Origin of the sequence: Bacillus sp. DWP3-1 (assembly GCF_049896565.1) — a bacterium.
Classification (GTDB): Bacteria; Bacillota; Bacilli; order Bacillales; family Bacillaceae; genus Bacillus.
This window is the reverse complement of the sequence record NZ_JAFCUN010000003.1, coordinates 1-57,671: the sequence shown is the minus strand read 5'-3', so window position 1 is coordinate 57,671 and position 57,671 is coordinate 1. Positions and strand designations below refer to the sequence as shown.

57 protein-coding genes and 1 other annotated feature are annotated in these 57,671 nt (G+C 40.5%); of the genes, 9 read left to right on the top strand and 48 right to left on the bottom strand.

The window, feature by feature from the left end; translation table 11 throughout:
- Positions 1-116: 116 nt before the first annotated feature.
- The 3 genes from ACP7A0_RS07955 to ACP7A0_RS07945 are packed head-to-tail and all read left to right on the top strand — an operon-like array spanning position 117 to position 3,195.
- Positions 117-1,100, top strand: coding sequence for a YncE family protein (locus ACP7A0_RS07955; RefSeq protein ID WP_106039042.1), 984 nt, complete (start codon positions 117-119; stop codon positions 1,098-1,100).
- Entirely contained in the window at positions 1,097-1,783 is a 687-nt protein-coding gene (locus ACP7A0_RS07950) for a response regulator transcription factor (protein ID WP_106039041.1), read from the top strand. Before ACP7A0_RS07955 ends, ACP7A0_RS07950 begins: the two co-directional genes overlap by 4 nt.
- A complete protein-coding gene (locus tag ACP7A0_RS07945; protein WP_426004787.1) occupies positions 1,780-3,195 on the top strand; it encodes a HAMP domain-containing sensor histidine kinase in 1,416 nt (471 codons plus the stop codon). Before ACP7A0_RS07950 ends, ACP7A0_RS07945 begins: the two co-directional genes overlap by 4 nt.
- Before the next feature lie 209 nt (positions 3,196-3,404).
- Here the strand turns inward: ACP7A0_RS07945 and ACP7A0_RS07940 are convergent, their stop codons facing one another.
- Both ACP7A0_RS07940 and ACP7A0_RS07935 read right to left on the bottom strand, forming a co-directional pair.
- Complete coding sequence (locus ACP7A0_RS07940; protein WP_034660121.1) at positions 3,405-4,754, bottom strand: amino acid permease; 1,350 nt, start codon at positions 4,752-4,754, stop codon at positions 3,405-3,407.
- A gap of 75 nt (positions 4,755-4,829) precedes the next feature.
- Positions 4,830-5,054: a binding site (T-box leader), on the bottom strand.
- 90 nt (positions 5,055-5,144) lie between these two features.
- Positions 5,145-5,819, bottom strand: a complete 675-nt coding sequence (locus ACP7A0_RS07935) for an NAD(P)H-dependent oxidoreductase (protein WP_034660122.1) — start codon at positions 5,817-5,819, stop codon at positions 5,145-5,147.
- Positions 5,820-6,048: 229 nt separating this feature from the next.
- Here ACP7A0_RS07935 and ACP7A0_RS07930 point away from each other — a divergent pair, with 229 nt between their 5' ends.
- Positions 6,049-6,414 carry a winged helix-turn-helix transcriptional regulator gene (locus ACP7A0_RS07930; RefSeq protein ID WP_034660123.1) on the top strand — a complete coding sequence of 122 codons (366 nt, stop codon included), beginning with the start codon at positions 6,049-6,051 and terminating at the stop codon, positions 6,412-6,414.
- A gap of 10 nt (positions 6,415-6,424) precedes the next feature.
- On the opposite strand, the gene ACP7A0_RS07925 is transcribed toward ACP7A0_RS07930, so the two are convergent.
- The 3 genes from ACP7A0_RS07925 to ACP7A0_RS07915 form a co-directional block, all read right to left on the bottom strand.
- The gene (locus ACP7A0_RS07925; protein WP_340973887.1) at positions 6,425-7,612 is read right to left on the bottom strand and encodes a PDZ domain-containing protein; all 1,188 of its coding nucleotides are present in this window, start codon (positions 7,610-7,612) and stop codon (positions 6,425-6,427) included.
- A gap of 68 nt (positions 7,613-7,680) precedes the next feature.
- Positions 7,681-8,034, bottom strand: a complete 354-nt coding sequence (locus ACP7A0_RS07920; protein WP_007500014.1) for a swarming motility protein SwrAA — start codon at positions 8,032-8,034, stop codon at positions 7,681-7,683.
- A gap of 344 nt (positions 8,035-8,378) precedes the next feature.
- Positions 8,379-9,827: a S41 family peptidase gene (locus ACP7A0_RS07915; protein ID WP_106156652.1), complete on the bottom strand. Its 1,449-nt coding sequence runs from the start codon at positions 9,825-9,827 to the stop codon at positions 8,379-8,381.
- A gap of 153 nt (positions 9,828-9,980) precedes the next feature.
- Here ACP7A0_RS07915 and ACP7A0_RS07910 point away from each other — a divergent pair, with 153 nt between their 5' ends.
- On the top strand, positions 9,981-10,721 hold the full coding sequence (locus tag ACP7A0_RS07910) for a sulfite exporter TauE/SafE family protein (RefSeq protein WP_034660126.1): 741 nt from the start codon (positions 9,981-9,983) through the stop codon (positions 10,719-10,721).
- 50 nt (positions 10,722-10,771) lie between these two features.
- Here ACP7A0_RS07910 and ACP7A0_RS07905 read toward each other — a convergent pair whose 3' ends face one another.
- The 5 genes from ACP7A0_RS07905 to ACP7A0_RS07885 form a co-directional block, all read right to left on the bottom strand.
- On the bottom strand, positions 10,772-12,037 hold the full coding sequence (locus ACP7A0_RS07905) for a murein hydrolase activator EnvC family protein (protein WP_034660127.1): 1,266 nt from the start codon (positions 12,035-12,037) through the stop codon (positions 10,772-10,774).
- Positions 12,038-12,148: 111 nt separating this feature from the next.
- Positions 12,149-13,039: a permease-like cell division protein FtsX gene (gene ftsX / locus ACP7A0_RS07900; protein WP_034660128.1), complete on the bottom strand. Its 891-nt coding sequence runs from the start codon at positions 13,037-13,039 to the stop codon at positions 12,149-12,151.
- The gene (gene ftsE, locus ACP7A0_RS07895; protein WP_034660129.1) at positions 13,032-13,718 is read right to left on the bottom strand and encodes a cell division ATP-binding protein FtsE; all 687 of its coding nucleotides are present in this window, start codon (positions 13,716-13,718) and stop codon (positions 13,032-13,034) included. The genes ftsX and ftsE overlap by 8 nt, the downstream gene beginning before the upstream one ends.
- Positions 13,719-14,098: 380 nt before the next feature.
- Positions 14,099-14,428 carry a cytochrome c551 gene (gene cccB, locus ACP7A0_RS07890; RefSeq protein WP_060597381.1) on the bottom strand — a complete coding sequence of 110 codons (330 nt, stop codon included), beginning with the start codon at positions 14,426-14,428 and terminating at the stop codon, positions 14,099-14,101.
- 48 nt (positions 14,429-14,476) lie between these two features.
- Positions 14,477-15,325 (bottom strand): YitT family protein, encoded by an 849-nt coding sequence (locus ACP7A0_RS07885; RefSeq protein ID WP_003212797.1) that lies wholly within the window; start codon positions 15,323-15,325, stop codon positions 14,477-14,479.
- A 189-nt stretch (positions 15,326-15,514) separates the two neighbouring features.
- Between ACP7A0_RS07885 and ACP7A0_RS07880 the strand changes: the two genes are divergently transcribed.
- Positions 15,515-16,249, top strand: coding sequence for an alpha/beta family hydrolase (locus ACP7A0_RS07880; protein WP_066031686.1), 735 nt, complete (start codon positions 15,515-15,517; stop codon positions 16,247-16,249).
- 16 nt (positions 16,250-16,265) lie between these two features.
- Here ACP7A0_RS07880 and ACP7A0_RS07875 read toward each other — a convergent pair whose 3' ends face one another.
- From ACP7A0_RS07875 to ACP7A0_RS07760, 24 genes are all read right to left on the bottom strand, one after another.
- Positions 16,266-18,059, bottom strand: a complete 1,794-nt coding sequence (locus ACP7A0_RS07875; RefSeq protein ID WP_060597382.1) for a M3 family oligoendopeptidase — start codon at positions 18,057-18,059, stop codon at positions 16,266-16,268.
- Positions 18,060-18,183: 124 nt separating this feature from the next.
- Positions 18,184-19,285, bottom strand: a protein-coding gene (gene prfB / locus ACP7A0_RS07870; RefSeq protein ID WP_106030559.1) for a peptide chain release factor 2 whose coding sequence is annotated in 2 segments (ribosomal slippage) — positions 18,184-19,212 and positions 19,214-19,285 — 1,101 coding nt in all. Because the reading frame shifts where the segments join, the coding sequence is not laid out codon by codon here.
- 67 nt (positions 19,286-19,352) lie between these two features.
- Positions 19,353-21,878: a preprotein translocase subunit SecA gene (gene secA / locus ACP7A0_RS07865; protein WP_106030560.1), complete on the bottom strand. Its 2,526-nt coding sequence runs from the start codon at positions 21,876-21,878 to the stop codon at positions 19,353-19,355.
- Between the two features lie 186 nt (positions 21,879-22,064).
- Positions 22,065-22,628 (bottom strand): ribosome hibernation-promoting factor, HPF/YfiA family, encoded by a 564-nt coding sequence (gene hpf, locus ACP7A0_RS07860; protein WP_003213481.1) that lies wholly within the window; start codon positions 22,626-22,628, stop codon positions 22,065-22,067.
- 189 nt (positions 22,629-22,817) lie between these two features.
- Positions 22,818-24,503, bottom strand: coding sequence for a methyl-accepting chemotaxis protein (locus tag ACP7A0_RS07855; protein ID WP_106048176.1), 1,686 nt, complete (start codon positions 24,501-24,503; stop codon positions 22,818-22,820).
- A 32-nt stretch (positions 24,504-24,535) separates the two neighbouring features.
- Complete coding sequence (locus ACP7A0_RS07850; RefSeq protein WP_003213093.1) at positions 24,536-24,916, bottom strand: hypothetical protein; 381 nt, start codon at positions 24,914-24,916, stop codon at positions 24,536-24,538.
- Positions 24,917-24,929: 13 nt separating this feature from the next.
- The gene (fliT, locus tag ACP7A0_RS07845) at positions 24,930-25,271 is read right to left on the bottom strand and encodes a flagella biosynthesis regulatory protein FliT (protein WP_106043903.1); all 342 of its coding nucleotides are present in this window, start codon (positions 25,269-25,271) and stop codon (positions 24,930-24,932) included.
- Positions 25,268-25,672, bottom strand: a complete 405-nt coding sequence (gene fliS / locus ACP7A0_RS07840; RefSeq protein WP_106036481.1) for a flagellar export chaperone FliS — start codon at positions 25,670-25,672, stop codon at positions 25,268-25,270. The genes fliT and fliS overlap by 4 nt, the downstream gene beginning before the upstream one ends.
- A gap of 17 nt (positions 25,673-25,689) precedes the next feature.
- The gene (locus ACP7A0_RS07835; RefSeq protein ID WP_106030562.1) at positions 25,690-27,204 is read right to left on the bottom strand and encodes a flagellar hook-associated protein 2; all 1,515 of its coding nucleotides are present in this window, start codon (positions 27,202-27,204) and stop codon (positions 25,690-25,692) included.
- Positions 27,205-27,224: 20 nt separating this feature from the next.
- Entirely contained in the window at positions 27,225-27,566 is a 342-nt protein-coding gene (gene flaG / locus ACP7A0_RS07830) for a flagellar protein FlaG (RefSeq protein ID WP_060597391.1), read from the bottom strand.
- A gap of 161 nt (positions 27,567-27,727) precedes the next feature.
- Positions 27,728-27,952 carry a carbon storage regulator CsrA gene (gene csrA, locus ACP7A0_RS07825; protein WP_095285728.1) on the bottom strand — a complete coding sequence of 75 codons (225 nt, stop codon included), beginning with the start codon at positions 27,950-27,952 and terminating at the stop codon, positions 27,728-27,730.
- Positions 27,946-28,380, bottom strand: coding sequence for a flagellar assembly protein FliW (gene fliW, locus ACP7A0_RS07820; RefSeq protein ID WP_426004776.1), 435 nt, complete (start codon positions 28,378-28,380; stop codon positions 27,946-27,948). Before fliW ends, csrA begins: the two co-directional genes overlap by 7 nt.
- A gap of 28 nt (positions 28,381-28,408) precedes the next feature.
- Positions 28,409-28,987: a DUF6470 family protein gene (locus tag ACP7A0_RS07815; RefSeq protein WP_034660143.1), complete on the bottom strand. Its 579-nt coding sequence runs from the start codon at positions 28,985-28,987 to the stop codon at positions 28,409-28,411.
- A gap of 48 nt (positions 28,988-29,035) precedes the next feature.
- Positions 29,036-29,947 (bottom strand): flagellar hook-associated protein FlgL, encoded by a 912-nt coding sequence (flgL, locus tag ACP7A0_RS07810; protein ID WP_066031682.1) that lies wholly within the window; start codon positions 29,945-29,947, stop codon positions 29,036-29,038.
- Between the two features lie 9 nt (positions 29,948-29,956).
- Complete coding sequence (gene flgK, locus ACP7A0_RS07805) at positions 29,957-31,477, bottom strand: flagellar hook-associated protein FlgK (protein ID WP_060597394.1); 1,521 nt, start codon at positions 31,475-31,477, stop codon at positions 29,957-29,959.
- 15 nt (positions 31,478-31,492) lie between these two features.
- Positions 31,493-31,975: a flagellar protein FlgN gene (locus tag ACP7A0_RS07800; protein ID WP_034660146.1), complete on the bottom strand. Its 483-nt coding sequence runs from the start codon at positions 31,973-31,975 to the stop codon at positions 31,493-31,495.
- A gap of 18 nt (positions 31,976-31,993) precedes the next feature.
- The gene (gene flgM / locus ACP7A0_RS07795) at positions 31,994-32,257 is read right to left on the bottom strand and encodes a flagellar biosynthesis anti-sigma factor FlgM (RefSeq protein ID WP_003213252.1); all 264 of its coding nucleotides are present in this window, start codon (positions 32,255-32,257) and stop codon (positions 31,994-31,996) included.
- Between the two features lie 79 nt (positions 32,258-32,336).
- On the bottom strand, positions 32,337-32,756 hold the full coding sequence (locus ACP7A0_RS07790; protein WP_060597396.1) for a TIGR03826 family flagellar region protein: 420 nt from the start codon (positions 32,754-32,756) through the stop codon (positions 32,337-32,339).
- A 56-nt stretch (positions 32,757-32,812) separates the two neighbouring features.
- Positions 32,813-33,499 (bottom strand): ComF family protein, encoded by a 687-nt coding sequence (locus ACP7A0_RS07785; protein ID WP_426004772.1) that lies wholly within the window; start codon positions 33,497-33,499, stop codon positions 32,813-32,815.
- Positions 33,496-33,789, bottom strand: coding sequence for a late competence development ComFB family protein (locus ACP7A0_RS07780; RefSeq protein ID WP_060597398.1), 294 nt, complete (start codon positions 33,787-33,789; stop codon positions 33,496-33,498). Before ACP7A0_RS07780 ends, ACP7A0_RS07785 begins: the two co-directional genes overlap by 4 nt.
- 66 nt (positions 33,790-33,855) lie before the next feature.
- The gene (locus ACP7A0_RS07775; protein WP_426004770.1) at positions 33,856-35,235 is read right to left on the bottom strand and encodes a DEAD/DEAH box helicase; all 1,380 of its coding nucleotides are present in this window, start codon (positions 35,233-35,235) and stop codon (positions 33,856-33,858) included.
- Positions 35,236-35,355: 120 nt separating this feature from the next.
- Positions 35,356-36,198 carry a DegV family protein gene (locus ACP7A0_RS07770; protein ID WP_034660152.1) on the bottom strand — a complete coding sequence of 281 codons (843 nt, stop codon included), beginning with the start codon at positions 36,196-36,198 and terminating at the stop codon, positions 35,356-35,358.
- A gap of 217 nt (positions 36,199-36,415) precedes the next feature.
- Entirely contained in the window at positions 36,416-37,105 is a 690-nt protein-coding gene (gene degU, locus ACP7A0_RS07765; protein WP_008348273.1) for a two-component system response regulator DegU, read from the bottom strand.
- 64 nt (positions 37,106-37,169) lie between these two features.
- Positions 37,170-38,345, bottom strand: coding sequence for a sensor histidine kinase (locus tag ACP7A0_RS07760; RefSeq protein WP_003213166.1), 1,176 nt, complete (start codon positions 38,343-38,345; stop codon positions 37,170-37,172).
- 221 nt (positions 38,346-38,566) lie between these two features.
- Here ACP7A0_RS07760 and ACP7A0_RS07755 point away from each other — a divergent pair, with 221 nt between their 5' ends.
- On the top strand, positions 38,567-39,235 hold the full coding sequence (locus ACP7A0_RS07755; protein WP_012011434.1) for a YigZ family protein: 669 nt from the start codon (positions 38,567-38,569) through the stop codon (positions 39,233-39,235).
- Positions 39,220-40,311, top strand: a complete 1,092-nt coding sequence (locus ACP7A0_RS07750) for an LCP family protein (RefSeq protein WP_106048170.1) — start codon at positions 39,220-39,222, stop codon at positions 40,309-40,311. Before ACP7A0_RS07755 ends, ACP7A0_RS07750 begins: the two co-directional genes overlap by 16 nt.
- 36 nt (positions 40,312-40,347) lie before the next feature.
- On the opposite strand, the gene ACP7A0_RS07745 is transcribed toward ACP7A0_RS07750, so the two are convergent.
- From ACP7A0_RS07745 to ACP7A0_RS07680, 14 genes are all read right to left on the bottom strand, one after another.
- Positions 40,348-41,415, bottom strand: a complete 1,068-nt coding sequence (locus ACP7A0_RS07745; RefSeq protein WP_034660156.1) for a glycosyltransferase family 4 protein — start codon at positions 41,413-41,415, stop codon at positions 40,348-40,350.
- 134 nt (positions 41,416-41,549) lie between these two features.
- On the bottom strand, positions 41,550-42,746 hold the full coding sequence (gene tuaH, locus ACP7A0_RS07740) for a teichuronic acid biosynthesis protein TuaH (protein ID WP_223253287.1): 1,197 nt from the start codon (positions 42,744-42,746) through the stop codon (positions 41,550-41,552).
- 19 nt (positions 42,747-42,765) lie between these two features.
- Positions 42,766-43,521 carry a teichuronic acid biosynthesis protein TuaG gene (gene tuaG, locus ACP7A0_RS07735; protein ID WP_426004764.1) on the bottom strand — a complete coding sequence of 252 codons (756 nt, stop codon included), beginning with the start codon at positions 43,519-43,521 and terminating at the stop codon, positions 42,766-42,768.
- Positions 43,522-43,545: 24 nt separating this feature from the next.
- Complete coding sequence (gene tuaF / locus ACP7A0_RS07730; protein ID WP_060597405.1) at positions 43,546-44,223, bottom strand: teichuronic acid biosynthesis protein TuaF; 678 nt, start codon at positions 44,221-44,223, stop codon at positions 43,546-43,548.
- 58 nt (positions 44,224-44,281) lie between these two features.
- Positions 44,282-45,739: a teichuronic acid biosynthesis protein TuaE gene (tuaE, locus tag ACP7A0_RS07725; RefSeq protein ID WP_426004762.1), complete on the bottom strand. Its 1,458-nt coding sequence runs from the start codon at positions 45,737-45,739 to the stop codon at positions 44,282-44,284.
- 39 nt (positions 45,740-45,778) lie between these two features.
- On the bottom strand, positions 45,779-46,708 hold the full coding sequence (locus tag ACP7A0_RS07720; protein WP_060597406.1) for an NAD-dependent epimerase/dehydratase family protein: 930 nt from the start codon (positions 46,706-46,708) through the stop codon (positions 45,779-45,781).
- Between the two features lie 14 nt (positions 46,709-46,722).
- The gene (gene tuaD / locus ACP7A0_RS07715) at positions 46,723-48,060 is read right to left on the bottom strand and encodes a UDP-glucose 6-dehydrogenase TuaD (RefSeq protein WP_060597407.1); all 1,338 of its coding nucleotides are present in this window, start codon (positions 48,058-48,060) and stop codon (positions 46,723-46,725) included.
- Positions 48,061-48,139: 79 nt separating this feature from the next.
- On the bottom strand, positions 48,140-49,324 hold the full coding sequence (gene tuaC, locus ACP7A0_RS07710; RefSeq protein WP_034660165.1) for a teichuronic acid biosynthesis protein TuaC: 1,185 nt from the start codon (positions 49,322-49,324) through the stop codon (positions 48,140-48,142).
- Positions 49,321-50,772 (bottom strand): teichuronic acid biosynthesis protein TuaB, encoded by a 1,452-nt coding sequence (gene tuaB / locus ACP7A0_RS07705; protein ID WP_095285723.1) that lies wholly within the window; start codon positions 50,770-50,772, stop codon positions 49,321-49,323. The genes tuaC and tuaB overlap by 4 nt, the downstream gene beginning before the upstream one ends.
- Before the next feature lie 18 nt (positions 50,773-50,790).
- On the bottom strand, positions 50,791-51,450 hold the full coding sequence (locus tag ACP7A0_RS07700; protein ID WP_034281119.1) for a sugar transferase: 660 nt from the start codon (positions 51,448-51,450) through the stop codon (positions 50,791-50,793).
- Positions 51,451-51,648: 198 nt separating this feature from the next.
- Positions 51,649-52,221, bottom strand: coding sequence for a hypothetical protein (locus tag ACP7A0_RS07695; protein ID WP_426004758.1), 573 nt, complete (start codon positions 52,219-52,221; stop codon positions 51,649-51,651).
- 233 nt (positions 52,222-52,454) lie between these two features.
- A complete protein-coding gene (locus ACP7A0_RS07690) occupies positions 52,455-53,945 on the bottom strand; it encodes an N-acetylmuramoyl-L-alanine amidase (protein ID WP_106030731.1) in 1,491 nt (496 codons plus the stop codon).
- 23 nt (positions 53,946-53,968) lie between these two features.
- Positions 53,969-56,077 (bottom strand): SpoIID/LytB domain-containing protein, encoded by a 2,109-nt coding sequence (locus ACP7A0_RS07685; RefSeq protein ID WP_106030569.1) that lies wholly within the window; start codon positions 56,075-56,077, stop codon positions 53,969-53,971.
- 24 nt (positions 56,078-56,101) lie between these two features.
- Positions 56,102-56,425, bottom strand: coding sequence for a hypothetical protein (locus tag ACP7A0_RS07680; protein WP_024423640.1), 324 nt, complete (start codon positions 56,423-56,425; stop codon positions 56,102-56,104).
- Positions 56,426-56,607: 182 nt separating this feature from the next.
- Between ACP7A0_RS07680 and ACP7A0_RS07675 the strand changes: the two genes are divergently transcribed.
- Positions 56,608-57,528, top strand: a complete 921-nt coding sequence (locus tag ACP7A0_RS07675) for a LytR family transcriptional regulator (RefSeq protein WP_106039027.1) — start codon at positions 56,608-56,610, stop codon at positions 57,526-57,528.
- Positions 57,529-57,671 lie beyond the last annotated feature (143 nt).

Sequence of the window (57,671 nt, the reverse complement as noted above, 5' to 3'; positions counted from 1 at the left end):
CCCGTTCACCCACCTAAAAGCTGTTTTTCATCTCTTCCAGTACTGATAACTTCGATTTTTTTTCACAATTTTTGTGGTATGCTTTTTGAAAATATAGGACGCAAAGGAGCGGAAGAATGGAACGTGCAAAATATGTTTTGATCTGTTTATCAGCTCTAATATTATTCCTGTCAGGCTGTGGCAAAGACCAGCAATTTAATCCACCTGGCAGCTCTCAATCGATCGCGGTCATCTCTCAATTAAAAAAAGCTTCCTTTTCAATAGTTGATTTACAAAAGAATAAAATGATCTCTTCCGTTGATTTAAAACATCCGCTCACTGACCTTATCCAAATCAACAAAGACGTCATCATTGCAACAAGTAAAGAAGGAGAATCGCTTATCGAAATTAATTTAAAAAAAGGTACAGCAACAGATTATATGGATGTGAATAAAGGGCTGACTTCTCTTACATATGATGCAGCTTCTCACACCTTAATTGCAGCGGATACACAGAAAAATGTCATTTATTTTATTGATACGCAGCGTAAAAAAATAAAAGCAACTGTGAAGACCGGAAAGTTACCTTCTTCTATGACACTTTCTTCTTCAGGTACTTTATTTGTTTTAAATGCAGAAAGTCATACTGTCTCCGTCATAGATATTGAGAAGCAAAAACATATACGTACGTTCTCTGTACTTGAACGGCCTTCTGGTATTCATTTTGATGGAAAGTCCATTTGGGTCGGTGGACACGGTAAACAAGGTACCTTAAATAAAAGCATTTTTTCTTACGACCCAAAAACAGGTAAAAAGCAGCGAGAAATGAAACTAGGCGTTATGCCCGTTGCATTCTTTTCAGAGAAAAATTCTTCTACTTTATATGTACTTTGTCATGGAGATCATACGCTATACAAAGTAGATACAGAGACAAATAAGCAGCTTGCTTCTGTTGAAACTGGTCAAAACCCGAATTATATCACCGCTGATACCACATCAATATATGTGAGTAACTTAGATGACAATTCAGTATCAATTATTGATAAACATACATTCATGATGAAAAATCGACTGAATGTCCCATCAGGACCTTATGCTATCGTGTTGGAGGAAAAGAAATGAAAGAACAAATGAATATTTTAATCGTAGACGATGAGTTCGATATGCTTGAGTTAATCGGATCCTTTTTAAAGAGACAAGGCTTTCACATCATCACAGCTAATAATGGAATGGATGCCTTACGTCAGCTTGAAAAGGAACCCGTTGACCTTGTTGTACTGGATATCATGATGCCTGATATGGATGGATTTGAAGTCTGTCAGCGTATTCGGCAAACATCTCAAATCCCCATTTTATTCTTAACAGCTAGAAGTTATGAGGAGGATCGAATTAGAGGTCTAGAAATTGGTGCGGATGACTACATCATGAAGCCTTTCAGTCTACGTGAGCTTGCAGCAAGAATTGAAACAACCTTGAGACGAATTAGAGGTCTTTCGCTAAAGCGCAGCCGAATACAGATTGGTGACATGGAGATTGATCAGGATGGCAGACAAGTCTATATCCATCAGGAGCCCATTAATTTAACTAGAAGAGAATTCGATTTACTCATGTTTCTTTTACTCAATCAAGGCCAAGTGTTTTCACGAGAACAGCTATATCAAAAATTGTGGGAATCACATTCCACGAGCGGCTCTTTACGAACAGTCGATACACATATCAAAACGCTACGACTGAAATTAAAGGGAGCGGAACGGCATATTAAAACCGTTTGGGGTGTCGGCTATAAGTTTGAGGAGGAAGAATGAAGCCTTTATCGATTAAAAAGAAAGTGCTCTTCTTAATCCTTGTAGTGACCGGAATCGTTGCTGCCTCAGCTCTTGCCCTTACCTATTACTTATACCAGCACTTATATATTGATAAACAGATCGATTCCTTAAGTTTACAAGGTAAAAAGTTGGCACAAATCTATCATAAACACGGGAAAGATACGTATTTTACCGATAGAATAAAATGGGCAAACGACTCAAGTCAGGCGAACATTATTTTTACAGATGACCCAATGGAGCTTTCAAGTGGTCTTCCTTTTGATACGAACACAAATGATAATCTCATTACGTTCAAGGAACGCCAAAAGCTCCTTCAAGGGGAAACCGTCGTGCTGATTAGAGAACACTCACAGTTTCATCAAGATATTCTTGGCATCGCTATCCCTGTTTTCTCAAGCAAAGATGAGCTATCGGGGACAATTTTTCTATCCATGCCCTTATCGGATGTGTATGAACCCTTTGTCCAAATCAGATTGACACTTGGCATATCCATTTTATTGATCCTGCTCCTGATTTTCTTTATCGGATATAAAAGCTCCAATAAAGTCGTGCGGACAATTAATCAAATGAAAGAAATTGCTATGGAAATGGAATCTGGTGATTTTTCAAAACGTATGGCTGTGACCAAAAACGGAGATGAGTTAAACCAGCTGAGCCGCTCCTTTAACAAACTGTCTTCTACCCTTGAAAAAGTTGAGCAGCACCGCAGGGAATTTCTTGCGAATGTCTCTCACGAACTTCGGACTCCGCTAAGTTATATGAAAGGATATGCTGAAGGAATTGAAGAAGGGATCATTGATCAAAAAAAAGGAATGCACATCATCCAGGATGAGGCCGCACGTTTAAGCCGGCTTGTGCACGATCTTTTAGACCTTGCGCAGCTAGAAGGTGATTCTTATCCACTAACGATGGAGCCAATTGTCTTTGCACAGCTGATTCATGACGTTCTTGATCAAATGGCATTTATCGCTAATCAAAAAGGCATTTATCTGAAACGAACACTTGATGAGGATTGTATTGTGTATGGCGATAGCGATCGGCTGCAACAAGTGGTTCGTAATTTACTGGACAATGCCATTCATTACACTCCCTCTGGAAAATCGATCTCGATTGAATTACTAGTTCACCAGCATATGGCTGAATTGAGAGTGACAGATGAGGGCAACGGCATTCCAAAAGAAGACCTTCCACATGTTTCTGAGCGATTTTACCGAGTAAATAAGGCACGTACGAGAAAAGATGGCGGCTCCGGTCTTGGACTAGCCATTGTCTATCAAATCATGAAAAAACATCATGGCACGTTCGATGTTCAATCTGAGCCAGGATGCAGTACGACAGCCATCATTCAGCTGCCAAATACTCCGATCGATGAAAACCTGCCTATGATATAACAAATTAGATTTTATAGGTAGGGTCATTCGCTTGATCCATATATGTGCATCAGTCGTCTAAATTCGAACAGCTATTTTCAGCCCCTTTTTGATCATCTACTTTTATGCATCAATTCCTTTCAAAAGGAGAGTCGATTGCTTCAGTTCAAACAATAAAACTATTAAAAAAGCGTGCCAGACCTTCTTCAAAAGTCCTGCACGCTTTTAAATTAAACAACTGTTTCAAACCGCTTTCTATTGATGAAGAAAGAAAGAGTGATGATGAGATAGATACCCATTGTGACCAAGGTTTGGACGATCGGAGTTGTTGATACTACGCCAATAAAAATGGCAATGATCGCAATGACAGAAAACCATGTCGTGAAAGGATACAGCTTGACGCGATATCCTCCTGGTGCTGTTACGCTTCGAGACTTTAGATGCCCAACAGCAATAATAAACCAGATGAATAAGACTGTGTAGCTTAAAGATCCCATTAAATAATTAAAGGTTTGACTTCCTACAAAAAGAGAGATTAATACGGCTGCATACAAAGTAGATGTACATACTAGAATCGCTCTGACTGGCACCTGCTGTTTCGACAGCTTAGAAAAACCCTTCCATACACGGCCATCCATCGCCTGTGTAAATAGTACCCTTGAAGAAGCATACAGACCAGAGTTCATAGAAGACAAGATCGCTAGTAAAATAATCCCGTTCATGATATCACTTGCATATGGCACACCAATCGTTGCAAACACCGTGACGAATGGACTCACTTGCTCATTGTTTACTTGATTCCAAGGAATCAAGCTGACGATGATGAAGAACGGAAGTACATAAAAACCGATGATTCGTACAAATGTACTTTGAATGGCCTTTGGGATGACTTTTTCAGGGTTTTTTGTTTCTGCTAATGTGACCCCAATCATTTCAGTTCCCCCATATGAATACACGACCACCAGCATTGCCGCAATTAAGCCGCCCGTTCCATTCGGGAAAAATCCCCCGTGGTCGGTTAAGTTGGATAATCCCGGTGCTGCATGCTGTCCGAATGAGACAAACAGCATCGTTAACCCAATGATAATAAATAAAAGAATGACAGCAATTTTTATAGAGGCTAACCAGTATTCTGTCTCAGCAAACATTTTGACTGAACAAACATTGATCAATGTCACAACAAGTGAAATGATTAACACAAGTGTCCATATTGGTACTTGCGGGAACCAGTACTGAATAAAGATTGCAGACACGATCGCTTCTGCTGCAATGTTCAGCACCCACATTTTCCAATAGATCCAGTCTAAGAAATAGGCGGGGTATTTGCCTAACACAGGTTCAATTAAATCACGAAATGTTCTAGCGCCAGGTCGTGCAACCGTCATTTCGGCAAGTCCTTGCATAATAAATAATAAAATAAGACCACCAATCATATATGCCAAAATGACAGCAGGACCCGCGATATCAATGGCAGAACTGCTTCCTTTAAACAGACCAGCACCGATGGCACCGCCAAGTGCGAGCATCATGATATGCCTTGACGTCATTGTTCGTTTTAACTGCACATGTTCCTTTTCCATTTTCTATAGCTCCTTTAAATTTGAATCTTCAGACAAATATAAGATAAAAGCATATAAAAAGGCCAGTCATCTCCTTGAAGAGACGACTGACCTTGCAACCGCGTTACCACTCTTATTGATTCAGACATAGCTGAATCCAACTTGAAACCCGATAACGGAGGTCACACGTAAAGACTTACTATTCATTCAGTCTTGCCGCTCCTTGAGCGAGTTCAATGATTCGTTTTACTGCGTTGCACCATCCCGCAGCTCTCTTAGAAAACGGATATTCATTTACTATTCTCAAGTCAAAGCGTTTTATAGTCAATTTGTCTATTTATCAAAGATTTTATTTTTTAAATATACTGACTAACCACGCAATTGTCAACAGCCTTTTTCAGACATTTTCTTTTAACGAATCCAAACGGCTACTTCATCCATCGGACGACGCGTTTTGCCGCGCTTTGGCTCAATGACTCGATACCCAAAGGCTGCCATGACAGAGATGTCGTACTGACCACCTTCAAGTAATTCTTCTTCCTTAAGAATACGATGAATCTCATCGTAGCTGAATCCCTCAACAGGGCATGAATCAATGCCGATTTGTGCCGCGGCTGTCATCATATTTCCAAGGGCAATATACGTTTGTTTGGAAGCCCAATCGAAGAGCGTACGGTCATTTTCCATCAAATGAAGATCATTCTCTTGGAATTCTTTGTAGCGTTCTTTTACCATTTCAAACGTTTCGTCTGTCATTCCCTTGATTTCCTTGTTGATGTATTCTGCATATGCTGAATCATACCGGGCGTCTGTTCTTGCCAAAATGATCACAAAATGGCTGGCAGTTGGAAGCTGCTTTTGCGCACCCCATGTATATTCTTTTAATTTCTCTCTAAATGCTTCATTTTGAACGACGAGAAATTTCCAAGGCTCAAATCCGACAGAGCTTGGGGAAAGTCTTCCTGTTTCTAAAATGAACGCAAAGTCATCTTCTGGAATCTTTTTCGTCGGGTCGAACTCTTTTGTCGCATGACGGAATTCATACGCCTCAATGATTTCTTTTTTTAATTGCTCTTTGTCTCGCATGGTATTCATCCTTTCTAGTGAACGATTAGGGTGTGAAGTTTCACCAATCCAATTTCTTTCCATTCCCATATAGAAATTGTTATGATAATAAAACAAACAGCCCGAATGTGTGATGTGATATCTCTATGGTAAAAGAAAAGCTTCCATTGATTCAAGTACGCACATTTTTGTTCGTTAGGTACAATCATGTTCGTTTATCACCCATTTCGTCTTAGAAAGGAGTGTAAAGATGAGTGCACCATCCAATCCAGTCAGTATTGTCAATCATGGCTGTCCCGTTTCAACCACAACGAGTGTAATAGGAGGAAAATGGAAAGGAGTGATCCTTTATCATTTGACTTGCGGTCCAAAACGATACAACGAATTACGCCGGCTTCTGCCCAGGATTTCTCAGCGTGTTCTCACGCTGCAATTGCGCGAGCTAGAACAAGACGGCGTTGTTCACAGAAAAGTCTATGAGGAGGTCCCTCCTCGTGTCGAATATTCACTCACTTCTCTTGGAGATACTTTAAAACCCATCATCTTCGCTATGCGTGAATGGGGCGAATCCTATGGAAAAGAAGCTCGCCCAAAAGAAAAAAGCTGCCATCTCTAGCAGCTTTTTTTTATGATGAAATCGCCGTTGATTCTTGCTGTGGATCATCCTTCACAAACAGGATGCCAAGCTGATGATGCTCCCCTTCGTAAGAAGCGCGTTTCTCAAACCTTGTCTGACCATTCAAGCCAATGATCTCAAGCTTTGTCAGAGCACGATTGGTTTGAAGGGCTTCGTAAAATTCCGAAACGGTTTTGACTTCAATTCCATTCACCTTTGTAATGACTTCTCCGATCTCAAGCTTTAAATCAGCTGCAGGTGTATTCGGAATGATTCCCAGCACCATCAGCCCTTGATTACGCTTAGAGAAGTAGAATGGAGCCGCATTGTCATTGACTCTCTGTTTCCATGAGAGGAAAGCTCTTCCGACAATCGCTATCAATACAGCTCCCCATGCAATCGGCTCAAACCAAATACTGGCAGCACCTAGTAAAGCAACAGCGAGTCCAAGCATGAGAATACGCCGTGCCGTAATTTGAATGCTCACAATTGGCAGTGATCCTTGAATCCGCTGCCCGAAACCGATGATGTATGGAATCAAAATAAATGAAAAGCTTTGATCGTGTACTTGAAGCACCGGCCACCATGGCAGAGAAGAAGTAAACTCACCTGCCGGCATCAGCAAAACAAGCGGTAAAAGCCACAGGCGGTTTGCCCGCTGCTGGCCAATCAAAAGTCCTCTCGCACTCATCACCATTGCAGGCGATGTTCGTAAATGCGCCGTTCGATAGGCTAGAATCCCCTCGGTCATTAATAAAAGACCTAGCAAAATAACAACGGCTGATGCATTCATCATTGAGAGCTGCGGCAGCCAAGAATGGCTCACTTGGACATACATTAGTCCAAGTGCCGCAATAAAACTGAAACCGAGTGTGTATGCAGACGAAAGCGCACTCGCCTTAAAGAATAAAGAGCAAACGATGGTCATCGCTGCAATCAGCACGATGAATCCAGGCGGGAGGGCAATCCCTAAGCCTACTGAAATGACGGATAGGCAAATCCCTAGAATCCATCCCTTTGAATATGTAAATTTAAGTTCATCGTATACATCTTCTATTCTTGTTTGAAACGCTTTTCTCTCCCGCTTTACGCGGATGTAGCCATGTAACAGGCTGATTAATATCATGAAATAAAAAAGAGGGTGGATTAAAAACAGACCGACCGCTTTTAATCCAGCTCCCATCCACTCCGAGCTCATTATCGTTCACCGCCCAAGTCAAGCATTTTCTCTTATTCTATCAAATAAATCGATGCTTGACACCAGGTTTATTTCTCCTGATTCATCCAAAGTGTGACATTCGACAGTGAAAAATCTTTTAAGTAGTGATTGACATCTACATCTAGTATGCCGCCGAGCAGCTGCATCGACCTCTTGATGTCGGTTAAGTTTATACCAAGTCTCTTATGATTATCCATTAAATAATTGAAGTATATCTCAGCACAGTCTTCATCGATTTCGTCGACTGATTCTACCGTTGTGTAATTGACCAAGTACCTGCTTAACAGCATGAGCAGACTTAATGCCTTTGTAGCGGAAAACGTCACATCTTTCGTACGACTCTTAAGCTCCTCTACCAACTCGTAATATTTTTTCTCTCTCACAATACTTGCCCTTTTCAATTGTGTACCCCCATTTACTAGTTCTTTTAAGAAAAGCGCAAACCTCGGTACAGCTTAATGCTCAAGCTGAATATCCGCAAAAAATAAAATATTTAAAATGAGTGCTACTTTATATTGTAAGAATTATTTATGTAACATACAACTTTCAAAAGTTTCATTTTCATGACATGTTTAAATCAACAGAAAGTCTCTTATATAAATATGTTATCGGGTAAAATCGAAGGAATGTTATGTTTTTTGTAAAATAAATGAATATATTTCTCGATATAATTTATTTTTAAGAATAAACTATTACATGTTCGTGACACTTATGAACCAAAAAAAAGAGGCATTTATTCGCCTCTTTATTTTTTAAGATATAGTGCTTTTAGTGCAGTCTGCAGTTGAAGATCATTTTTCTCATAGGATTTCACTTCATCCACCATTTTGTTCATCATTTTCGCTGTCTTCAGATCAATCACACCTGATTTATCGAGATTGTATGTGCTTTGGAAGGCTAGAACCGCCTTTTTCGTTTCTTCATCAAAGTAGCCGTCTACTCTGCCGGGGTCGAATGACAATCCCTTTAACAGCGTCTGTGCTTGTCTCACTTCTTCATTGTTCATATCCAGCTGAAGCGGTTCTTTCAGTTGAAGTGGGCCTACGGTAAAGTAATCTGGCTGATGAATCGCAATTGTCGGTACGACACCTTTTTTGTGAATCCAATTCCCTTTTGGCGTGAGCCATTTATACAGCGTTAATTTAATGTTACTGCCGTCACCCATTGGAACCGCCTGCTGCACAGTGCCTTTCCCAAAGGAGACATCACCGACGACTTCATATTTTCCGGCTTCTTTCATAGCACCAGCAAGTATTTCAGAAGCGGATGCACTGCCTTTATCGATTAAGACATTGACTGGATAAGGCTTCTGTTCTTTCCGTTTTGAAAAATACCGTTTCCTGTCGCCGTTCCGTTCTGCAATTTGAATATAAGGCTGATCCTTCGTAATAAAATGCTTCAAAATGTCTTCTACACTTTGCAGATAGCCGCCAGGGTTCCCTCTCACATCCAGCACAAGACCTTCTATGCCCTTTTTCTCGAGTTGTTTCAGGCTTGACGTGAAATCCTTCGCAGTATCTTCAGAAAAGCTAGAGATCGCGATATAGCCCGTTTTATGACCATTTACCTCTTTCACAGAAGAAGTCACGGTTTCAAGCGGAATTTCTTCTCGTTTGATATGGAATGTTAACTCTTTTTCAATCCCATTTCGTCTGATTTTCAGAGCGACAGATGTTCCTTTTTTTCCTCTGATTTTCAGTACAGCATCGTTTAAGCTTTTTTCTTTCATCGGCTCACCATCAATGCTGATGATTTCATCTTTCGGCTTTAGACCTGCTTTTGCCGCAGGGGATTTTTTAAAGGCAGAGACGATAATGATTTTTCCTTCATCCATTCCCACTTCTGCCCCAATTCCCTCAAAAGAAGAATCAAGCGAATCAGAAAATTGCTTGGCGGTTTGCTTGTCCATGTATACTGAGTACGGATCATTTAAAGTTGAAAGCATTCCTTGAATGGCGCCTTCAAGCAGCTTTTGGCGATCCACTTCCTCTACATATTCATTCGATATCAGGTCATAGGCTTTCTCGATTTTCTCCATCCCATTCTCTTTCGCCTTATCACTTGATTGAGCTTGTCCAGCCATTGCAACAGCTGCTTGCGGTGACTCCGCATGAGTTCCCTCTTTATGCGCCATCACCCCTGCACTTATTAATAGAACGACACTTGCCATAATAGATGCGATTTGTTTTTTCATATTTGGCCTCCTTCTTCAACTCTTCCTGATGACCTGAGTTATTATATGCCAGAAGAAGGGATTTCATGTAAAGACATTCTCCCGCGAAGGCTTGACTAATCATTTCATTAGGTGTAATTTTTATTTTGTTATGATCGAGAAGGAGTCTTCGCTATGTATATTATATTGACGATGCTTTTATTAGGAATTTTATTAGGATTTGTAGGAGCAGGCGGGGCTGGTTTTGTCATCGCATTGCTTACGTTAATTTTTGATATCCCTATCCATACCGCACTCGGGACGTCTTTAGCCGCAATGGCATTTACGACGTTATCAGGTGCATACAGCCACTACCGGGAAGGGAATATTCAGCTGAAATCTGGTTTGATTGTCGGAGCTTTGGCTTGTGTTGCTTCTTTTGCAGGAGCTAAGGTTGCTCCTTTTATTCCAGAAGAAAGTCTGCACTATTTAACAGCTGGAATGCTCTTTTTATCCGCTGTGTTTATGATGATCAAATTATTTGTTCTTAAGGAAGACACTGAGCATCAGCCGCTTTCTTCACGTCAGCTGCTCATAAGGGGTATTATTTTAGGACTTGTATCCGGATTGCTGTCAGGTATGTTTGGTATCGGGTCTGCACCATTTATTCAAGTAGGACTTTTGATTTTACTGAGACTTTCCATTCGACAGGCAGTTGGCACGACAATGCTTGTCATAATTCCGATTTCCATTGGTGGTGGAATTGGATATATTACAGAGGGCTATGTTGATTTTATCTTGCTGATTCAAATTTTAATCGGAACAGTATTAGGGGCATTTATTGGCGCAAAATTCACACGCCTTGCACCGAAGCTCTTATTGAAATCGGCTGTACTGTTAACACCTATTATTGCCGGTTTACTGCTGTTATTTTAATTTCATTTAGAATCAAAAAGGCCGATAACATGATGTTATCGGCTTTTTGATTAGCGGATATATTGCGCTGGATTGACTGCATTTGATTTAGCGCCATTCCATAATCCTTTATGAATTTCAAAGTGGAGATGCTGACCATGTGATTGGCCTGTATTCCCCATATATCCAAGGAATTGTCCTTGCTCGACTCTCTGCCCTGTGGACACACTTCTTGTAGACAGGTGGGCATATACCGTTTGATAGGTCTGTCCATTGATATTATGCGTAATGAATATCACATTCCCGTAGCTCGATGAGTAGCTTGAGTTCGTGACTGTTCCAGCTGCAGCTGCGACGACAGATACTGTGCCTTTTGCTGCAATATCTAAACCGTAGTGCTGTCCGCCTGAACGTCCGCCAAAGCCAGATGAGAATCGGCCAGCAGCTGGTTTAATAAAGCCGGAGCTGCTTGCTGGTGTATCAGATACTTGATCCGAGCCGCCGCTTTGAGGTGCAGGTGCACTTTTTTCAGCAGCTGCTTGTTCTGCTCTCTTCGCTTCTTCCTTTTGGCGGCGTGCTTCCTCAGACTTCACAGCCGCTTTTTGGTTCGCTAGAATTTCTTGTTCATTTTCAAGTTTGCCTAATTCATCATGGGCATGGTTCTTTTTATCTGTTACATCCCCTAAGATTTTCTCTTTTTCTTTTTGCTGTTTAGACAAATCCTTTTTCAACTCTTCTAGCTCTTTCAGAGATGTTTCAAGTCCATTTAGCTGATTATTTAGCTCTGCTTCTTTTTGCTCCACCAGCTTTAAATCATTTTCATGTTCTGTAATCATGTCTTTGTCTGCTTCGACAATGGTTGTGACAGCTCCAACACGACCGACAAAATCACTAAAGCTGCGAGCACCCAGCAGCACATCTAAATAGTTGATCGTACCGCCGCTTTTTTGCATCGAACGAATTCGATCTTTGAATATAGCTTTTCTTTTTTCAATTCGATCATTGATGACTTGAATGTCTTTTTTTAGTTTCTTGATCTCTTGCTTCGTTTGTTTGACTTCTTTTTCTTTTTCAGCGACTTTTTCAGTTGCAGCACTTACCTTGTGGTCAATCTTTTCAATTTCTTTTTTGAGCTTGGATTCTTTCTTTTCAAGCTTAGCCAGCTCTGATTTCTTTTTCTTCAAAGTGGATTCAGTCTTTGATGTTTTCTCTTCGATTTGTTGACGTTTTTGATCTAGGTCTTCGTATGCGAATGCACGATTCTCGTTCCCTGGAATGTATAGCCACGTTGTTCCAATAAACGCTGCCATTCCAGCCATCATCAGCTTTCTTTTCAAAACGATATTCCCCTCCTATGACAACTGCCTGCATAAAGAGTCGACCGGATGAATCGGTTCAACCGGTCACACCTTCTATCAAATTCTCGAGTGCTGCCATCAAAAATAGATTTATACTTTTAAGAATTTACGGATAGACGTCAAGCTTCCCCATACACCAATGATTGCACCGATCAATAGAAGGACCAGTGAAACTTGATAGACAAACGGGTTATATGGAAGCATGGAAATAAATGAGCCTTGTACTCTCGGTGCCACCCAGCCCACTGCATATTGATATGTGCCAAGCAATAGAGCGATTGGTATAATAGAACCAAATACACCAAGCAGTAATCCTTCAATAAAGAATGGCCAGCGGATAAACCAGTTCGTTGCACCTACGAGTTTCATAATCTCGATTTCTTTACGTCTAGCAAAAATCGTAATTTTGATCGTATTAGAGATCAAGAACATGGCTGTAAATAAAAGCCCAATAATGAGCGCAATACCTACATTTCGCGCCACTCCGACCACATTAAAGAGTCGGCTGACTTCTTCTTTTCCATAGGTTACTTTATACGTACCCTTTAAGTTTTCTAATTTCTTCGCTACTTTTGGTGTATCGTGTGGATCAGATGTTTTCACAATAAACGCATCGTTTAATGGGTTTTCTTGATCAACAAGTCCCATGGATTGTCCATTTTCACCAAAGCTTTTAATCAGCGCTTTTAGTTCGTCATCTTTAGATGAGTACTTCACATCACTGATTTCAGGAATCTTCTCAATTTCTGCTTTTAATTCATCCTGCTGCTTTTGATTCGCCGTTAATTCGATTAACACTTTTACTTCTACTTCTTTTTCAGCGTTCGATGCCATGTTATTCAAGTTGAGCATAATCACAAGAAAAACCCCAACTAAAATCAATGTGACAGTGACCGCACTAATTGATGCAAATGTCATCCACGTGTTTCTTCCAAGTGAACGGAAGCTCTCACGTAAATGCCGCGAGAGAGTTTTAATCATAAATGCCGTACTCCCCTCTTGCTTCGTCACGCACAATCATTCCATCTTCGATTGCGATGACACGTTTCTTCATGCTGTTTACAATTTCTTTGTTGTGTGTCGCCATGACGACTGTTGTTCCGCGGTTATTAATCTCTTCAAGTGTCTTCATGATTTCCAGAGATGTGTCTGGATCAAGGTTTCCTGTCGGCTCATCTGCAATGACAACCTCAGGACTATTCACGATCGAGCGAGCGATAGATACACGCTGCTGTTCACCGCCAGACAGCTGGTCAGGAAATTGTCGTGCTTTGTGCTTGAGCTGTACCAAATCAAGTACATCCAGCACTTTTTTCTTAATGATATGAGGCTGTTCCCCAATGACTTCAAGAGCAAATGCCACATTCTCAAACACCGTGAGGGTTGGAAGTAGTTTGAAATCTTGGAATACTACGCCAATTTCTCTTCTTACGTAAGGAATTTCTTTTTCCTTAATTGAGGCTAAATCTCTGCTATTAATTAAGATTTTCCCTTTGGTTGGCTTCTCTTCACGATACATCATTTTGATGAAAGTGGATTTACCAGCACCACTGGGACCAACAACATACACAAACTCTCCTGGGTGGATAGAGACATTGATTCCATTGATCGCCTTTACACCGTTAGGATAGATCTTGTAGACTTCCTTCATTTCAATCATGTAATCACCTAATCTTTTCTTATTGCTGACTAACAGCTTATCATGATGTTTTGACACTTATCGTCAAAAAACGTTATGTATGGTCACGCACATACCCTTCGATACGTACAAGCAATTTATGTCCTTTTCATCCAAAAAGATGAAAAAAATGAATCGTCTAAATTTCAACAACTCCAATTATACGTCATGAATCGACGCAATGGTATTACATTTATATTTCAAAACTTATAGTTAAAAGGTAAAAAGAACAATTAAAACCGATAAACATGTCTTTTTACCCTTATTTTTTTAATAAAATTTAATATAATACGTTTTCATACTATTCAAAAGTCTTTTTCTACATATAAAAACAAAAAAACCTTGTCGATTAGACAAAGGTTTTATTTTTTCCCTGCAAGCCATTTTGCCACTTCTTTTGCTTGCTTCTCATCTACCATTCCGCTTGGCATAGAGCCTTTACCATTCTGTGCAATATCTGCGATTTGGCTTTCATTATATTTCTTCCCTACTTCTTTCAGGCTTGGTCCGCCTCCACCAGATAGGTCTTTCCCATGACAGCCAATACAGTTTTGCTGATAAATTTCCTCACCACTGCTCACAGTTGAAGCACTTTTGCTGCCTTCTTTGTCACTGCTGCTTGAATTTCCTCCACAAGCCGCAAGAACAAGAAGCATCACTGCAAACAGCATCATTAATCCGCTTTTTTTCATCAATTTCCCTCCCTTACAATCATTTGGTCAACGCTATTATATCCTTGTTTACGCCCTTTTAAAACCCTCACCAAGCACCTCTTTTGCATCCATTACGATGACAAATGCTGATGCATCGATTGCTTTCACCACTTGTTTCAACTTTGTGAATTGTGACTGCCCAACGACACACATCAGAATTGGACGGTCATGGTCGGTATATCCACCGACTGCTGAGATCTTTGTGACACCACGGTCAATTTGATCAAATACTGCCTGCCTGACTTCATCCTCATGCCCTGTAATGATCATCGCCATTTTCGAATGACTGAAGCCGGCCTGTACGACATCAATCGTTTTACTTGAAATAAACACACCAATGACAGCGTACAGTCCCTCTTCAATCCCAAAAACAGTCATCGCAGCCAGGACAATTAGGCCATCCATCATCGCTAAACAGGTGCCAAGCGTGAGGCCTGTATATTTATTGATGATTTTGGCAGCGAGCGCCGTTCCACCTGTTGATCCATTTCCAAGGAACACGAGCCCTATTCCGATCCCAATCACCACTCCGCCAAAAATGGCTGCTAAGAGCGCTTCATGTGTCACAGGTGCAATATGTCTTGTGACAAACACCATCAAAGGTAAAAAAATAGAGCCAACGAGCGTTTTCACGCCAAATGTCCCGCCTAATAAATAAAAACCAGCGATAAACAGCGGAATATTGAGTCCCCATTGCACATACGCCGCCTCAAAGCCGAATGACTGCATAATCGTACTAATACCGCTCACTCCACCTGCAGCAATCTGATTCGGTAATAATAACGTATTAAATCCAATCGCCACAATGGCTGATCCGATTAAAATGAACAAGTAATTTTTCGCTTCAATCCATAATTGTGAATGTCCCTGCTTCATGTCTTTCTTCCTCCGTTACTTCTGAATGCACACCTATTTTAAGCCCTTCTAAACCGAATGTAAATAACAGCCAAATGCAGTGCTAATGGATTAATACTTTATCACACAAACGGATCAGCGTGCTTGCCGTTTGGCATAGGAGCAAATGATGGTATATTTAATATGTACATGAGAAAGAAGGGACATGCGATGAAGAAAATACTGAAGATAACAGGCATGACATTACTTGCACTGATCATCTTGGCTTTTGGTGCTTTCTATACATGGAGCCGCTTTACATACGGACCATCCGCCGCATTAAAAAAGCAAGTGAACATCGAGCAAGTGGAACATAAAAACGATGTGTATACATTTGCATCAGCAAAAAGCGATACTGGTATTATTCTCTATCCCGGGGCAAAGGTGGAACCAATTGCGTATACCTATATTGGGAATGAACTGATGAAAAAAGGTTATTCTGTCTTTATCCCTGACATGCCATTTTCGTTTGCGATTTTTAATACAAACAAAGCACACGATATTATGAAAGTTCATCAAACGATCAAACACTGGTATATTGGCGGTCATTCACTAGGCGGAACAGCTGCCGCTATGTTTGCAGAAAAAAACCAGCGCAAGCTCGACGGTCTCTTTTTCTTTGCGTCTTATCCAGCATCAGATAACTTGAAATCATCGTCCTTGAACGTACTCTCTATATCAGGTGAAAAGGATGGGCTTGCGACACAAGAGAAAATCAAGAAATCGAAAACAAATCTGCCGTCTCAAACCGTTTACCATGAAATAAAAGGCGGGAACCATGCTCAGTTTGGCATGTACGGCAAACAAAAAGGTGATCAGCCTGCGGACATTCCAGCCCTCACGCAGCAAAAGGATATCATTCAGACCATGCTTGAATGGCTAAAACCAGCAAAAAAGCTCCCGTAATAGGAGCTTTTCATTTTTACTTTTTCGTCGCTTCTAAAAACTCTTCAGCGTCTGCTACAGCTAAACCAATGGCTTCCTCCCAAAAGGCTTTTTGGGTAAGATCGACGCCTAAATGCTTATGAGCCAAATCTTCTACTGTCATTGAAGCTGTATCCTTTAGTAATGCAATGTACTTCTCTTCAAACGAAGTACCAGCCCGCAAGGCTTTTGCATAAATCCCTAGTGAGAACATGTAGCCAAATGTGTATGGGAAATTATAAAACGGTACACCTGTGATATGGAAATGCAGCTTAGACGCCCAGAAATGTGGATGGTATTCATCTAAAGAGTCACCGAAGGCTTCCTTCTGCGCTTCTACCATCAGCTCATTCAACCGATCCGCCGGCACTTCTCCTTGTTTACGCTCTTCATAAAAACGCTGTTCAAATAAGAAACGAGATTGAATGTTCATGAAAAATGCTACACTCCGCTGAAGCTTATCCTCTAACAAACTGAGACGCTCCTCTTCATTTGCCGCTTCTTTTAATGAAGCATCAGCCACAATCATTTCTGCAAATGTCGACGCCGTTTCAGCTACATTCATCGCATATTTGCGATTAAGAATGCGAACATCCTGCATCACTTCCTGATGGAACGAATGACCAAGCTCATGCGCGAGTGTCGCCACATTGGATGGACTTCCTGAGAAGGTCATAAAAATGCGTGACTCCCCGCTGTCAGGAAAATTTGTACAAAAACCGCCTACTCGTTTGTTTGGACGATCCTCAGCTTCTACCCAGCGTTCATTAAAGGCTTTTTCTGTAAAGGCAGCAAGCTCTTTTCCAAATCCAGCGAAATGTTTCACAATAAAAGCAGCTGCTTCTTGATAGGGATAGATCTTGGTTTCACTGCCAATAGGAGCCCCAACATCAAACCAGCTTAGCTTATCCACTCCAAGCATGTCAGCCTTTCGATGTAAGTAATCAATGAATGGCTGCTTATGTTCATCAATCACAGACCACATTGCATCAAGGGTTTCTTGTTTCATCCGGCAAATATCAAGCGGCTCTTTTAAAATATGATCCCAGCCTCTTGCTTCATATACTTGTAAACGGAAACCTGCCAGATGATTAAGCGTGCTTGCAAATAGATGTTCATCCTGTGTCCATGCGTGCTCTAAGTTATGATATACGGCCTTTCTGACTTCACGATCTGAATCATCCATCGCATTTTCCGCTTGGCCGACAGAGATCATCTGCGTTTCACCATCTTGTTCAAATGGAATCATAATCTTATTCACCAAGCTAGAATAAAGCTCATCCCACGCATGGTAGCCATCTACGGCTAGCTTTTGAATCAACGTTTCTTGTTCAACAGGCAATTGATCCTTCACGCGCTCTCTGCGTTCATTTAATATGTAGCGTACATCTGAAAAGGCCTCTGAATTCAAGAGATCTTCCCATTTTCCAGGAGAGATGGCAGCAAGCGCTTGATCAAACAGCGCAAGAATGGTACCTAAATCAGCTTCAAGCTTGGCTATCGTACCTCGAAGACTGCCAGCCTTCATATCCTTTGTATTTTGAGATTGAAGACAGGATACAAATGAACCTGCTTGAGACAGTTTTTTATATGTGGTTTCATACGTGTCAAGGACAGACGTTAACCTGCTTTCAATGTGTGTATCTTCTTTTGAAAAGGCATCGACCTTTTGTCTTAATTCATCTAATAGCTGCTGAATGTGTTGCAGGTATGTTTTAAATTCTGGTGAAGAACTGCCTCCTTTAAAAAAGGCATCTAAATCCCACGTCTCTTGTAATGGTGTTAATCCCAAAATATTTCCCCCTTTATTTGCTAATTTCATCATACAAAGGATATAGAGTCAGTATGGCATATGTATTCCTTTATATTCATTATATTTTCTCACAATTAAAAAAACCCAGCAAGAAGCCGAGTTTTTATGATAATTTCGAACGTAAGTAAGCATCGATAAATGAATCTAAATCTCCATCCATGACCGCTTGAACATTTCCCATCTCCGTATTGGTTCGATGGTCTTTCACAAGAGAATACGGATGGAATACATAAGAGCGAATTTGGCTTCCCCAGCCAATTTCTTTCTGCTCTCCTCTAATTTCATCCAATTCAGCCTGCTGTTCTTCGATCCGTCTTTGATAAAGTTTCGATTTCAGCATTTTCATCGCACGTTCTCTGTTTTTGATTTGTGACCTTTCTGTTTGGCATGTGACCACAACATTGGTTGGTATGTGTGTGATACGAACGGCAGAGTCAGTCGTATTGACATGCTGTCCACCTGCGCCGCTTGCACGATACGTATCTACCTTGATATCTTCTGTCCGAATATCAATATCAATTTCTTCATTGAACTCTGGCATGACATCACAGGAAACGAAGGACGTATGCCTGCGGCCAGATGAATCAAAAGGAGAAATACGAACCAAACGATGGACACCTTTTTCTGCTTTTAAGTACCCGTATGCGTTATGCCCTTTGATGAGCAATGTCACAGATTTAATTCCTGCTTCATCACCAGGAAGATAATCAAGCGTTTCTACCTTAAAGCCTCTGCGCTCTGCCCAGCGAGTATACATTCTCAGAAGCATAGAACCCCAGTCCTGTGATTCAGTACCGCCTGCACCAGGGTGAAGCTCAAGAATGGCATTGTTTTTATCATATGGTTCACTTAAGAGAAGCTGCAACTCAAACTCGTTAAACTGCTTGGTTAAGTTCTTCAGCTCTTTTTCAAGCTCTGCATGAAGCTCCTCGTCATAATCTTCCTTTAATAGGTCATGTGTCATTTGCAGCTCTTCATGAGATTCACTGAGCTCATGGTATGCATTCACATTATCCTTTAGTGCATTGGCTTCATTGATGACGCCTTGTGCCTTTTGCTGATCATTCCAAAAATCAGCTTCTGACATTGTCGCTTCGAGTTCTGCAATTTTGGCTTCTTTTGTTTCGAGGTCAAAGAGACCCCCTAAAATCAGCTAGCCTGCTAGCCATATTTTCAAGCTCTTGTCTAATTTCTACTAATTCCATATCCTTCACCTCATAGATGTATGGGGGCTGACATGAATAGAAAGAGGTTTTCACCTCTTTCCATTACTTATTCTGTCTTCCCATGACAATTTTTATATTTCTTGCCGCTTCCGCAGTGACATGGTGAGTTTCGCCCAATGTCTACGACTTTACGTACCGGCTTCTTTTTCACTGTCTTCTCCTCATCACCCTCTTGAGGCTGATGAGCAGTTGTTTGGCCTTGAACGACTTCTTCACGTTCTAGGTTGTTTTGAATTTCTGATTTTAAGACATATTTGGCTACATCATCTTCGATTGAAGCAACCATATGCTCAAACATCGCAAATCCTTCCATTTGATACTCACGAAGCGGATTTGTTTGTGCATACGCGCGTAAATGAATCCCTTGACGCAGCTGATCCATTGCATCGATATGATCCATCCACTTTGAATCCACCGCACGAAGAACGATGACTTTTTCAAATTCTCGCATTTGTTCATCGCCATATGTTTCTTCTTTCGCATCGTATTTTTCTTTAATACGATCCATGATGAAGGAGGTGATTTCATCTGCTTCTTTGCCATAAATATCTTTGACCGAAATAGCTCCTTCATCTAAATAGTTCGTGTTGATTAATTCAACAAGCCCATCTAGTTTCCATTCTTCAGGAAGCTCTTCTTTCGGCGTATAAGAACCAACAGCCCGCTCAATTGAAGATTGCATCATATTGATGACAATCGATTTTAAGTTATCAGAATCGATGACTTCAAAGCGCTGTTTGTAAATCACTTCACGCTGCTGACGAAGTACATCGTCATATTGCAGAAGCTGTTTACGGGAATCAAAGTTGTTCCCCTCGACGCGTTTTTGAGATGATTCAACGGCTTTAGACACCATTTTACTTTGGATAGGTGTAGAGTCATCCATGCCAAAGCGGTCAAGCATCGCCATCGTGCGCTCTGCACCAAATCGGCGCATCAATTCATCTTCCATGGAGAGATAGAATTGAGTAATCCCTGGGTCTCCTTGACGACCAGAACGTCCGCGAAGCTGGTTATCAATACGTCGTGATTCATGACGCTCTGTCCCAATCACAGCTAGACCGCCAAGCTCTTTGACGCCTTCGCCAAGCTTGATGTCCGTACCACGACCTGCCATGTTTGTCGCAATGGTGACGGCACCTTTTTGACCAGCCTCTTCAATAATTTGTGCCTCACGCTCATGGTTTTTCGCATTTAACACTTGATGAGGAATCCCTTTATTTTTAAGCAGCTTAGAAATAAGCTCAGATGTCTCAACCGCTACTGTTCCGACAAGAACTGGCTGCCCTGTCATATAGCGCTGCGCAACATCCTCAGCCACTGCTTTAAATTTACCTTCCATTGTGCGGTAAATTAAATCAGGTCTGTCATCACGAACCACTGGTTGATTGGTCGGAATTGTCACAACCTGCATGTTGTAAATGTTACGGAATTCTTCTTCTTCCGTTTTCGCTGTACCAGTCATACCAGATAGCTTTTCATACATACGGAAGTAGTTCTGGAACGTAATCGTTGCAAGGGTCATACTTTCGTTCTGCACTTCGAGACCTTCTTTTGCCTCAATAGCTTGATGCAGACCTTCACTATAACGGCGTCCTTTCATTAAACGTCCTGTAAAAGAGTCAACAATAACGACTTGGCCTTCTTCAACGACATAATCTACATCTTTTTGCATCGCAACATGTGCCTTCAGCGCCTGAGCGATGTGATGGTTCAGCGCAACATGCTTAACATCAAATAAGTTCTCGATGCCGAATGCTTTTTCCGCCTTCGTCATTCCGCTTTCTGTCAGCTGTACACTTTTTGTTTTAATATCATATGTGAAATCATCTTCTATTTTTAATGTACGAACAAATGCATTGGCTTGTACGTAAAGCTTTGTAGATTTCGCAGCTTGTCCAGAAATGATAAGAGGTGTTCTCGCTTCATCAATTAAGATGGAGTCAACCTCATCGATCACGGCATAATGAAGCGGTCTTTGAACCATTTGCTCTTTGTAAAGCACCATGTTATCTCGTAAATAGTCAAAGCCCAGTTCATTGTTTGTTGAATACGTGATATCAGCGGCATACGCTTCTCTTTTTTCATCTTTGTCTAAGCTGTTTAAGTTTAAGCCAACCGTTAAGCCAAGAAATTCAAAAATCTTGCCCATTTCCTCTGCATCACGGCTTGCCAAATATTCGTTGACTGTCACAATGTGGACGCCTTTTCCAGAAAGAGCATTTAAATAAACAGGCATTGTTGATGTCAACGTTTTACCTTCACCTGTTTTCATCTCAGAGATGTTGCCTTCATGAAGCGCGATCCCCCCCATGAGCTGCACCTTAAACGGGTACATTCCTGTCACGCGGCGTGATGCCTCGCGAACCGTTGCAAATGCTTCAACCAACAGGTCATCCACGGATTGTCCTTTTTCAAGTTTTTCTTTAAATTCAATCGTTTTATTTCGTAAAGCCTCGTCAGATAATTTCTCGAAATCTTGTGCGAGAGCTTCGATTTCATTTGCTTTTTTTTCATATTTGCTGATCGTACGTTTCGTAGGATCAAACACTTTGTTTAAGATTCCAAGCATATAATAACGCTCCTCTATTTCATGCAATTTTTCGGCATGTCCAAAAGATTGACAGGTCCATATTTACCTGCATTTATCATACCATACCTTCCTTCATTTCCAAAGAATTTGCAATGATTTCGCACAAAAAACCCGCCCCTTATGAAGGGAACGGGTTTACTTTTTTTAGGTTGTTTTTAGATCAGATTAAGCGTTTGGCTCAATGAGTCCATATTTGCCATCATTTCGGCGATAGACCACATTGGTCAAATTTGTCTCAGCATTTGTGAAGACGAAGAAACTATGACCTAACATGTTCATTTGAAGAATGGCCTCTTCGCTATCCATCGGTTTTAAATTGAATCGTTTTTGTCTGACGATTTCTGTTTCATCAATTTCTTCGTCATCTTGAACAGCTACATCAGCCGTCCCATTTCCTCCAGCAAATAAGTGTTTTTTGGCACCTTGCTCGCGGAATTTACGGTTTACTTTTGTTTTGTGTTTTCGAATTTGACGTTCTAATTTACTGGCTGCTAGGTCTACTGCATTGTACATATCTTCATTATGCACCTCAGCTCGAAGTGCTAGATCAGTCATTGGAATGGTAACCTCAACTTTAGATTCTTGATCATTGTAAAACTTCAAGTTCACGTTGACTGAAGCATCTACGTCTGTTTCAAAATAACGCTCCAGCTTTCCAATTTTTTTCTCGACATGATCTCTTAGTGCAGGTGTTACGTCGATGTTTTCTCCTCTGACATTGTAATTCATGTAAAGAACGCCTCCTTTAAAATTAAGGATATGTAAACCTATTTCTACTTTTCCCTCCTTTTCTCCTGCTCAAACGTAAAAAAAATGTGAATATTCATTGAAATTTGTCGAATTTTGCGGTGCTTCAACTGTTGCTTGATAGGTGATGAATATATATTCGGCTCATTCTTGAAAAAGACCAGCTCACGTTTAAATCGTGAAAGATGAAATGGATGTTTTCAGCGAATGAGATAAGGTTTTTAAATCTTCCGCCGCTGCTTTCATCTCTTCATTTGCCGCCAATGATTCTTCAACAGCAGCAGACATGTACTCCGTCTCTTCTGAATTGCGTTTGGCTCCTTCTTCAATGACCCCAACCGTCTGAGATATTTCCTCTGTACTAGCTGAAATTTGCTCTGCAGTGGCTGAAAGCTCCTCTGCTTTCATCGAAATATCACGAATAGATTCCAGGATTTCATGAAAACTCTGTTCAGACAATTGCGATACTTTCACACCTTCTGCTACATCCTGCTCAACCTTTGTCATCGAGTGTGATGATTTTTCAGTATCTTTGTTCACGTTCGCGAGTAATTGACTAATTTGATCTGTCAGCTGACTAGATTCTTCCGCCAGTTTCCTCACTTCATCTGCTACAACCGCAAAGCCTCTTCCATGTTCTCCTGCTCTTGCCGCTTCAATAGCAGCATTTAAAGCAAGCAAATTCGTTTGGTCAGCAATGGCATGGATATGACCTAACAAATCTTCAATGCCAGTAAACTGGGTTTGTACATGAGCCATTGTGGAATGGTGTTCATTCACAGACGCTTTTATAGAGTTCATTTGTTTTACAAATTGCTGAATAAGTGCTGCACCCTCTTCAGCCTTTTCAGTCACTGAAATTGAGTGACCCGAAACATCGGATGTATGTTCAGCTGCATTTTGCATACCAGTCGAGACTTCTTGAATCGCAGAAGCTACTTTTCCGACCGCGTCTGATTGTTCACGTGAAGCTTCACCGACCTGTTCAATCGAACTAGACGTCTGCTCACTTGCCGATATTGTTTGATGAATGGTTTCCTCAAACTGAGCAGCAGAATCAGCTAATTGTCTTGATCCATTTTGCACCTGTAAAATGAGTTGACGTAAATGAGTCGTCATTTGATTAAAAGCGGTACCGAGTTGGCCAATCTCATTTTTAGAGGTCACTTCAATCTCTTCAAGTGTAAGATCACCATCTGCCATCCTTCTCGCGGCATTTGTGACAGAAACAATCGGCTTTGTCATACGATAAACGAATCTTGTCCCAATCACCAAAAAGCCAACAATAATGACCGCACTAACTAGAATGAGTGTGAATAGTAATTGGTTACTGTCTTGATTGAGCTGATTGATTTTCTGGTCACGTTGCTTCAACTGGGTTTGAGCAAATTCTTTTGTAAAGGTATGTATTTCTTGTTCGATAGGCTGTAATTCTTGACTGAGGCGGGTGTTGAATTCTTTTTGATTTTGCATATTCAATGAATTAAATAGTCGGTTCGTTGAGGTGTAGTAAAGATAATTTTTTTCTGAGATTTGATCTAATAGATTTTTTGCTTGTTTGACAGCGCTCATTTTTGAAGCTTCAGTTGTTTTCTTATTAATCTCTTCATATGTTTGCTCAATTTTCTGTAAATTTTCAGCATCTTGCACGACAACATAGGTTTTGATTTGCGCTTCCTGCTTTTGCAAAAGCGCCTCTAATTCCAGTGAGGTCTGATAAAGCTTCACTTCTTTGCTGAGAAGCGTCTTGTAGGATTGATCTGTTTTGTAATAGATAAAGCTTGAGAACCCTAAAATACTGACAAACAATACACATATGACAATAAGCCCAAACAAAAATTGATTTTTTAGTCTCATAATTTCCTCCGAAAGTCTGAATTGAACAAAAATTAATGAATGACATACGGCCTCATACAGGCATGTATTTCATCCATCCACTTTCTATATTCAGGTATAAAATATGCTTTAAGGAATGATTGGAAGTGTATTGAAGGGAATGTATAGAAAGCTAGTATATCAAAACTTAAAAAAATTTGATCAAACGAACGAATCGTTTTGGCAAAGTGCTCATTTTCTATAATTGAAAGCAGAAGGGGATGTGTTGTCTCTAAATGAAAGAAGGCATGGATCAGATCATTAAAGATCCGATCCCCTTCTGTTTTAGCAAAATCCTTCTCAATTTCATCTAAATATTTTAGACTCTCTTCTATCGTAAATAGAAGTTCATAATATGTGGTTAATAAAATATAGTCATCTGAACGATACGCCACAGGTCTCACCTAATTATTTCCGTTTATCGTAATATACGCCGTCACTCGTCATAGGCTGGTATGGATTTTGATAATTCAGCTGTTTTGTTTTCTTTCTTTGAATGGCTTGAATATCTGCTTTGATCCCATTTTGGATCACAGTTAATTGCTTCGCCATCTGTTGATCTGTTTGGATGATTTCTTTGATTTTCTCTTTTTCTTGATCTGTCAGCTCATGCTGAATATCTCTCATTAATTCGTCTCTCTCAATCAAAAAGGCATCAAAGTCTTCAACCAAGGTGTCACTTTGCGGATTTGCCGCTATTTCGGCTGCCATTTTTAATGTTTGGTCATGCAGCTGGTCCACAATACTCATAGAGATCCCCCGATAGAGTGATGGCGCCCTTTTCGATCGGTTTGAATAACTTCCTTCCATGCATCACGAAAATCAGTTACGTATTGCTCTACTTCATTCAACATCTCTTCGTCATTTTGAAGATTGGCTTCAATCAGTCTGCGATAAATGTAATCATACATACTTGCCATACTCTTTGATACGTCATAAGATCGATTTAAGGTGACATTTAATTCTTGAATGATGTTTTGAGCCTTTTTCAGGTTCACATTTCTCGTTTCTGCATCCTCTTTTTGAATGGCATACTTCGCTAGTCTAATGAACTTTAAGCAGCCTTCATAAAGCATAAGCGTCAACTCAGCAGGTGTTGCAGTCTCAATAGAATTTTTCTGATAGGCGGCATAAGGGTTCTTTATTGCCATATGTTATAAACCTCCAATTATTGTCCAAGCAGTTGAGAAAGATAGCCAGATTGGTTGTTTAGCTTTTGAATCGCGCTATCCATGGCGCTAAACTTTTTGTAGTAGCGGGTTTCAACCATTTTTAAACGATCTTGGAATGTATCCATTCGTTTTGTTAAAGAATCAAGGTCCTTACCAAGTCCGTATTCCTTTAATTGCATTGTTGTGCTGCCAGCTTTAGTTTGAATGCTCTTCGTGAAGGCTGATAAGGAATTTTTGATACGATGAATGATTCCTTGTTCTTGATATTGCTGCTGCGCTTTATCTTTATCTTTTGAATCCACATTTAGCGAACCTGACATAAATATTTGACTGATCTTCTGTGGGTCTTCTTCAATGGCTTTTCTTAGTTTCGGTTCATCAATGACAAGCTTTCCGCCATCTTTATATTTATCTGAAGTGGTAATTCCGATTTGTGTCATGTGAATTCTATTCCCATCACTTGTCGTAATATCAGCATAAAAATCACTTCTTATTTTAGAGGCACCACCTCGTAAAATGGAATCACTTCTCAGCAAGCCAGACTTCGCTGTCGTTTCCCATAGCTCCACTTCTTTGTCAGACATTGCTTTTTTCTCTTCAGCTGTTAAAGGATGATAGTCCCTATTTCTTTTTTCATTGACTTTGCCATTGACCTGCTCAACAAGTTCATTGTATTTATCAACAAATTGTTTAATTTTATCAAAGATTGTATCGACATCTGTTGAAACGTTTAAGCTGACAGGCTTATCGGTTGTCCCTTTAAGCTCGTACGTAATACCAGCCTGCTCAAATGTATTGTTGTTATTTTCCATTTTCAGACCATTAATCTCGTATTGTGCTTTTTGCCCTTGAGTGGTCGCAACTAATTTGTTATCTCCATCCACTTGGAAGCCTAATTGAGTGAAGAATGAAGCTGAATTACCATCAGCTGCTTTAATACTGACACCTTCTCCCGTTGTCCGTGAAGTGAGAGCGACCGTATCGACATAGTTTGATCCGTCAAAGATCTGTCCTTTGTAAGCCGTCACACCTAATTGCGAGTTGTTCAGCTTTTTCACGATGTCATCAATTGTATCGGTATCAGAAGTATTGATCGTCACCGTTTTCGGTTTTGTCGAATCTGGTGTCGTCACTTCGAATGTAAACGTGCCATTTGTTGGTGTAAATCCAGATGTACCAGATGATCTGAAGACGGAAGCTGTCGCTAATTGGGTGACATTGATTGAGCCAGAGGTAGCATTAGTTGAGCCAGTTGCTGTGACAGCAGATTCATTTGAGCTTGTCACCTTTTTTGCGCCATATGTACTTGGACGCGTTAAGTTTAAACTGTTGATCAAATCATCTAATTCTTTGACTTTCGAGTTCACCTCGCGATAGCTGTCTCTTTGCCATTCAAGTGTTTGTTTCTGGCGTGTCATTTTATCAAGTGGTGCTTGCTCAGTTTTCATTAGCTTTGATACGATTTCATCAATATCAAACACATTTGAAAATCCAGTAATTCGATTGACCATTTTTTATGTTCTCCCTTCACTTACATTCTTTTATCTACAAATAAACCGACAATTTCTGTCATTGCCGCATAGAAATCAAGCCATTCCTTGGAAGGAATTTCTCTAATGACTTCTTCTGTTTGGTTATCTACGACTTTGACATAATATTCATTGAGTTTTTCATGTAATTCAAATTGCAGATGAAATTGAGTGGGCTCAATGAGCTTGTTTGCTCCTTGAAGCGTTTTTTCAATTTCTTCTTTTGAAACGACCTTGCCATTTGCTTGTAAATCAGAGTTTACATTGTCATTCTGGTTATTAGAAACACGGGTTTGAAATGCATCGATAATTGGCTCTAGCGATGTCAACTTACCAACAGACATAGTTATTCAGCTCCTGTGCTTTAATCTATCTTTTATATCGGCTTTGAATTTTCAAATTAAATATAGATGGACAGATTTGTTAAAGTTTCATATAGATTATAAACACACACATCGAAACGCTTTCATACGGAGAAGGACAACTGAATTAGATAAAAAAATCCTCACTTTTTTTGTGAGGATAATTGAGTGAGGAGATCTACGGATAAACTCGCAGCACGACTGTTCTCTTCTTGAATAGACAGGTACACTTCTTTCCTGTGAATATCAATGTGCTTAGGAGCTTCAATCCCGATTTTCACTTGATCTCCTTCGATTGAAATAATCTTGACTTCAATATCATCGCCAATTTGAATCGACTGGTTTAATTTACGCGAGAGAACTAACATGAGGATGCCACCTCTAACAAATGTTTTGTATGATAGGCTGAATCATGCAAAATCACCTGCTTGGCTTTCATGTTTTTCCGGTTCACAATAATAGGCGCTCTTAAATTGGCTGTCGTTTTTTCAATAGAAGATTCCATTGTTAAGATCACCATGACTTCCACATCATTGGCATCTTCTACTTCTAGAATATCTACGACCGTTTCGTCTAGATCGAATTCATATTGATTGAAAAATAAAAACGGACTGCTGACAATAAAGCCTAACTCTGCGTTTTTCAATGATTGAAGAACTAAAAATGGAGACTCTTCTGATAAAGGTAAAATGACAAACTGTTTTTGATCCAGAAATCCTGGTATTCCATTAGAGAAGTTGATGATTTGCTCCTCTTTGATTGTCATTTCACCATGATATTTTGTTTGAATGATCATAATTCACGACCTTTTTCATTTTTCTTAACTATACCTTATCACCATTTTGGCCCGTTTCGTCAACTTCTATTTTTAAATCTGGGTATTGTAACATATCAATATTGACCTTACCTGGCTGGTAGTTAACGATTGGTTTATGAGGCGTTGCCTCTATAATAGCTTTTTGAGGCTCCACATCAATTTGAAGCTCAGATGGCTGATAGTGAATTTTGACACTAAAGAATGAAGGGATCACACCAATGGTGAATTGTTTGGCTGGAGGGGTGCCATTGATTTTGGCAAACTCGGCAATTGCATTCCCACCATTCTCGATCTTGATGAGTTCACTGCCTTCTTCCGCTCTTCGGCCCATTCCCTCTCCAACAGCACGTTTCCCCTCAGCTGCCCATTCCTCAGATCGTCTAAAAATCGACTTGATATCCATATCGGCAAATGCTTCGGTTTGATCTATTGTTAATTTTGACGGTGTCCTTGTCATATTCATGACGGCTCTGGGCTGCTGAATCTCAAGGTCTGCTCTTGGCTGCTCTACTTCTTGCCGAGAAGGAGTTGTCGACATTTGCAGCTTTGCATAGGTTTGTTGCATTAACAATCTAGGGATTTGCATATAGGTACACCTCCATGATGCAAAAAAGCACCCAACGGATGCTTTTTATTATCTTAAGAAATCGACAAGGGATGGCTGAATAACTTTAGCCGTCGTTGCTAAAGCAGCTCTATTCACAACCTCTTGTTGAAGAAGATCAATAATTGCTTTTTCACTTTCTACATCTTCATTATCTGATTTGGCATTTTTCAGTACTTCGAATTGTGAAGTCAAGCGACTGCCTACTAAGTCAACACGATTTGAACGGGCTCCTAGGTCCGAGCGCTCAGCACTCATCACTTCTTTAAACTGATCGATACTTCCTAACGCATCATCAGAATTTGCGAACGTTCCATTTTTCAATGAATTTTCTAAATCCGTCAGCATTTCAATGACATTTTGACCGCTGGCAGACTGTCCACCAAACGCTGAAATTGGATTTGAGTTCACATTTAAAGTGATACCATCAGAAATGTTCGACTTAACGGCATTTGCATCTGTATAGTTTTCAAAGTTAAACGTAAACGTACCATCTGCGTTCTCGACAACTGGTTTGACATTTGTATTCGTTCCATTAAATACGAATTTACCTAACATCTGAGTGTTCATTGCGTCAATGATTTGTTTCTTCATCTGGCCAATTTCCACTCCGATAGCTGCTAAATCTTCTGGCTGCTTTGTTCCGTTAGCCGCATCAAGCACTTTATCTCGTACATTTGACATAATATCAATGATTTCAGTGACACTTGTTTCAGATGTATCAATCCAGTTTTGTGCTTCATTTAAGTTTTTTTGATATTGTTCATTTCGAAACATTGCTGTGCTATATTGAAGGCTTTTTACTGCTGCAACGGGATCATCAGACGTTTTTGTGAAACGTCTCCCTGTTTGTGCTTGCTCATTTATTTTAGAAAGTTTTTCATAACTTTTACTAATATTACGAAGTGAGTTTTGAGAAATCATACCTTGTGTGACTCGCATCAGCTATACCTACCTTCCTACGACACCCATGCCGTTTATTACTTTATCCAATATTTCATCTTGTAATGTCACAACTCTCGCAGCTGCATTATATGCATGCTGAAATTGGATCATATTCGTCATTTCTTCATCAATGGAAACAGCACTCGTCGACATTCTACGTTCATTGGCTGAATTGACAAGAGCGGCTGAACTGCTTTCTAGCGTCATGTTCTTTTTCCCTTGAATCCCCATCTCAGCAATGACATTTTGGTAGTAATCCTGGATCGTCGTTGTATTGCCGCCGATTGGTAACTTTAAGTCTTGTATATTTGCTAATTTTGTAGCATTCGAACCGTCACCTTTTGTTTGATTGAGAGATGCTGCAATATTATCTGTTGATGCTAAAATGACATCACTCACTTTGATACGAGCTGCTAAGCCTTTATTCAATTCATTGTTATTCTCAATATCAAAGAAGTCTTGTCCACTTGTGCCATTTAACGTGTACCCCTGCTTATGCACATCGTTAAATGTATCCATAAATACTTGTGCTACTTCATCCAGCTCTGCAAGCATATCCGGATACATGCCTTTTTCAGCACCATTTGACATGTAACCATAAGCCTCAACAAGTGCTTTTACTTTACCATTCACTTGAAGCTGATCTGCTGCAATGGTTGTTGTTCCGAATTGAAGTGAGTTAACAAGTCCCGTTGTGTTATCATAGGAGATTTGCAGTTCAGATTTTTCGCTCGTAATGCCATTCAAAATCGTTCCAGCAGATTGTCCATTTGCACCGATAATGTCGATGTTGACAGTTCCTTCAGCAATTTTGAGTGCATTCCCGCCAGATGGATTATAGCTCACTTTAATATCAACAAGTGAGGATAATTGATCTACCAACGCATCACGCGTATCATATAGATCATTTGGAAGATACCCGTTTGGTTCAACTGCTGCAATTTGTTTGTTCACTTCATCTATTTGAGATAAAATCGTGTTCACATTTTTGGCTGTTGAATCGAGTTCTGTTTTTAAATTCTTTTGTATCGTTGTTAAAGACGAATTAAGTAGACGGAATTGATCTACTAAAGCCTGTGCACTTGTTTTAACAACTGTACGCGCAGACGCTGTATCGGCATTTTTTGTTTCGGATAGGACCTGTAATGATTTCCAAAGGTTATCAAAAGCTCTGTTTAAGCCTTCATCCGTCAAATCATTCATAACTCCCTCCATTTGCGAAAGGGCATCAGATTTTGTTGAGTAGTAAGACAAGTTATTGTTATGATCTCTGAATTGCAGATCTAAAAAGCTGTCTCGAATTCTTTCAACGGTTCCAACTTGAACTCCTGTCCCCATTTGGCCATACGTCTTGCCGTCATAAACTGAAATGACTGGATAAGGATTATCTGCTTTAAAGGTAACTCTTTGTCTTGAGTAGCCATCTGTATTTGCATTGGAGACGTTGTTTGATGTGACATAAAGCCCTGCACGCTGGGCTGTGATTCCTCTTTTTGCCGTTTCTAGACCCATGAATGTAGAACCCATTGGTATCCTCCTTGTTTACGCCTTTGAATCAAACAAAGCCCTCTGCTGTTTAGGCTTTGAACTCTCAAGACCATTTTGTCCGTAATTCATATTTTCTTTATTAGGGTTAACGAGATCGAATGTCAGTGAAATAAATTGAAGCGACTGCTGAATGAGCTGTTTGTTCAGTTCATTTACATCTTTCAGTTCCACCATGATGTCATTTAATTTGTCATATAACGAAATGAGCTCTTCTTGATCCGAACCTTCAGCCTTTTCGATACACGCGGTGATGGTTGGCGGTTCATCACTTTGTAAAAATTGAACTGTGGCTTCAATTCGTTTTTCTTCTAATTGAGAAATGGCTTGAATATATTTTTGCTCTAAATTCAGAACCTCTGAAAGAGCATCAATCTCATTGCTTTTCAGCATTTCTGTTTTATCCTTCGACAGCTTCAAAAGCTGTTCATGCAATCCATAGAGACGATGCAGCTCTTCAATGATTATTTTAACTGACATTCACGCTACTCCCTTTTGTTATTGTTGTTTATAAAAATTCAGCATTTTATCAGCAATGCCTTTTGTATCTACTTGATATGTTCCGGCTTCAATGCTTTTTTTAATTTGGTCTATTTTATCTTGGCGTTCTTTCATGATATTCGGCACCTTTTGCATTTCGATTGCCTTTTTAGAAATTTCGACTTTATCAGTTGATTTTGCTTGATTTGATTGCAACGTTTGTTTCTCATATGTTTTCTTGTAAGGATTTACTGGTTGTGTTCCATATCGATTAATTTTCACGGGATTCCTCTCGCTTTCCGTTACAGTCTGTCTTGATTCTATCCATTTTATCGACCAAACTGCAACTTAGTTTAGGGAATCAATCGTTTTTAGGATTAATGGCATAATAGGTGTCTTTTTTCCTAGATTCAATCTCCCTTTTACGCTCTTCTTCTTGATTCATTTGACTCATTTGCGAATGAATATCCTGTTCACATTGGCTGCACAGCTTGTTTTTTCTGATCGGTTGGCCACATCTTTCACAAGGATAGTTGATATTCGGAAATTGACTAATTTGAAGTCTTTTCAAACGGATAAATTTCAAGATTAATTCTTCAGCAACTTCTGTTGCATCTACTATTTCAGCAATGGTTGATTGTCTATTACTTTGCTTTCGCAAGAATTTATAAACGATATCAAAAGAACGTTCTTCTTCTTCGAAGCATTTGTTACAAACCGTTTGGATGGTGGTTTTTAAAAATAGCTGATTACATTGTGGACAGTTTGCCAATTGATTCATAACCAAAACCCCTTACGTTATTTTCTCTTCTTATTATCGGTTAATTATCCTGAATTTTAACTACGGATCAACGTAAAAGAGGAAACACTTTTGGCACCTGCTTCTTTTAAAATTCTTGCCGCATCATAAATGGTGGCCCCCGTTGTATAGATGTCGTCAATTAAGATAACATCCCTTTGAACGATCGCATCTGTCTGCTTGATTTGAAACATTCTTTTTTGATCTAAACGTTCATTTTTCTTTTTCTTAGACTGCTTGCTTTGATGTATTTTCACAAGCGGCTGCAGGATCGGCTGACCAATCAAGGAAGCAAGTATGACTGACTGATTAAACCCTCTTTCCTTTAGCCTTTCTTTACTTAAAGGAATCGGGATCAGCACAGGTTCTTTAATTGAAAAGGAGCGCTTAAATACTGCTTGGACATCTTGTTTAAAAAGCTCAGCTAAAGCTGTATCACCTCGAAATTTAAAGCGGGAAAGGACATCTTTCATCAAATCGTTGTAAGCATAAACAGACCTATTTTTCACAAGTACTATAGTAGAATCAGGGCGTTCTTTCCACCGGGAACAGTCTTGACATAATTGATCATTCGACTGTGCTCTCCCACAAGCTGGACAAATCGGGCGTTGAATTTTTTCTAGGTGATGCTTACATGCTATACATAGATGTTCATCATTTAATAGAAGTAATGATTTCCATGTAAAAGCAGCGACAAAATGCCCCTCACAAATTAGGCAGATCAATTGTTATCCTTATTTATCGGCAGACGATTTTCGCATCTTGGAAATGTGGTGACCTTTGAAGCAGCTTCTGTCAGAATGACCAGCATGGCCGTATTCTTCTGTTTATCCACCATCTCGGATTTACTGTAAGATATTTTATCGATATCTGTTATATACTGAGGCTTCACTTGATTTAGTGAAATCGCTAATACATCTTCTATACACTTTTCACAGTGACAAATCATGTTTAATTGGTTGAGATATTGATAGAGGATTTCCTTGAGTAGTATTTCTTTTGCATTGAGTAGCATATTTGTCTCTCCTGCCATTTGTGTATTGTGAATATAAATGTACCATGAAATTTAGTTGGACCCACATTATTTTTCAGAAAACTCTTTTGCAGCTGTATCATTCATTTTTACGATATGCTTCTTTGCTTGTTTCATACTTCTCGTTAAACCAAAATGAAAAAAGATTACATCTCCTTTAAAAAAATCGGGATGTCTACCTGCTCTACCAGAAATCTGAACAAGTGCACTCTCTGTAAAGATAGTAGATTCCGCACCTAGTACCCCCACTTGAACATTTGGAATGGTAACGCCTCTTTCTAGAATGGTGGTTGTAACTAGTACATCGTATTTATAATCTCTGAAGTGCTGGACCTTTTGTTTCCTGTCTGGATCATCAGCAGACACCCCCTCCACATTTAAGCGGTGTTCTCTAAGGACCTTCGTTATCTTCTTCATGGTCGAAATAGAAGGAACAAAAAGTAAAATCCTTCTCTTCTTTGTGATATGTTTCTGCATCCAATTCATTACTTTAGGTGGGAGCTGGTTCTTTTTTAATTTCTTCTTCCAATGTCCAATCCATTGAAAGGACGGGACAGGTAACGGTTGTTGGTGAAAGCGCAGAGGAATTTTTATGGCTTCTAGTTGTCCACGAGATACATCTCTTTTCATTTTCTTAGAGGGCGTCGCACTTAAATAAACCCTAACCCCTTTCTTTCTCATTGCCTTTAAAACAGCAAATTGGAGACGTTCATCGATTGAATAAGGAAAGGCGTCGACTTCATCTATAATAAGCACATCAAATGCAAGTTTGTATCTCATCAACTGATGAGTTGTGGCGATCACTAGCGGTGCTATTTGGAACCTTTGAGGACTTCCTCCATAAAGAACAGCTATTTTCATTCCTTGAAATGCTTTTTTAAGCCGCGGCTCTAGTTCAAGGACAACATCTGTTCTAGGTGTCGCAATGCAGACGCTCATTCCTTGATGTAAGGCATATTCAATTCCGTGAAAAAGCACCTCTGTTTTCCCTGCCCCGCAAACTGCCCAGATGAGTAGATCAAATTTGTTTTTTATCGCTTCGATCAATTTTTCTGACGCCCTTTTTTGTCCTTTAGACAGGTTTCCCTGCCATGTTAATTCCGTATGACATGTTTCTTCCATTTGTGGACCCGTCCATTCATAAAGAAAGCCACATTCCGTTGTTTTCCCCATCATGATGCATGATCTACAGTACACACAATCTTTTTGACACATGTCACACGGAGTGTGGGCAAAGTACCGCTTTTTTGATACACCACATCTACAGCAAGTAAGACCATTTGCTTTCCTCTCAATAGCAGGTGTTCGGATGACTAACCCTTTCTCCACCAGCCAATCCAAATCGGACTGTGAGCATCTTGTTTCAGCGGTAAGCAGGTGGCATGACTGCAGTTGCTGCCTTAGTTCCATTGCTTTGTCCATGTTCAATTTCACCAAACACCTTTCAACTGATGTTTGCCTATTATGCGCAAAGACATGACCTTTCGTCCAACAGCTAAAATAGAAAAACAAAACCCCTTTTCTATTAGAAAAGAGGTTTTTTAAGATTTATCTAATCACCCAGCCAAGAGCAATAGAGCCTTCGCCTAGATGAGTGCCAATCACGGCACCAAAGTAGCTTTTATAAAATTCAACATGAGGATACTTTTCTGATAAGTGCGCAATTAAGTCGTCTGCTTCTTCTTCTCTATTACCATGTATCAGTGTTGCTCTCATCGGGACACCACGTGATGCATCTTCGTCAAATAATTCAAAAATACGTGAAATGGCTTTTTTCCGTGTACGAATCTTCTCAAAAGGGACAATTAGCTTGTTGTCAAAATGCAGTATAGGCTTTACCTTTAAGAGGCTCCCAATAAAAGCCTGAGCACCATTTAATCTGCCGCCTCTTTGTAAATGAGTTAAATCGTCTACCATAAAATAAGCTCTCTGATTCTCTTTCAGATAATTGAGATGGGCTAACACTTCTTCTAGAGAAGCACCACCTTGGATTTTTTCAGCAGCTTCTATCGCATAAAAACCTTGCGCCATACAGCTAGTTTCTGTATCAAACGGATAAATATCAATCCCGTCAACTAGGTCATTTGCTGAGGCTGCACTATTATATGTTCCACTAATTCCGCTTGAAAGGTGAATACTAATCACGGCATCGTATGTTTCACTTAGTTTTTCATATAATTCTATTAACTCACCGAAAGCAGGCTGAGAGGTGGTTGGAAGGTCTTTATGCTTTTTGACTTCTTCATAATATGTCTTCCAATCCATTTCTATTTCTTCACGGTATGATTCGTTGCCAAAAATGACATTAAGAGGGATCATATGAATATGATGTTTATCACGCAGTTCTTGTGGTATATAAGCAGTACTGTCTGTTACAACGGCTATTTTCATTCTTAAATACCTTCCTTATCCGTTAAGTTGCTCTTTTTTATTTTCAAAGAATGATCATTGTTATTCATTAGATTTATAATAGTAATCAAAAAAGCCTGCCTAATCAATAGGCAAGCCCGTTATATCCGAAAAAGACTCCTTATCTACCTATCATTTCTCTCCAATTAACATGTGAGAGAACCAAAAACAGGCGAAAAAGGAGTACTTGTCCGGAACATTATCTCATTTCTACCCAGCCGTTTTTAATTGCTACAACAACAGCTTGTGTACGGTCGTTTACATTCATTTTTTGTAAAATGTTACTCACGTGGTTTTTGACTGTTTTCTCACTAATAAAGAGCGACTCACCAATTCCTCTATTGCTCTTTCCGTCAGCTAACATTTGAAGAACTTCGCACTCACGTCTCGTTAAGATATGAAGTGGTCTGCGAATTTCAGGATATACCTCGTGCTGCGGATGTGCTGAAACGCCACTAGTCGCTAGGCGTCGGAATTCATTTACTAAGTTATGAGTAACTTTCGGATGTAAATAAGATCCTCCGTCAGCTACGACTTTCACTGCTTCAATGAGCGTGTCTGCATCCATTTCTTTTAACAGGTAGCCTCTTGCCCCTGTTTTCAATGCATGTGTCACATAGTTTTCATCGTCATGAATAGATAGAATAATGACTTTTGATTCGGGATAAAGCTCAACTAGCTGCTTTGTAGCCTCTACACCATTTACATTCGGCATATTAATGTCCATAATGACAACATCCGGATGATAGTGTTCTACGATACGTGCAGCTTCGTCACCGTCGTCTCCTTCTGCAACTACTTCAAAAGTAGGTTCAAAATCTAAAATCCGTTTGACACCTTCACGGAATAATTGGTGATCATCAATAATTACAATATTTACTTTAGTCACAAGCTACGCCTCCCCATGTTTATTGTTCTACACCTGAACTTTATGGTCAATATGTCTTTTGTCTCTATTTTACAATTTTATTTTGCAATGTTAATGGCACGCGAATCATGATGAATGTCCCTAGACCTATTTTTGAGTCTATGGTCATTTTACCTTCCAGTAAGTCTACGCGTTCTTTCATGCCAAGTAAACCGAAGGATTTGTTTTTGTTTGTTTTCACATCTTTCATATCAAAGCCTTTTCCATCGTCTTTGATAATTAACGTGACAAAGTCTTTCGTCACTTCTACTTTTACAGAGATTTCTTCAGCTTCGGAATGCTTTAGTGAATTTGTGACAGCTTCTTGGGCTAGTCTAAACAGTGCCACTTCAAATTGAGAAGCAATTCTTTCGCTTTCTGTATCCCCTAGGCATTGGAACGTAATCTTGGTTTTTCCATCATACTCTTCGATTGTGTTTAAATATTTTCTTAGCGTCGGAATGAGACCCAAATCATCTAAAGCCATTGGTCTTAAATCATAAATGATTCTTCTCACTTCGTACAGAGCATTTCGCACATTCTGTCTGAGACTTCTAATTTCTTTAAAGCCTTCTTCTGTCCCACGGTCTCTGAAAATCCGTTCAATTAATTCGGAACGCATCATCACGTTTGCCAGCATCTGGGCCGGACCGTCATGAATTTCCCGGGACACCCTTTTGCGTTCTTCTTCTTGGGCTTCAATAATTCTTAGTCCAAAATCTTGTTTTGCCTGAGCATCTTCAAGTAACACGCCAACTTGGCGTAAGTCCTGATTGAGATAGTTGAGAACAACTGTGATCTGACTCACAAGCGTTTCAGAGCGTTCAATGACGTCTTGCAGGCTTAACAATCGTCTTTCCAGATCGTCTCTTCTTTCTCTCAGCTGCTTTTCGCGCTGCTGGATCATGGTGAGTTCCACTTGTAGATTATGTGCTTTTTCGTAGGCCTCCCGTATTTCTTCTTCGCTAAATTTGTTGAAGTTTCTGCTGACCTCAGATAAGCGATTTCTAGCATGTCTCGTATGGACTTCGAGTTTATCCCCAAAATCAATTACTTCGTTTACTTGCTGCTTGATTTGCTTCAGCTCTTCTACTAGGCTTTCATATTGTTGACGGGACTGTTCGCCTATCCTAAATACTTCGTCCTTGCTGCCATCAACTGTACTTAGCATTTTCATGATGATTGAATCCAATAATTTCGGATCCATTTTAGGTGTTGTCATGGCTTTTCCCTCCCGTAACAGTGATGTCATCTTTTTTTATTATAAATGTCATTGATCTGCATTTTATGTCGAATTATAATGAAAGAATGCGTATAAATCATGAAGTTTTTATGACGACCCTTTTTCCGCCCCTATCATCATAACAAAATACGCTGTAAAATTCTAAAATCAATGCAAATTTTCTCTAGTCTTACAATTTGCTTGTCAGGAGGGTAAGTCTTTTGCTGAATCGCTATCTTACAGTAAAAAGTCGTGGCGAGCATGAGATCGTCATTGAAAAATCACGTTTTATTTGTCATATACAGCGTGCTGTCTCAGAAGAAGAAGCACAAGCATTTATACAATCCATTAAAAAACAACATTGGAATGCCACACATAATTGTTCTGCCTATCTCATTGGAGAACATGACCTGATTCAAAAAGCGAATGATGATGGTGAACCAAGCGGTACAGCAGGTGTGCCAATGCTTGAAGTGTTAAAAAAACGGAAGCTGAAAGATACAGTCGTAGTGGTCACTCGTTATTTCGGCGGTATTAAGCTAGGCGCCGGTGGATTGATTCGTGCCTACGGAAAATCTGTATCAGAAGCCATCAACCATGTTGGTATGGTAGAACGCTGTTTAATGCGTACGATGCACACAACAATAGATTATACATGGCTTGGAAAGGTAGAGAATGAGCTTAGAGCCTCATCTTTTCAGCTAAAAGAAATTCATTATGCAGAAGATGTTATTTTTGAGACGTATGTAGAAGAAACACAAACAGAGCAGTTCATTGAATGGATGACTGAGCTGACAAATGGAAAGAGTGTTACAAAAGAAGGCGAACTGATTTATTTAGAAAAGGACATTGGTCCGATAAAGGAGACAGATGAATGGCACAACGAGTAAGAGTGCGTGTACGAAAGAAAAAGAGTAAGAAGAAGAAAATTTTCAAACGTATCCTGGTCTTATTTTTACTTCTTATCATCTGCATGGGCGGATTTGCAGTATATAAAATAGTCAATACACTTCAGGCTGCTGACAAAACATATGATGAGCTAGACCGAGGAGAGAAATCGAAGCTTCGTGATGCGGTCATTGATATTAAGAAGAAACCTTTCTCTGTACTATTTGTCGGAATTGAGGATTATGCCACAGATGGTGATCATGGCCGTTCAGATTCACTCATTGTCGCAACGATTAACCCTCAAGACAAAACGATGAAAATGGTTAGTATCCCTCGTGACACACGCGTACAGCTTGCAAGTGACACGACAGGAAATAAAGAAAAGATCAATGCAGCATTTGCTAAAGGTGGAAAAGACGAGACGATTGAAACTGTCGAACAATTCTTGCATATTCCGATTGATAAATATGCAACCGTTGATTTTGACGGATTCAAGGATGTTATTGATGAAGTCGGCGGAATTGATATCGATGTTCCATTTGACTTCAATGAAAAAAGTGATGTGAAAAAATCGAAAAAGATTTACTTCAAAAAAGGCAATATGCATTTAAACGGGGAAGAAGCACTTGCTTACGCGCGGATGAGAAAACAAGATCCACGCGGTGATTTCGGACGTAATGATCGTCAGAAACAAATTTTACGCGCAATGATTGATCAAATGACGAAGGCAAATAACATTGCGAACGTCGATAATATCGCTAAAGAAGTAAGTGATCACATTACAACCAACTTCCGTATCACAGAAGGTCTTGCGCTTCAGCAAATCTACAGCGGATTTAAGGGGGATGACACAGAAACACTTTCTATTAAAGGAACAGACCTTTATTTAGGACCAAATCGAACGTATTACTTTGAGCCAGATCAAACCAATCTAGCTAACGTACAAAATGAATTACGGACGCATTTAAAGCTTCCTGCTGAATCTTCGAGTGAAACAGATTCACAAACCAATCCACCCTCTGGTGAAACAGGGTCAAGCGATACAACTAATCCTTCGACCAGCACACCAGGACAATAATAAAAAACAGCCCAGTTCCTAGGAACGGGCTGTTTTTTATTGTCTTTTCACCATTCGTTTATAGAATTTCGTAAATGGTTTGAACTCTTCGTTGACCAAACCCGTGACTTCCGCAATCACTTGCATAAACATTACCAGTAAAAAGATAATGATGAGCGATAACCAAATGGTGGCGCTTGTCAGCAAAATCGCACTTAAGCTAAAGACTAAGCCAATCATGTAAATCACGATAACCGCCATGCGATGGGACAAGCCAAAGGCCATTAGTCTATGATGAATATGGGATTTGTCCGGCGCTGAAATCGGCTGTTTGTTTAATATACGTCTAATGATTGCAAAGGTCGTATCAAATATAGGAACACCTAGAATGATCACAGGAACAACAACACTAAACAAAGTGACACTTTTGTATAACCCTAAAAGTGACAGCACCGAGATCATATACCCTAAAAATAGCGAACCGGTATCCCCCATAAAAATCTTCGCTGGATGAAAGTTGTAAAAGAGAAAGCCGATCGTACTGCCAATGACGACAAGAGATAAAGAAAGAATCAGAATCTTATCAGCAGAAAATGCCATCACTGCAATCGTTGATAAACCGATGACGGAAATACCGGCAGCTAGTCCATCAAGACCGTCAATTAAATTAATGGCATTTGTGATGCCGACAATCCATAGCACGGTGAGGGGATATGCCATCCAGCCTAACTCAATTCGATCTGTTAAAAAAGGAACTGAGAAAAAATCCATTTTTAAGCCTGTGCTCACAATCAAACAAGCAACAAGAACTTGTACGAGAAATTTAAATTTTGCACTTAAATTATATTTATCATCAAATATACCTAAAATGACGATGAGTACGGCACCAACTGAAATTGCTGTAATTTTATTATGTAGAAACAGCCCGCCTGCTAATGCTCCAGCCGCTACCCCAATAAAAATTGCCAAACCACCCATTCGAGGCATTACTTTATCATGAACTTTTCGTTTATTCGGCTGGTCCACTGCACCAATCTTAATTGCAAACTTTTTGACGATTGGTGTCACAATTAAAACTGTAGCCAGAGAGACAAAAAACGCTAATAAGGCGCGTTCGTAATCCATAGGTCAGTCTCCTTCTAAATTGAAATCTGTATTTTGTATATTGGCCGCTCTTTCCATTATACAATTGAATAGAGGATGATCACAAGCTCCCCCGGTGAAGAAGAAACAAATAAAAACGCACAATCCCGAATGAATTATGCGTTTTCTTTAATATTCGTTAGTTCCACCATGTTTGTGAACAGCGCGTGCCAATCTTTTTTCATTGCACGGCTTTGTCTTAGATGTCTATAGGTCGTGTCGTCTTTTTTGCTGATCACTTTCAGGCAGGCTTCTACGAAGAGCGCAGGATCATCGCCCTCTAAATATTCATACACATCCTTCTCTTTTAGCCTTTCCGTTGACGGGAGATTTAAACCGACAACCGGTATTCCAGCTGCTAAAAATTCATAAAGCTTGAGAGGGAACACCGCTTGATTGTAAGGGGATTGTTTGTATGGCATCATGCCTACATCAATCAGCTTCATATAAGCAGGTACTTCTTCTGGTGCAACAACTCCTGTCCAAATCACATTTGGCAGTTTGAGTGCATGCTGAAAAGATGGATCTCCATTCGTTCCATCCGGACCGACAAATAAAAATGTCCAATCAGGCCGCATGCGAGCAGCTTCAGCCATCATGTCAAAATCGAGCTTTGGCTTGATTCCTCCGATAAAACCAAGCACGGTTCCTTCTCTTCCTTCCAGCACATCTTCTTTACACGGAAGATTGCTTTTCGCAAATACATCGTACTCGACGCCATTTTCCACAGTAAACACATCTTTCGGTTCTCCCATAAGACGTTTTTTGATTTGATCGTGTAAATATTGAGAAGAGCATGTAATGCTGTGTGCGTATTTAATGATTCGATTTTCTGCTTTGACAATGACACGCTGCCTCATATAAGAAAGAATGTTGTGTTTGCCGCTTATCGGCTCTCCCCACAGGTCACTGCAATCATAGACAATGTGTTTCCATTCAAATAAGGAAGATAAGAGCGGAAAGCCCGGAAACGTATACCATAAACAAACAGCAATCCCCTTCTTTTCCTCCATCCGCAAATGCTCAAGAAGAGGGGACAATTTATGAATATAGAACATGTCTTGATATCGGCCAAAGCGAAATAATTTACTCTTGAGCACATCAGGAATGGCCAATTGCTTCATTCGATCTGTTATGGGCTGAAAGGGAGCTGTATGACGAGATGATGACGGGCATACCCAGATGACCTCTTTCGTTTCCGGATCAGATGCTAAAAATTCGGCCAACCGATGCCGTCTGTACCTCAGTCCGTCCTGTCCCCATTCTCCCGTCGCTACGACAACATGTATGATCGAGTCTGCTTTCACCTTTATCACCTTTTTTCCCTTCTGTTTATAAGCGCTTCTTCACAGCATTTGTCGCATAGTGCATAAAACACCAGGACGCTTTGACAAAATGAAGCTGCTCAATTTCTCTGTAGACAAACCACGTTTTTTTCGCTGCTTTCCACTTGTTGCTAGAGATGGAGTTTCCAACGATGCGATATTCACTGAGCGGTTCACTCATACCATAGGCTGTAAATCCTCTTTTTAATATAGACAGCCATGTAGCTAAATCCTGCCTTGTGCGAATGTTCGGCATTTCCACATGTCCTACCTTTTTAAGATCAAGCATGACCGTTAAACAGCCGATAATGGTATTTTTCAAGGCTTCATTATAATCTAATCTCGCTGGCGCAGTGACGGTTTTTTCTAACGGTTCTCCATTTTCTGCAATGATGTCATATGCCGTAAATGTAAAGGCATAATCATTTGTCAGCATGAAGTCTACCTGTTTTTCAAGCTTCGTCTCTTTCCACTTATCATCGCTATCTAAAAAAGCAATAAAGCGCCCTTTTGCCTGGTTGATGGCTGCGTTTCTAGCAATGGCAGCTCCCCCATTTTCCTCTAAATAAATGACGTTGATTCTGTCGTCCGCTTGACTTAAATCCCCTAATAGCTTTCTCGTTCCATCTGTAGAACAATCATCTGCAATGATCAGCTCCCAATTGGAATAGGTTTGGGCAAGGACGGAATGAACTGTATCCGTTAAATAACGTTCCGCATTATACGCCGGTGTAATGATGGATACTAACGGTTGATTGTTCACCTAAGACTCATCTCCAGTTCATCATTAAGATTCTTTGAACACTTCGGGTAAGACCACAAACATGAGCGAGATGCTAAAGCCAATGACAAGCCCAAGCAGTGCACGTTTTTTGGCTGACATGCCTTTATTGCCCTCATCAAGTACTTGTGCAGGATCGACAATCTTTGCCTGCTTCATTCCAAGCTTTGTCGACTCCAATTCATATAAGAATCGTTCTTTATCGACTTTGGAATCATTGCTGACAGATTCGTCTTCAAGAGCAGCTAATCTACTTTCAATCACCTGCTGCCTTTTTGTAAATAATGCTTTGTCTTGCTTAAGAAATGTATCCGACACCTGCTTCACGACAGCCAAAGCGCGATCCTTATTGGCATCTGTGAAAGACAGCTGTAATTGTGTATCTGATTGATTGGTAAGGATGAGACGGGTTTTCACATCCTGCCTTTCTTCTTCTTTGACATCACTGAGTGCTTCATTTAGAAATGCATCGCTTTTTAATAGAGATGTCACTTCTGCCATATTGTTATACACCCCATCATCATATTTACCAAGAGTGAGGGTAACAGCAGCTGTGTAACTGGACTGCTGCGTAGTTCCTTTAGCAAAAAAGAAACCAAAGGCGCCTAATATGACAGGCAGCAGGATGAGCCATACGATGTACTTTTTGATTCGCTTCCCTATTCTAGATATGAAACCAGACATGTTCATTCTCCCAACATTGACGTATTTGCTCTTTCACTAGTGTAGCCATACAAACCGTTTACCACAGCTTGAGTCGTTGTTTATTTTTCAACATATTCACCACTGCGATCACCAGTCCTAAAAATACCCAGTGGAAATATAAATTCGAGACGGAGCTAGGACTGATACTTGAAACGAGAAAGCTCAGCATGGCTGCAAACAACCCCTCAATGATCATTTTTGCCGATCTTGTGTCAGCCCATTGGTATTGTTTGTACAGTGTGAACATGAGATAGGCGTATACTGAGATATAGCCCAGCATGACTGCAAACCCAAAGTTCGTCATCAATTCCAGCAGCCAATTGTGCACTTCTACGACCTGGTCTGTATCAAAGATCGAAAAGTGAGCTAAGTAGTAAGACACATTCCCCGCTCCAACCCCGAATCCGTATGAATTCGTAAAGAAGTGCCAAGCATTTTTGATCAAATTCGCTCTCGCGATGTTAGATGGGAGTGGTTCACTAAAAGAATGTGCGACCTGAGAAGCGAGAAACAAGTCATAAAAGACCGAATAAATCTTGGCTGAAAAGACAGCGATACAGATAACAACAAGTCCGCCTGCTGCAATGATTGACCACTTTTTGAGAAATCGCGGCAGCAGCAGCCATACATAGACCGCCACTCCTGCAAATATGCCAAGCAGACTGGCTCGGGATTCAGTTAACAAAATGAGATACAGTGCGGCGATTGCCCCTAATAATCCAAACGCTTTGATATAACCGTTTTTCATTTGACGCATGCACGCTAGATATAAAAAGAAACTAATCGATAAAAACGTCGCAAAGTCATTTTGATTAAAAAAGACAGATGTAGGATAGTGCTGTTTATACGCTGGTCCTAGATACAATGAGGTATTCGGTAAATGGTTCAATGTAAAGTGATTATAGAAACCAATCCCCATCACAAACACAGTCATGACCAGCCAAATGCTATAAAAGGTCACCACTTGATCCATTCGCTGAATGAACATGACGACAAGAAAGACAAACCCCATCCCCATTGCAAGCAGGGACATATATTTCAGGCCGTCTGTGACCGAATGAGCCCAAAGCAGTGAGATGAGCCCGTAAAGAAACCATGCAGCGAAAAAACCAAGAATTCCTTTGACACGAATCTGCTGCCACTGCGATATGTACGTCCCCTTATCTCTCATCCGCCATATGAATAAAGCAAAGACGGCGATAAGCATAATACGGTAGAGAAAAAGACTAAAGAATCCGGCACTAATAGAAAAGAAAGCGTTGTTGAGAAAAGTCAATGCAATCAAAAGATAGATGGCTGACATGAAGATTTGCTCACCATTCATGTATAGCTTCATCAACACGAGAGCAGCCGACAGGATCAAAAGTATAACCGGAACAGCCACCATCTTCTTTAACCCGACGGGCTGGGCGGTTGCCATTTGTACAAGCCCGATCCCTGCTGCAAACAAAATACATCCAATCATGATTTGCCATGCTGTTTGTTTCACACTCATACCCATTTTCCTCCTAAGCAACCCATCCGATTTGAGGGATTAAGCCTTGACTTCCTGTTCATAGTAGGAAATGGTACGAGCCAAACCTTCCTGTAAACTCACAACAGGCTCCCATGCTAAGACTTGTTTCGTTTCCTCATTTGCCAATGTACTATGCACAATATCTCCTGCACGCTGCGGCTTGTAAATTGGTTCAAGATGCGACCTCGTCACCCGCTTCATCGTTTGAAACAGCTCATTCACAGTGATCGAATCACCACATGAGATATTTAAACAAACGTTTGATTGAGCTGTTAAAGCCGCAACATTCGCTGCTGCTAGATCACCTACATAAATGAAATCTCTTGTTTGTTCCCCGTCTCCGAAAATGAAAGGAGCCTCATCTTTTGCAAACTTATCAGAGAAAATAGAGACAACTCCACCTTCGCCAAGTGCGTCTTGTCGCGGACCATAAACATTGCTGTACCGTAGAATACAATAGTCCACATCATACAGTGATTTTGCCATTTCTAAGTATCGCTCTACTGTGAGTTTCGCTAACCCATAAGGCGAACCAGGCTTTAGCCGGTGAGCGGTATCCACTGGCAGATACACTGGATCTCCATAGACAGCTGCTGATGAGGCAAATACCACCTTTTCCACTCCTGCTTCAGCCGCTGCTTTCATGACGTGCAGGGACCCTTTTATATTGACCTCTTCGTCATAAACGAAATTCTGAACGGAAACCGCTACACTCACCTGTGCTGCAAGGTGAATGATATAATCCGGCGCCATTTGTTTGATCAAATCGACCGTTTCTAATTTTGTGACATCTGCCTCAATGCATTGAACGGAAAGGTGGGCAATATTTTCCCGAGATCCAGTTGAAAAATTATCAAGAACGATGGGCTCGTAGCCTTTTTCTAGTAAAGCCTCTACCGTGTGTGACCCAATAAATCCGCTTCCCCCAGTAACCAATACTTTCTTCATCCAAGCTCCCCCTGTTATTGTGCCTTTGATACCAATTCTGCTTCCCATACGCCTGGGCGGCCGATAGACTGGTAAATAAATCCTCTCTCTTTCATTTCTGCTGGATCAAACAAATTCCTTCCATCAATTACAATCGGTGAACGAAGCAGCAGCTTGATTTGATCTTTATCCATCTTCTGTACGTCATCCCATTCTGTTAGGATGAGGCAAGCATCCGTATCTTTTACTGTTTCATACAGGTCATTGCTGAAGACAGCCTGCGGGCCAAGCTCTCGCTCTGCTTCTACATAAGCAATCGGATCATAAGCCTTCACAAAAGCACCCAGCTCTCTCAGCATGGGGATAATGTCTAATGCAGGCGCAGAACGCATATCATTCGTATTCGGTTTGAATGCGAGACCTAAGACAGAGATGGTTTTTCCTCTAATATCACCGAATACACTCATCAGTTTGCTGACAAGGTGAGCTCTTTGGTGATTGTTCGTTTCAATCACGGACTCGATCAGCTTGAACCGGTAGCCGGCTGTTTCGGCAATTTTGAGAAGAGCCATCGTGTCTTTCGGGAAACAAGAACCCCCAAATCCAATGCCCGCTTTTAAAAATTTATGCCCGATGCGGCTGTCTAATCCAACTCCTTCGCTGACTTTTTCAACATCAGCGCCCACCCGCTCGCAAATATTTGCAATGTCATTGATGAATGAGATTTTTGTGGCAAGCATGGCATTTGCAGCATACTTAATCATTTCAGCACTTTCTAAGTTGGTCTCCACAACCTCTGTTTGAAACGGATCATGCAATCTTTTGATGATGGTTGACGCATGGGTGCTTGTCGAGCCTATTACTGCCCGCTCCATATTCATCGTGTCTTGGATTGCAGAGCCTTCTCTGAGGAACTCTGGATTGGATACGACATCAAAAGGATATTTACTGCGGGATGCTTTTTCGACAATGGCTTGAACGAGCCGGCCTGTTCCAACGGGCACTGTGCTTTTATTGACGATGATTTTATAGCCATTTAGATGTTCACCAATTGTTTGAGCGACGGCTTTCACGAACGTTAAATCTGCTTCCCCCTGTGCTGTCATCGGTGTCCCTACAGCAATATAGATAATCTCTGATTCCCTGATAGCGGCAGGAATATTGGTTGTAAAAAACAGTCTTCCTTCCTCCGTATTCTTTTCAATCAATTCCTTTAAACCCGGTTCATAAATGGGAACGACACCACTTTTTAAGCTGTTGATTTTTGATTCATCGATGTCACAGCAGATGACACGATTTCCGATATCAGCAAAACAAGTACCCGATACTAACCCGACATACCCTGTTCCAATCACAGCAATTTTCTTCAACATTTTTCATCCTCTCAGTAAAAGCATATTGTCCGTTCCAAGCTGTTTATCTATCTATCATTCTTTGCACATTTCATCTTGTTTAAACGATGGATATTGATTGATTAAGCACCTTTTCATATTGCTGTATGAGATGCTTCGCATTATTTGCTGATGAATATTCTGTATGAACGATTTGATGAAGATCGTTCTTCACTTGCTCATTCCATCTGTTTTCATAAAGATAGGCGTGAATGGCCTCTTTTAACTGATTCGTCGAACGCGGATCAACGAGCAGGTGTTGATAGCTAGAAAATAAAGATGGAAGACCACCGACTCGTGTCGCAATGACAGGTACTTTTAAAGCAAGCGCCTCTAGGACGACGGTAGGCATTCCTTCACTATAGGAAGGAAGTGCAAACAGATCAGCTGCCATTAAGTAGTCTTTCACCTGCTCATTCGGCACCTGTCCTGGGAGTACAATGGATGCTCCAGCCCGTTCTTCCACCCCCTTTGCAAGGGGGCCTTTTCCAACAAAGACTGCTTTCACACCATCCATGCCGCTGACAGCATCAGCTAATTCAAGTAAGCCCTTCTCTTTGACTAATCGCCCGACGAAGACAACGAGCTTGTCGTGAAGGGGTAAGCCTAACTTTTTCCTGATGCCTTGTTGATCTTCTTCCGTTTTAGAAAATGACTGAAGCGGAATACCGAGCGGGAGACATTGCGCTTCCACCTTTGTCATGTCATTTGTCTTTTTAGCAAGCTCCTCGCTCACCGTCAGAACAGCAGATGCCTGTTTCACCGCCGTTTCAAAGGCTGCATGTGCCCCTTTGCTATAGCCTGGATACACGTTCACATCACTGCCATGTAAGGTCAAAAGATAAGGAATTTGCGTTTCTTTCTGAATCACAGCCGCCGCTCCGCCAGACGGCATCGCAAAGTGCGCATGGATAAAATCTGGTGACAGCTGATAACGCTGCATGGCGCCTAGAACAGAAGCCGCTATTCGTTTACTCGGCTGTGCCCATTTCAGCTGTCCAGGGATCGCTGTATAGGGCGGCCTGTATACTGTCACTCCGTTTCTTACTTCCTGTTCGGGCATATCTTTTTTCTGCCGATAGGCCGCCTTCAGCATCCGCAAAACCGGTAAATTTACTGGATTGGGACAAATGACAGTCACTTGTATTCCTTGTTTGAGCAGCTCCTGCACTTGCGTTTCATGGAATACGCCTTCACTTGGATGTTTTTCACTAGGATATACACTTGTCAGCCATAGCACCTTCATGACGAACGACCTCTTCTCAATAATTTACCTGCCACCTGCGGATACATTTTGATGAACAGCAAGCCATACAGTGCAGCACTGACACAAATCGTCAATCCTAATTGAAGTAAAATATCCGCTGACGTCAGCTTCATGCCTTGATGCAAGAAAACCGCACAGGCGGCCATCAACAGCGTCATGACAGCAGGCTTTCCAAGTGATTTTAAATACACCTTCATATCAAGCTGAATGACATACGCCATGAGCCACCTGCCGACAATAAAGTTGAGCAGACTGACACCTGAGTAAACCCAAGCTACTGTGAGCAGACTGCCTGTGCTGACACCTGCATATAAGGCGCATCCATACACGATGAGCATCCCCGTATCCCAATAAAAGGCTAAGTCCGCTCTCCCTTTGGCAAGAAGTATTGAACCGTTTGGATTCATCAGCACACGCAGAAGGCCGACAATGCACAAAATGTTAAGAACCGGAACGGCTACGAGCCATTTCTCTCCAAACACTACTTCTATAAAGCTATCTGATACGGCAGCAAGACCGATTAATAATGGAAAACTAATTAATGCGAGCATATTCGTCATACTGAGGAAGCCCTCTCGCAGCATGGAGTGATCACGCTGACTTTTTGCGAAAACAGGGAAAGCCACTCTCGTCACGATTGGGTTAATCTTCAGCACCGGGATCGTTACAATTTGATACGCCAAGCTGTAAATACCTAATGCTTCTGCTCCAAGAAACCGGCCGATTAAAATCATGTCTATGTTCGATCCTGCTCGATTGACCAGTCTGGATGCGAGCTGGAATGCACCAAATGAGAAAAATTCTTTCACTTCCCCTAATGCAAAAACAGGTGCTGGGCGCCACTTCTGCCAATAAGCTGCGGCATACATAAGCCCTTTTCCTGATTGCAGCAGCACTTGAGAAATGACATAGGCCACAATCGGATTGATGAAAAAGGCCAGAACGAGTAAAACAAACAGCGATATCATGGTTGCAATGGCTTCAATGGTACTTAATGTTTTAAAGGCTAAGTCCTTTTGCATCATGTATTGGTATTGCTGGCCAATTGGTGCAATCAGAAACATGATGGATAATAGTTTGAGCAAACCCTCCAGCTCTGGCCGGTTATAAAAGGCGGCAATCATTGGGCTTACTAGAATGAGTAAACAGAATAAGACAATTCCAGTGAGCAAATTGATCCAATATAATGTAGATAATTGACGTTCTGTTGTTTGTTCCTTTTGGATGATCGCTGCCCCAATCCCTAGATCAAGTAAAATCTGCGTAAATATTGTGACAGTTGTGATCATGCCAACGAGTCCAAACTCCTTCAGTGACATCACGTTCCCTAAAAAAGCGAACTGTGCGATTTGGATAATCGTAATGATGAATGCGGACAAGCTTGTCCATTTTGCCCCGCCTAGTATGCGTTTTTTCATACTTGCCATTTCTCTTCCCTACTTTACTTATCTGGCTCCGTCACCCGTCATGATGACTTTTAACGTTTTTACCATAATCTTCGTGTCGAGAGAAAATGTCAAGTTTTGAATATACTGTAAGTCGTGTGTTAATTTTTCACTCGGACTCATTTCATATCCTCCATTTACTTGAGCAAGACCTGTCAGTCCCGGCTTTACTGCTAATCTTTTCGTAAAACCTGGAATCGTCCGATTAAATTCTGCGGTAAACATCGGTCTTTCCGGCCGCGGACCTACGATACTCATTTCTCCTTTTAACACGTTGATAAATTGCGGGAGTTCATCGATTCTTGTTTTACGAATGAAGGCTCCCACTTTGGTGATACGCGGGTCATTTTTTTGTGCCCATTTCGCTCCTCCGCTTTCAGCGTCGGTTCTCATCGATCTGAGCTTCCATAATTTAAAGTAAACACCGTCTTTCCCTACCCTCTCCTGCATATAAAAGGCTGGTCCCGGTGTTTCCAGCTTAATCAAGAGAGCAAACAGCAAAATGATCGGCGTACTCAACATCAATCCGATGAACGAGAACATTAAATCTATGAAACGTTTTGCAAATAAATAACGAACCATATGTTCTGTTAAGGCAAAAGAGTGGTTTCGTCTCACTTCATATTCTCTATAAAGATTCATCGCTTTCTCTGCACTCACTGACCTGCACCTCACCATCTAAAGTAGTTGTTGTGTAAAGAGATGTTCTATGAAAGTCAGTTTATCAGAGCAACATTAAGCAAATGTAAATGCGCTGTTAAGTCTTGTAAAACTGTGTTAAGAATGTGCACTTATATCAAGTTATGCCCTTTTCAACGTAAAAAAGACCCGCAATTCTGCGGGTCTCCGGGTCTTTCTTTATTTTGCTTTGACGGATTCGATGGTTTTTAATCGAAGGGTTCCGTTTGCATCTTTTGTATAGGTTACTTTCACTTTTGATTCTTCTTTTAAGCTGTTCACTTGTTTAGAAAACGCATTTCCGAACTGAATAGCTACTTCTTTGCCATCAATGTTCACAGCAATGGTATGTCCATCAGCCAAACCGACATATTTGCCTTCTTTGGTGACTTCATTTTTCTTATTTGTTGTTGATTCTTTCTTTGTTTTAGAATCAGCTTTTGATTGATCCTTAGCAGGTTCTTCTTTTGTGATTTCTTTACTTGAGCTGTCTTTTGCCGCTTCATCAGATTGACCAGCTTGCTCTTCTTTTTGAGCAGCTGTTTCTTTGCTTTGATCATCTGCTTTTTCATTAGATGACTGATCTTCTGTTTTTTCCTCTGAAGCATTTTCTTTCTTTTGATCAGCCGCTTCGGTTGTTTCCTTTTTGCTGTCATCCTTATTGTTGTCGCTTGATTGATTTGTTGTGCCGCATGCTGTAAGTAATACACCTAGAAGCAATACTAGAAACGGCATTGTGATTAATTTTTTCAAGATCGTCACCTCTTCATGATTTGTCGATTTGCTGTCGCTTGAAGATTCATGCGTAAACCATTCACCTTCTATGTTTCAATTATAACAAAGATAACCAAAAATGAAATGTATTTTTAACTTGACACATTATTGATTACCCGATCACTTCATAGACTTTTGAAAAAAGGCTGCCGAGAGACGTTCTCGAGCAGCCTAAGAGGAGTATCTGAGGCACCCCTCATGTTTGTATTTTCTTATCTAAAGTAACCTGACACACCGCTTGAAATGCCTGACGCTAAACGATCTTTATACGTAGCAGATTTCAAGATGTTTGAATCAACTGGACTGGACACAAAACCAGTTTCTAAAAGAACACTCGGCATTTTAGAATATTTAATCACGTAGAATCCAGCTGTTTTCACACCACGGTCTCTTGTACCAAGTGCACTGACCATTTTAGGCTGAATGTTTTGCGCAAGCTTCAAGCTGTTTGCAGACGCATAGGTTTTGTCATAATACGTTTCTGTTCCGTTTGCACTGCTGTTATCATTTGAGTTGGCATGGACACTAATGAAGATATCTGCTTTCGCATTCGCACCTTTGCTCACTCGTGTTTGAAGACTGTCAAATGTGTCTGATGTTCTTGACATGGTAACAAGTGCACCAGCGTTGTTTAATTTCGTATTTAAACGTTTTGCTACATCTAAATTCAAGTTCTTTTCATATAAACCGTAGCCTACAGCTCCTGAATCATGTGCACCATGACCTGGATCAATGAATACTTTTTTTCCGACGACAGGATTTTTTAATTGATTCACAACAGTTGGTGTCACCGTATTTGTACTGCCTACGACAGTAAATTTGGTGATTTTTTTACTGCTAATTGTTGCTCTTGTTACTTTTGGTAATGTCTTTTCATTCGTTAGAAGCAATGCTTTGTTTTGCTTCGCTGCGATCCCTGCAGCAGAAGATGAAGTGGCATAGCCAAAACCTCTTCCTACATAGGTATTATACGTGCTCATATTATACTTTTTCACAATATTAGCGGCAACGTCATAACGAGTGGAGCCTTTGATTCGTGTTGGAGATTTCAATTGATTATAAGCTGCTTTTGTGACGTAATTTTCTCCACCGACGACAATGGTTTGTTTGACATTGCTTGCTTTTGCAACAGAAGCGATTTCAGAACGAAGTCCCTTTTTATCTGTGTAGAGAATTGGGAATCCTTTTTGTGCTGCTACCGGTGCAATTGCAATCCCATGAGCATAGAAGGAACCTTCAACGACAACGACGCCTGCTGGCTTTTTCATTTTTTTCGCGATATTTGCAGATAGCTCATATCGATTTTTTCCTGAAATACGTTGTGTAGAGATACCCATTTTCTTCACTTCGTTGACTACGTTGTTCGACACACTTGATGTACTGCCTAAAACGATAACTGTCTTTGTTTTTAAAGCCTTTAGGGCTTTTTTCGTGTCACCCGAAAGACTCTTACTGTTTGTATAAAGAACTGGTCCATTTTTTTGGTGTGCAAGTGGAATCCCTGCTGTTGCATCTGCATACGCAGTTTTCCCTACTAAAACGACTGTACTTGCAGTTCCCCATCCCTTTTTCGCTACGTTTGCTGCTACAGCATATCTGCTCCCGCCATCAATTCGTGAGACGGAATTATCTGCTGAAGCTGTCGGAACAATAACGAAAATGGCGATAAGGCTGAGGATGGCTGTTTTCATGCTTGAGCGCATCATCTATGTCCTCCTTTAACCCTTTAATAGTTTGTTAGTTTTGTACCTGGATAGTAGAACGAAAGTATGGAAGAATATGAGTTTCCAGATTCTGCTCTAGCTTTGGCTCCGTATTGGCTCATACCAATGCCGTGACCATATCCTTTTCCTGAAATCGTAAAGTCATTTGTATTGTTTTTGACAGACGCAAATGTGCTTTTCACCTTTGTTGCGCCCATGACGGATCTAAACTCGGTCATCTTCATACTTGCCGTTGTGCTTTTGTTTACTGCATACGTGCCTGTTTTATTTTTCAGATGATATGTCAGCTTGATCGATACCGTCTTCGCACGCTGGCCTTTTGTTTTTCCTGAGAATGTCAGGCTTGAGATGGATGCAATCTTCATATCAGATGCAGCTGTTTCTTTGTTTTTGAGTAGCCATGATTTGAGACCAGCAAGGTCCGCTGCATTTGTCTCTTTTGTCTTAGACCACTGAGATGCTGCTGTGCTAGCAGTCAATGTTGTGCCTAGTTGTTTTTTAGAGAGTTTTAGCGTCCATGCATTGACCGGATCTTTTGTATCCTTTTTGGCCACTAAGTACGGCAGTGCATTTGCCCACACTTCTTCACTTGCCTCTGTATAACCGCCATTACTAGAATAATAGGTTGCTGAAATGAGCTGATTGTTGTATTTCAGTACCTTCCCTTTTGTGGCATCGACAGCTTTTGTCGAATTCGTGTACCAGTTATATCCTCCATATACTTGGAAGGCAGTTGTATCAGGTACGACTTTTCCAATACTTTTCACTGAATACGTTCTAGCGGCAACTGCCTGTGCTTTTAGCGCTTCAACATGCCAGCTTGCAGGCATTTCATTTGGTACTACGCCTTTTAGATAGTCTTCAAATGGAATATTTTCGAGAGTCGGCCTGATATAACCTGATTCAATTGCAAAGTTGACGCTGCCTAAGTACGGCTTCCCTGCAATTTGAAGGACATTTTTCGTTGAATATTTCTCAGGAACAACTCTTACTGTGTTATACGTCTTTATGCCTTTTAATGAAATTTTTCCGTTAGAAATATTCAATTGGTAGTTTTGATTTTTTTTCAGATAGACTTGTTTAGCTAATGAGTTTTTCAAGCTATCTTTAATCGCACTTGTGCTACCAGCAAGGTGATAAGCATATGTACCCTTTTGTTTCAGCAGTGCTTTTAGTGACGCTGTGACAGAATCTGGTTTCACATACACAACGGTACTGTTAGACTTTGCAGCCAATTGAGACAGCGGCATAGCATAAATATAGCTAGAGGCTTTTGCCAAATAAACTTTATCTGCATTGATATTTAATTTCTTAATAATATTCACAGATAGTTCATAGCGATTGGCACCACTGATTCTTGTCACCTGTGACGTTTTTTTAATTTGATTCTCTACTTTTTGTCCCGTACTTTTCGTACTGCCGATGATGATGACTTTACTTGGCAGCTTGTAAGACGGAATGGAATCTTTTTTTGTTAACAGGATTGGATATCCCTTTCTCGATGCATAGGATGCAATCGCAATCCCATTCATAAATGAGTTTCCGCCGACAACGACAGCTTGCTTATAGTTACCCATTTCTTTAGCGATTTTTTGAGAGATTTCAAACTTGTCTTTTCCACTAATACGTCTGACTTTGCCATACTTTTTAATAGATTTCTCAGCAGCTGTGGAAATACTTTTCGTGTTACCGATGATCAGGATGTTATCCGGCTTCATTTTCTTCAGCTGGTTTTCAGTTGTTTTTGTCAGTCTTTCAATGTTCGTATACAAAATGGGTGCGCCTAGTTTGTAAGCTAACGGTGATACAGAAATGGCGTGATCAAATGCATCACGGCTCACAATGACAACAGTTGATGGATTCTTCCAGCCGGCAGACGCGATGCTATTAGCAACTTCGTATCGATTTTTGCCATCATATCTTTTCGTGACAGCCACATTCGATCCTGACAGCTTGTATTCTCCAGCTGTGGATAGATCCATCGTTTTTTTATTTCCGATATAATTAGACAATTTCACTGAAATTGTCGAGCTAGCCATGGCAGACTGAAAGGGTGCGACTAGTAGAGTCAGTGTCATGAGAACAATAAGTGTAACGCCTGTTTTCTTCAATTTTGTTCATCCCGCCCATCTTTTTTACTTCTGTTTTTCAATCTTTTGAATTTCCTTTTGACCACTGTCATTGATAAAGTAAGAGATTTCTACTGTGTCTCCTGGTTTGAATTCATTTAACACATCTTTAAAATTATCCGTAAATTCATAGCTTAAGGTCGTATTCACTTTTTTCACTTCGACTGTATGTGCATCAGCCATTCCAATAAATTCAGCTTTTTCTTCCAGCACCTGAGGAGTTGAACTGCTTGTCTTGTTTTCTCCCGAGGACTGCTCAGCCGTTCCACATGCTGTGAGCACGATACCAAGTAGTAGTATTAAGAACGGTAAAACGACGATTTTCTTCATTTTTTTCACCTCATGTCTTTGTATCGTCTTATAACTTAATATTTTAAGGTAAATTTAAGGTTTTTTGAAACCTTTTTTTTGTTACAACGTCTATATCTAGGTTCAGAGTAAAAAAATAACTTGTTTATCAAGATTCGTAAACCTATAATCATGGAAGAATCATAGAAAAGGTGAGGGACATTATGAGAGCTGAAAGAAAACGAAAGAAAAAAAAGGTTCTTTGGATTGTTTTATCGATTATTGGCTTATTCGTATTAGCAACTGGCGGATATGCATATCATCTTTGGAATACAGCAGCATCAACCGTGGCAGGCATTCAGGAGAATTTAAAGAAGTCAGATAAGCGTGACAAAGATGTCGATTTAAATAAGAAAGACCCGATTTCTATTTTAGTTATGGGTGTCGATGAAAGAAAGAATGACCGCGGTCGTGCGGATACATTAATATACATGACCGTTAACCCAAAAACCAAAACGACCGAGATGGTGAGTATCCCGCGTGATACGTATACAAAAATTGTCGGAAAAGGCACAATGGATAAAATCAACCACTCCTATGCATTCGGCGGCACACAAATGGCAGCAGATACAGTAGAGGAATTGCTTGATGTACCTGTTGATTACTTTGTGAAAGTCAATATGGAAAGCTTTAAGGATATTGTCGATACACTTGGCGGCATTACAGTTAACAGCACATTTGCTTTCAGCTATGACGGCCATTCATTTGGTACAGGAGAAATTAATCTAAATGGTGATCAAGCCCTTGCCTACACAAGAATGAGAAAGCAAGATCCAAAGGGTGACTTTGGACGTCAGCAAAGGCAGCGCCAAGTCATTGAAGGCATCATTGCAAAAGGGGCAAACATTTCATCTATTACGAAGTTCGGCGATATGTTCAAAGTCGTGGAAAACAATATGAAGACCAACATGTCATTTGATGATATGTGGACGATGATGAATGACTACCGTGACGCAAGACAGCGTGTGGAGCAGCACGAGCTGAAAGGAACAGGAGCACGCATCAATAACATCTATTATTATCAGCTTGATGATAATAGTTTGGCTACAGTGAAGAAGGAATTGAAGGAAAGTTTGGAGCAGTAAAAAAGAAGACTACATGACTGTAGTCTTCAGATTGTAGAGAAACTCATGTTTTTCTACAATCTTTTTTATTTTCATCGTAATTATGATGGATGAGATTTAATGAAAAAGGCCTCCCACACACCTAGCCTAGCTTCGCTAGGTGT

Coding starts and splice junctions, on each gene's coding strand:
- ACP7A0_RS07955 (WP_106039042.1), top strand. CDS start 117: ATGGAACGTGCAAAATATGTTTTGATCTGTTTATCAGCTCTAATATTA.
- ACP7A0_RS07950 (WP_106039041.1), top strand. CDS start 1,097: ATGAAAGAACAAATGAATATTTTAATCGTAGACGATGAGTTCGATATG.
- ACP7A0_RS07945 (WP_426004787.1), top strand. CDS start 1,780: ATGAAGCCTTTATCGATTAAAAAGAAAGTGCTCTTCTTAATCCTTGTA.
- ACP7A0_RS07940 (WP_034660121.1), bottom strand. CDS start 4,754: ATGGAAAAGGAACATGTGCAGTTAAAACGAACAATGACGTCAAGGCAT.
- ACP7A0_RS07935 (WP_034660122.1), bottom strand. CDS start 5,819: ATGCGAGACAAAGAGCAATTAAAAAAAGAAATCATTGAGGCGTATGAA.
- ACP7A0_RS07930 (WP_034660123.1), top strand. CDS start 6,049: ATGAGTGCACCATCCAATCCAGTCAGTATTGTCAATCATGGCTGTCCC.
- ACP7A0_RS07925 (WP_340973887.1), bottom strand. CDS start 7,612: ATGAGCTCGGAGTGGATGGGAGCTGGATTAAAAGCGGTCGGTCTGTTT.
- ACP7A0_RS07915 (WP_106156652.1), bottom strand. CDS start 9,827: ATGAAAAAACAAATCGCATCTATTATGGCAAGTGTCGTTCTATTAATA.
- ACP7A0_RS07910 (WP_034660126.1), top strand. CDS start 9,981: ATGTATATTATATTGACGATGCTTTTATTAGGAATTTTATTAGGATTT.
- ftsX (WP_034660128.1), bottom strand. CDS start 13,039: ATGATTAAAACTCTCTCGCGGCATTTACGTGAGAGCTTCCGTTCACTT.
- ftsE (WP_034660129.1), bottom strand. CDS start 13,718: ATGATTGAAATGAAGGAAGTCTACAAGATCTATCCTAACGGTGTAAAG.
- cccB (WP_060597381.1), bottom strand. CDS start 14,428: ATGAAAAAAAGCGGATTAATGATGCTGTTTGCAGTGATGCTTCTTGTT.
- ACP7A0_RS07885 (WP_003212797.1), bottom strand. CDS start 15,325: ATGAAGCAGGGACATTCACAATTATGGATTGAAGCGAAAAATTACTTG.
- ACP7A0_RS07880 (WP_066031686.1), top strand. CDS start 15,515: ATGAAGAAAATACTGAAGATAACAGGCATGACATTACTTGCACTGATC.
- secA (WP_106030560.1), bottom strand. CDS start 21,878: ATGCTTGGAATCTTAAACAAAGTGTTTGATCCTACGAAACGTACGATC.
- hpf (WP_003213481.1), bottom strand. CDS start 22,628: ATGAATTACAATGTCAGAGGAGAAAACATCGACGTAACACCTGCACTA.
- ACP7A0_RS07855 (WP_106048176.1), bottom strand. CDS start 24,503: ATGAGACTAAAAAATCAATTTTTGTTTGGGCTTATTGTCATATGTGTA.
- fliT (WP_106043903.1), bottom strand. CDS start 25,271: ATGAGTATTGTGGACCAGCTGCATGACCAAACATTAAAAATGGCAGCC.
- fliS (WP_106036481.1), bottom strand. CDS start 25,672: ATGGCAATAAAGAACCCTTATGCCGCCTATCAGAAAAATTCTATTGAG.
- ACP7A0_RS07835 (WP_106030562.1), bottom strand. CDS start 27,204: ATGGTCAATCGAATTACTGGATTTTCAAATGTGTTTGATATTGATGAA.
- flaG (WP_060597391.1), bottom strand. CDS start 27,566: ATGTCTGTTGGTAAGTTGACATCGCTAGAGCCAATTATCGATGCATTT.
- csrA (WP_095285728.1), bottom strand. CDS start 27,952: ATGTTAGTTCTCTCGCGTAAATTAAACCAGTCGATTCAAATTGGCGAT.
- fliW (WP_426004776.1), bottom strand. CDS start 28,380: ATGATCATTCAAACAAAATATCATGGTGAAATGACAATCAAAGAGGAG.
- ACP7A0_RS07815 (WP_034660143.1), bottom strand. CDS start 28,987: ATGCAAATCCCTAGATTGTTAATGCAACAAACCTATGCAAAGCTGCAA.
- flgL (WP_066031682.1), bottom strand. CDS start 29,947: ATGCGAGTCACACAAGGTATGATTTCTCAAAACTCACTTCGTAATATT.
- flgK (WP_060597394.1), bottom strand. CDS start 31,477: ATGGGTTCTACATTCATGGGTCTAGAAACGGCAAAAAGAGGAATCACA.
- ACP7A0_RS07800 (WP_034660146.1), bottom strand. CDS start 31,975: ATGTCAGTTAAAATAATCATTGAAGAGCTGCATCGTCTCTATGGATTG.
- ACP7A0_RS07790 (WP_060597396.1), bottom strand. CDS start 32,756: ATGAATCAATTGGCAAACTGTCCACAATGTAATCAGCTATTTTTAAAA.
- ACP7A0_RS07780 (WP_060597398.1), bottom strand. CDS start 33,789: ATGCTACTCAATGCAAAAGAAATACTACTCAAGGAAATCCTCTATCAA.
- ACP7A0_RS07770 (WP_034660152.1), bottom strand. CDS start 36,198: ATGAAAATAGCCGTTGTAACAGACAGTACTGCTTATATACCACAAGAA.
- ACP7A0_RS07760 (WP_003213166.1), bottom strand. CDS start 38,345: ATGACAACACCTAAAATGGATCCGAAATTATTGGATTCAATCATCATG.
- ACP7A0_RS07750 (WP_106048170.1), top strand. CDS start 39,220: ATGGCACAACGAGTAAGAGTGCGTGTACGAAAGAAAAAGAGTAAGAAG.
- ACP7A0_RS07745 (WP_034660156.1), bottom strand. CDS start 41,415: ATGGATTACGAACGCGCCTTATTAGCGTTTTTTGTCTCTCTGGCTACA.
- tuaF (WP_060597405.1), bottom strand. CDS start 44,223: ATGTCTGGTTTCATATCTAGAATAGGGAAGCGAATCAAAAAGTACATC.
- tuaE (WP_426004762.1), bottom strand. CDS start 45,739: ATGAGTGTGAAACAAACAGCATGGCAAATCATGATTGGATGTATTTTG.
- ACP7A0_RS07720 (WP_060597406.1), bottom strand. CDS start 46,708: ATGAAGAAAGTATTGGTTACTGGGGGAAGCGGATTTATTGGGTCACAC.
- tuaD (WP_060597407.1), bottom strand. CDS start 48,060: ATGTTGAAGAAAATTGCTGTGATTGGAACAGGGTATGTCGGGTTAGTA.
- tuaC (WP_034660165.1), bottom strand. CDS start 49,324: ATGAAGGTGCTATGGCTGACAAGTGTATATCCTAGTGAAAAACATCCA.
- tuaB (WP_095285723.1), bottom strand. CDS start 50,772: ATGGCAAGTATGAAAAAACGCATACTAGGCGGGGCAAAATGGACAAGC.
- ACP7A0_RS07690 (WP_106030731.1), bottom strand. CDS start 53,945: ATGCGCTCAAGCATGAAAACAGCCATCCTCAGCCTTATCGCCATTTTC.
- ACP7A0_RS07680 (WP_024423640.1), bottom strand. CDS start 56,425: ATGAAGAAAATCGTCGTTTTACCGTTCTTAATACTACTACTTGGTATC.
- ACP7A0_RS07675 (WP_106039027.1), top strand. CDS start 56,608: ATGAGAGCTGAAAGAAAACGAAAGAAAAAAAAGGTTCTTTGGATTGTT.